Annotated in this window: 51 protein-coding genes, 5 tRNA genes and 1 pseudogene (1 of these 57 running past the window's edge); 56 read left to right on the top strand and 1 reads right to left on the bottom strand. The window is 56.5% G+C overall.

Going from position 1 to position 42,779, the window contains the following annotated elements; genetic code table 11:
* The first annotated feature begins 197 nt into the window (after positions 1-197).
* The 56 genes and pseudogenes from BQ4888_RS04490 (at position 198) to BQ4888_RS04215 (ending at position 42,200) form a co-directional block, all read left to right on the top strand.
* Complete coding sequence (locus BQ4888_RS04490; RefSeq protein WP_092054192.1) at positions 198-2,387, top strand: DEAD/DEAH box helicase; 2,190 nt, start codon at positions 198-200, stop codon at positions 2,385-2,387.
* A gap of 86 nt (positions 2,388-2,473) precedes the next feature.
* Positions 2,474-4,189 (top strand): proline--tRNA ligase, encoded by a 1,716-nt coding sequence (locus BQ4888_RS04485; protein ID WP_092054190.1) that lies wholly within the window; start codon positions 2,474-2,476, stop codon positions 4,187-4,189.
* Positions 4,190-4,224: 35 nt separating this feature from the next.
* Positions 4,225-5,454 carry a DUF4388 domain-containing protein gene (locus tag BQ4888_RS04480; protein ID WP_092054188.1) on the top strand — a complete coding sequence of 410 codons (1,230 nt, stop codon included), beginning with the start codon at positions 4,225-4,227 and terminating at the stop codon, positions 5,452-5,454.
* Positions 5,451-6,188 carry an orotidine-5'-phosphate decarboxylase gene (pyrF, locus tag BQ4888_RS04475; protein ID WP_092054186.1) on the top strand — a complete coding sequence of 246 codons (738 nt, stop codon included), beginning with the start codon at positions 5,451-5,453 and terminating at the stop codon, positions 6,186-6,188. Before BQ4888_RS04480 ends, pyrF begins: the two co-directional genes overlap by 4 nt.
* Positions 6,185-6,943: a 23S rRNA (guanosine(2251)-2'-O)-methyltransferase RlmB gene (gene rlmB, locus BQ4888_RS04470; RefSeq protein ID WP_092054183.1), complete on the top strand. Its 759-nt coding sequence runs from the start codon at positions 6,185-6,187 to the stop codon at positions 6,941-6,943. The genes pyrF and rlmB overlap by 4 nt, the downstream gene beginning before the upstream one ends.
* A 118-nt stretch (positions 6,944-7,061) precedes the next feature.
* A tRNA-Thr gene (locus tag BQ4888_RS04465) sits at positions 7,062-7,137 on the top strand.
* 46 nt (positions 7,138-7,183) lie between these two features.
* Positions 7,184-7,268 (top strand) — tRNA-Tyr (locus tag BQ4888_RS04460).
* A gap of 118 nt (positions 7,269-7,386) precedes the next feature.
* A tRNA-Gly gene (locus BQ4888_RS04455) sits at positions 7,387-7,463 on the top strand.
* Between the two features lie 40 nt (positions 7,464-7,503).
* A tRNA-Thr gene (locus BQ4888_RS04450) sits at positions 7,504-7,578 on the top strand.
* 117 nt (positions 7,579-7,695) lie between these two features.
* The gene (gene tuf, locus BQ4888_RS04445; RefSeq protein WP_092054151.1) at positions 7,696-8,886 is read left to right on the top strand and encodes an elongation factor Tu; all 1,191 of its coding nucleotides are present in this window, start codon (positions 7,696-7,698) and stop codon (positions 8,884-8,886) included.
* Positions 8,887-8,941: 55 nt separating this feature from the next.
* On the top strand, positions 8,942-9,091 hold the full coding sequence (gene rpmG / locus BQ4888_RS04440) for a 50S ribosomal protein L33 (protein ID WP_092054182.1): 150 nt from the start codon (positions 8,942-8,944) through the stop codon (positions 9,089-9,091).
* A 38-nt stretch (positions 9,092-9,129) separates the two neighbouring features.
* Positions 9,130-9,206 (top strand) — tRNA-Trp (locus BQ4888_RS04435).
* Between the two features lie 37 nt (positions 9,207-9,243).
* The gene (secE, locus tag BQ4888_RS04430; RefSeq protein WP_092054179.1) at positions 9,244-9,429 is read left to right on the top strand and encodes a preprotein translocase subunit SecE; all 186 of its coding nucleotides are present in this window, start codon (positions 9,244-9,246) and stop codon (positions 9,427-9,429) included.
* A gap of 20 nt (positions 9,430-9,449) precedes the next feature.
* Positions 9,450-9,983 carry a transcription termination/antitermination protein NusG gene (nusG, locus tag BQ4888_RS04425; RefSeq protein ID WP_092054177.1) on the top strand — a complete coding sequence of 178 codons (534 nt, stop codon included), beginning with the start codon at positions 9,450-9,452 and terminating at the stop codon, positions 9,981-9,983.
* Positions 9,984-10,018: 35 nt separating this feature from the next.
* Complete coding sequence (rplK, locus tag BQ4888_RS04420) at positions 10,019-10,441, top strand: 50S ribosomal protein L11 (RefSeq protein ID WP_092054175.1); 423 nt, start codon at positions 10,019-10,021, stop codon at positions 10,439-10,441.
* Positions 10,442-10,468: 27 nt separating this feature from the next.
* A complete protein-coding gene (rplA, locus tag BQ4888_RS04415; protein ID WP_092054173.1) occupies positions 10,469-11,170 on the top strand; it encodes a 50S ribosomal protein L1 in 702 nt (233 codons plus the stop codon).
* A 234-nt stretch (positions 11,171-11,404) separates the two neighbouring features.
* A complete protein-coding gene (rplJ, locus tag BQ4888_RS04410; RefSeq protein ID WP_092054170.1) occupies positions 11,405-11,923 on the top strand; it encodes a 50S ribosomal protein L10 in 519 nt (172 codons plus the stop codon).
* A 41-nt stretch (positions 11,924-11,964) separates the two neighbouring features.
* Entirely contained in the window at positions 11,965-12,345 is a 381-nt protein-coding gene (gene rplL, locus BQ4888_RS04405) for a 50S ribosomal protein L7/L12 (RefSeq protein WP_092054167.1), read from the top strand.
* Positions 12,346-12,429: 84 nt separating this feature from the next.
* Positions 12,430-16,536, top strand: coding sequence for a DNA-directed RNA polymerase subunit beta (gene rpoB, locus BQ4888_RS04400; RefSeq protein WP_092054165.1), 4,107 nt, complete (start codon positions 12,430-12,432; stop codon positions 16,534-16,536).
* Positions 16,537-16,638: 102 nt separating this feature from the next.
* Positions 16,639-20,811 (top strand): DNA-directed RNA polymerase subunit beta', encoded by a 4,173-nt coding sequence (rpoC, locus tag BQ4888_RS04395; protein WP_092054162.1) that lies wholly within the window; start codon positions 16,639-16,641, stop codon positions 20,809-20,811.
* A 161-nt stretch (positions 20,812-20,972) separates the two neighbouring features.
* Positions 20,973-21,344, top strand: a complete 372-nt coding sequence (gene rpsL / locus BQ4888_RS04390; protein ID WP_092054160.1) for a 30S ribosomal protein S12 — start codon at positions 20,973-20,975, stop codon at positions 21,342-21,344.
* Positions 21,345-21,366: 22 nt separating this feature from the next.
* On the top strand, positions 21,367-21,837 hold the full coding sequence (rpsG, locus tag BQ4888_RS04385) for a 30S ribosomal protein S7 (RefSeq protein WP_092054157.1): 471 nt from the start codon (positions 21,367-21,369) through the stop codon (positions 21,835-21,837).
* A gap of 34 nt (positions 21,838-21,871) precedes the next feature.
* A complete protein-coding gene (gene fusA / locus BQ4888_RS04380) occupies positions 21,872-23,950 on the top strand; it encodes an elongation factor G (protein ID WP_092054154.1) in 2,079 nt (692 codons plus the stop codon).
* An 11-nt stretch (positions 23,951-23,961) separates the two neighbouring features.
* Positions 23,962-25,152 (top strand): elongation factor Tu, encoded by a 1,191-nt coding sequence (gene tuf / locus BQ4888_RS04375; RefSeq protein WP_092054151.1) that lies wholly within the window; start codon positions 23,962-23,964, stop codon positions 25,150-25,152.
* A gap of 13 nt (positions 25,153-25,165) precedes the next feature.
* Positions 25,166-25,474: a 30S ribosomal protein S10 gene (gene rpsJ, locus BQ4888_RS04370; RefSeq protein ID WP_092054148.1), complete on the top strand. Its 309-nt coding sequence runs from the start codon at positions 25,166-25,168 to the stop codon at positions 25,472-25,474.
* 29 nt (positions 25,475-25,503) lie between these two features.
* On the top strand, positions 25,504-26,139 hold the full coding sequence (rplC, locus tag BQ4888_RS04365) for a 50S ribosomal protein L3 (RefSeq protein ID WP_092054146.1): 636 nt from the start codon (positions 25,504-25,506) through the stop codon (positions 26,137-26,139).
* Positions 26,140-26,171: 32 nt separating this feature from the next.
* Entirely contained in the window at positions 26,172-26,795 is a 624-nt protein-coding gene (gene rplD, locus BQ4888_RS04360; RefSeq protein ID WP_092054143.1) for a 50S ribosomal protein L4, read from the top strand.
* On the top strand, positions 26,792-27,079 hold the full coding sequence (locus BQ4888_RS04355) for a 50S ribosomal protein L23 (RefSeq protein WP_092054141.1): 288 nt from the start codon (positions 26,792-26,794) through the stop codon (positions 27,077-27,079). The genes rplD and BQ4888_RS04355 overlap by 4 nt, the downstream gene beginning before the upstream one ends.
* Before the next feature lie 32 nt (positions 27,080-27,111).
* Complete coding sequence (rplB, locus tag BQ4888_RS04350) at positions 27,112-27,936, top strand: 50S ribosomal protein L2 (RefSeq protein ID WP_092054138.1); 825 nt, start codon at positions 27,112-27,114, stop codon at positions 27,934-27,936.
* A 27-nt stretch (positions 27,937-27,963) separates the two neighbouring features.
* Positions 27,964-28,242, top strand: a complete 279-nt coding sequence (gene rpsS / locus BQ4888_RS04345; protein WP_092054135.1) for a 30S ribosomal protein S19 — start codon at positions 27,964-27,966, stop codon at positions 28,240-28,242.
* 23 nt (positions 28,243-28,265) lie between these two features.
* Complete coding sequence (gene rplV / locus BQ4888_RS04340) at positions 28,266-28,598, top strand: 50S ribosomal protein L22 (protein WP_092054133.1); 333 nt, start codon at positions 28,266-28,268, stop codon at positions 28,596-28,598.
* Between the two features lie 18 nt (positions 28,599-28,616).
* Complete coding sequence (rpsC, locus tag BQ4888_RS04335) at positions 28,617-29,255, top strand: 30S ribosomal protein S3 (RefSeq protein WP_092054130.1); 639 nt, start codon at positions 28,617-28,619, stop codon at positions 29,253-29,255.
* 24 nt (positions 29,256-29,279) lie between these two features.
* Positions 29,280-29,705 carry a 50S ribosomal protein L16 gene (gene rplP, locus BQ4888_RS04330; protein WP_092054128.1) on the top strand — a complete coding sequence of 142 codons (426 nt, stop codon included), beginning with the start codon at positions 29,280-29,282 and terminating at the stop codon, positions 29,703-29,705.
* Positions 29,695-29,883 carry a 50S ribosomal protein L29 gene (gene rpmC, locus BQ4888_RS04325; RefSeq protein WP_092054125.1) on the top strand — a complete coding sequence of 63 codons (189 nt, stop codon included), beginning with the start codon at positions 29,695-29,697 and terminating at the stop codon, positions 29,881-29,883. Before rplP ends, rpmC begins: the two co-directional genes overlap by 11 nt.
* Before the next feature lie 20 nt (positions 29,884-29,903).
* A complete protein-coding gene (gene rpsQ / locus BQ4888_RS04320; protein ID WP_092054198.1) occupies positions 29,904-30,170 on the top strand; it encodes a 30S ribosomal protein S17 in 267 nt (88 codons plus the stop codon).
* A 12-nt stretch (positions 30,171-30,182) separates the two neighbouring features.
* A complete protein-coding gene (gene rplN / locus BQ4888_RS04315) occupies positions 30,183-30,551 on the top strand; it encodes a 50S ribosomal protein L14 (protein WP_092054123.1) in 369 nt (122 codons plus the stop codon).
* A 26-nt stretch (positions 30,552-30,577) separates the two neighbouring features.
* Entirely contained in the window at positions 30,578-30,907 is a 330-nt protein-coding gene (gene rplX / locus BQ4888_RS04310; protein WP_092054120.1) for a 50S ribosomal protein L24, read from the top strand.
* 12 nt (positions 30,908-30,919) lie between these two features.
* Positions 30,920-31,459: a 50S ribosomal protein L5 gene (gene rplE / locus BQ4888_RS04305; protein WP_092054117.1), complete on the top strand. Its 540-nt coding sequence runs from the start codon at positions 30,920-30,922 to the stop codon at positions 31,457-31,459.
* A gap of 25 nt (positions 31,460-31,484) precedes the next feature.
* Positions 31,485-31,670 carry a type Z 30S ribosomal protein S14 gene (locus tag BQ4888_RS04300; protein ID WP_092054115.1) on the top strand — a complete coding sequence of 62 codons (186 nt, stop codon included), beginning with the start codon at positions 31,485-31,487 and terminating at the stop codon, positions 31,668-31,670.
* A 23-nt stretch (positions 31,671-31,693) separates the two neighbouring features.
* On the top strand, positions 31,694-32,092 hold the full coding sequence (rpsH, locus tag BQ4888_RS04295; protein ID WP_092054112.1) for a 30S ribosomal protein S8: 399 nt from the start codon (positions 31,694-31,696) through the stop codon (positions 32,090-32,092).
* Positions 32,093-32,118: 26 nt separating this feature from the next.
* Positions 32,119-32,658, top strand: a complete 540-nt coding sequence (gene rplF, locus BQ4888_RS04290; protein WP_092054110.1) for a 50S ribosomal protein L6 — start codon at positions 32,119-32,121, stop codon at positions 32,656-32,658.
* A 26-nt stretch (positions 32,659-32,684) separates the two neighbouring features.
* Positions 32,685-33,053: a 50S ribosomal protein L18 gene (gene rplR, locus BQ4888_RS04285; RefSeq protein WP_092054108.1), complete on the top strand. Its 369-nt coding sequence runs from the start codon at positions 32,685-32,687 to the stop codon at positions 33,051-33,053.
* Positions 33,054-33,070: 17 nt separating this feature from the next.
* Positions 33,071-33,565 (top strand): 30S ribosomal protein S5, encoded by a 495-nt coding sequence (gene rpsE, locus BQ4888_RS04280; RefSeq protein ID WP_092054106.1) that lies wholly within the window; start codon positions 33,071-33,073, stop codon positions 33,563-33,565.
* 22 nt (positions 33,566-33,587) lie between these two features.
* Positions 33,588-33,773 carry a 50S ribosomal protein L30 gene (gene rpmD / locus BQ4888_RS04275; RefSeq protein ID WP_092054103.1) on the top strand — a complete coding sequence of 62 codons (186 nt, stop codon included), beginning with the start codon at positions 33,588-33,590 and terminating at the stop codon, positions 33,771-33,773.
* An 11-nt stretch (positions 33,774-33,784) separates the two neighbouring features.
* Positions 33,785-34,225 carry a 50S ribosomal protein L15 gene (gene rplO, locus BQ4888_RS04270; RefSeq protein WP_092054100.1) on the top strand — a complete coding sequence of 147 codons (441 nt, stop codon included), beginning with the start codon at positions 33,785-33,787 and terminating at the stop codon, positions 34,223-34,225.
* A gap of 1 nt (position 34,226) precedes the next feature.
* Positions 34,227-35,537, top strand: coding sequence for a preprotein translocase subunit SecY (gene secY / locus BQ4888_RS04265; RefSeq protein WP_092054098.1), 1,311 nt, complete (start codon positions 34,227-34,229; stop codon positions 35,535-35,537).
* A gap of 9 nt (positions 35,538-35,546) precedes the next feature.
* Positions 35,547-36,194, top strand: a complete 648-nt coding sequence (locus BQ4888_RS04260; protein WP_092054095.1) for an adenylate kinase — start codon at positions 35,547-35,549, stop codon at positions 36,192-36,194.
* 8 nt (positions 36,195-36,202) lie between these two features.
* Positions 36,203-36,949, top strand: coding sequence for a type I methionyl aminopeptidase (map, locus tag BQ4888_RS04255; protein ID WP_092054092.1), 747 nt, complete (start codon positions 36,203-36,205; stop codon positions 36,947-36,949).
* Between the two features lie 85 nt (positions 36,950-37,034).
* Entirely contained in the window at positions 37,035-37,148 is a 114-nt protein-coding gene (rpmJ, locus tag BQ4888_RS04250) for a 50S ribosomal protein L36 (RefSeq protein WP_092054090.1), read from the top strand.
* Positions 37,149-37,169: 21 nt separating this feature from the next.
* Positions 37,170-37,538 (top strand): 30S ribosomal protein S13, encoded by a 369-nt coding sequence (gene rpsM / locus BQ4888_RS04245; protein WP_092054087.1) that lies wholly within the window; start codon positions 37,170-37,172, stop codon positions 37,536-37,538.
* A gap of 11 nt (positions 37,539-37,549) precedes the next feature.
* Positions 37,550-37,945 carry a 30S ribosomal protein S11 gene (gene rpsK / locus BQ4888_RS04240; RefSeq protein ID WP_092054084.1) on the top strand — a complete coding sequence of 132 codons (396 nt, stop codon included), beginning with the start codon at positions 37,550-37,552 and terminating at the stop codon, positions 37,943-37,945.
* A gap of 21 nt (positions 37,946-37,966) precedes the next feature.
* On the top strand, positions 37,967-38,596 hold the full coding sequence (rpsD, locus tag BQ4888_RS04235; protein WP_092054081.1) for a 30S ribosomal protein S4: 630 nt from the start codon (positions 37,967-37,969) through the stop codon (positions 38,594-38,596).
* Between the two features lie 42 nt (positions 38,597-38,638).
* The gene (locus BQ4888_RS04230; protein WP_092054079.1) at positions 38,639-39,655 is read left to right on the top strand and encodes a DNA-directed RNA polymerase subunit alpha; all 1,017 of its coding nucleotides are present in this window, start codon (positions 38,639-38,641) and stop codon (positions 39,653-39,655) included.
* A gap of 38 nt (positions 39,656-39,693) precedes the next feature.
* Positions 39,694-40,047: pseudogene (gene rplQ / locus BQ4888_RS04225) on the top strand (50S ribosomal protein L17); the annotation flags it as partial.
* A gap of 395 nt (positions 40,048-40,442) precedes the next feature.
* A complete protein-coding gene (gdhA, locus tag BQ4888_RS04220) occupies positions 40,443-41,792 on the top strand; it encodes an NADP-specific glutamate dehydrogenase (RefSeq protein WP_092054073.1) in 1,350 nt (449 codons plus the stop codon).
* 153 nt (positions 41,793-41,945) lie between these two features.
* Positions 41,946-42,200 (top strand): FmdB family zinc ribbon protein, encoded by a 255-nt coding sequence (locus tag BQ4888_RS04215; RefSeq protein WP_092054071.1) that lies wholly within the window; start codon positions 41,946-41,948, stop codon positions 42,198-42,200.
* 41 nt (positions 42,201-42,241) lie between these two features.
* On the opposite strand, the gene BQ4888_RS04210 is transcribed toward BQ4888_RS04215, so the two are convergent.
* On the bottom strand, positions 42,242-42,779 hold the 3' portion of the coding sequence (locus BQ4888_RS04210) for a GGDEF domain-containing response regulator (RefSeq protein ID WP_092054068.1). It continues 452 nt past the right edge of the window; 538 of the gene's 990 nt are visible here — the last part of the coding sequence; its start codon lies off the right edge, out of view; its stop codon occupies positions 42,242-42,244.

Raw genomic sequence — 42,779 nt, 5'->3', positions numbered from 1 at the left:
CTTGAGCCATCTGGAGCAGGTGTTGAAGACTTTCGCCGAACTCCCGACCGCCTCGCTAAGGGGGATGCTGGAGGACTTCATGGCCCAGATACCGGCCTTGTTACGACGAGCAACGCTACTTCCGGCCCATGTCTTTTGAAAGATCATTTTGATTTCAGGGCTTTAGGCCCTGTCATACTGCTGCGAAAGTTGAGAAATTGACCTTTCGCGATCTCGAGGCCGAGCAGGGCTACTGCTCCTGCCCCGACTACCGCACCAACAAGCTGGGCACCTGCAAGCACCTGATGCATGCCTTCGCCCGCTTCAAGAAGGGCGGTGGATCGCCGGTCGCGGGGCAGGACTATCCCTTTGTCGAGATCTTTCTCGATCCCCACCGGGAAAATCGGATCGCCTGGTTTTATCCCCATGCACTGCCCGCCGCCGCGGCGGAGCTGATCGCCGAATTTTTTGCCCCTGACCGAACCCTTGCCGCCGACAAAACCGGGGATTTTCTCGCCTTTATCGAGGCCGCCCGGGAACTTAAGGAGATTCTGATCCGGCCCGAGGTGTTGGAGGCGGTGGAGGAGTTTTTCGAAGCGCGGCTGCTGGCGGAGCTCCGGGAAAAGCGGCACCCCGATTACGCTCTGATCAGGGCCGATCTCTTCCCCTACCAGAAGGAGGGAATCGAGTTCGCTCTCTATCGCAAGGGGGCGATCATCGCCGACGAGATGGGGCTGGGCAAGACCCTGCAGGCCATCGCCACGGCGGTGTTGAAAAAGGATCTGTTCGGGTTCACGCGCACCCTGATCGTCTGCCCTGCCTCGCTCAAGGATCAGTGGCAAAAGGAAATCGAGCGGTTTAGCGCCGAGAAGGCGGTGGTGGTACAGGGCGCGCCCGAGGAACGTGCCGCGCTTTACCGGGAGTCCGACGCCTATTTTCTCATCTGCAACTACGAGGCGACGTTGCGCGACCTGCCGCTGCTGCAAAAATACGCTCCCGATTTCATCATTCTCGACGAGGCCCAGCGGATCAAGAATTACGAAACCCAGACCGCCGGCGTGGTCAAGACGATCCCGCGCAAGCATGCCCTGGTCATCACCGGCACGCCGATCGAGAACCGCCTGGTCGATCTTTACTCTATCGTCGATTTTCTCGCCCCGAAACTTTTATCCCCCCTCTGGGAATTTTCCTACCAGCACTGCTGTTTCGACCCCCGGCAGAAAAACAAGATCACCGGCTATTACAACCTGCAAAGCCTGAAAGAGCGCCTGCAGCCGATCCTGATCCGCCGTGAGAAGAAAGCCGTCATCCGCCAGCTTCCCCACATCACTCACCACGATGTTCCGGTGGCGTTGCATCCCCGCCAGATCGACCATCATGCGAGTTATGCCAACGGTGTGGCCCAGATCCTGCGCAAGAAATTCATGACCCCCTTCGACCTGCAGAAGTTGCAGCTGCTGTTGGCCAAGATGCGCATGGTCTGCGATTCGACCTTTCTCGTCGAGCCGGAGGAGGAAATCCATTATTCCCCCAAGCTCGACCAACTGCGCCACATCCTTCTCGATCAACTCGACCTGAAACGGTCGCCACGCAAGATCGTGATCTTTTCCGAGTGGGTGCGCATGAACCAGCTCATCGGTCGCATGCTGCGGGAGAACAATCTCGGCTATGTGGAGCTTTCCGGCAAGGTGCCGGTGCCCAAACGAGCGGCGCTGATCCGCGAGTTCGAGGAGAATTCGAGATGTCGGGTCTTCCTTTCCACCGAAGCCGGCGGCGCCGGCCTCAACCTGCAGGTCGCCGATACGGTAATCAACTTCGAACTCCCTTGGAACCCTGCCAAGAAGAACCAGCGCATCGGCCGCATCGATCGTCTCGGCCAGCAGAGCGGGCATCTGACCGTCATCAACCTGATCGCTCGTGACTCCATCGAAAGTCGCATTGCCGAAGGGCTGCTGCTCAAGCAGGATCTTTTCGAAGGGGTGTTGAGCCCGGGGAGCACCCTCGACAACGTCGATTTCGCCGACCGGGGCCGCCCCCAGTTTCTGGAGCAGCTGGAGGCGGCCGTGGAGCAGTTCAGTCGCCCCGTTCCTCCGGAGTCCGAGGCGCCGGCATCGGCGGAAGCGACCGTCGCCACAAGCGATCCCTGCGCAGAACCGGTTGAAACCGAAACGCCGGTGATGCAACCGGTCGCCGCAGCTGTTGCCGTCGAACAGAAGGCTTCTTCCCCGTACGCGGTTGCTGGCGCCTCTCCGGAAAAGCTTGCCCAAGTCATGAATCAGGGAATGGCTTTTCTTTCCGGTTTGATGCAGATGGCCACCGGACAGGCTCTGCAGGCTGAAGAAGGGGCGATTTCGGTCGATCCCGCAACCGGCGAGGTGACGATGAAATTTAAACTGCCGGGGTTCTAGCTTGCATTTCCCTTTGAAATACGCTAATTTCCCTCACTTTCAACCGGTCCGATCGATTTAATCCTGCATGACAAGAGGTGCCGACCATGCGCTATTCCCAATATCTTCTCAATACCTTGAAAGAGACCCCGGCCGATGCCGAGGTGGTCAGCCACCAGCTGATGATGCGCGCGGGCATGATCCGCAAGATCGCCGCCGGTATTTATAGCTATCTGCCCCTCGGGCTCCGCTCGATTCGCAAGGTCGAACAGATCATCCGCGAGGAGATGAACCGGGCCGGGGCAATCGAGCTGCTGATGCCGATGGTCGTTCCCGCCGAACTCTGGCAGGAATCGACCCGCTGGGAGCAGTACGGCAAGGAGTTGCTGCGCTTCAAGGATCGTAAAGAGGCCGATTTCTGCCTCGGACCGACGCACGAGGAGGTCATCACCGACATCGTCCGCCGTGAGGTTCGTTCCTACCGGCAACTGCCGCTGAATCTCTACCAGGTTCAGTCCAAGTTCCGCGACGAGATACGTCCCCGTTTCGGCCTCATGCGCGGCCGTGAGTTCATCATGAAGGATGCCTATTCCTTCGATGTGGACGAGGCTGGTGCCGACGTCGCCTATGACAAGATGTACCAGGCCTATCGGCGCATCTTCGAGCGCTGCGGCCTGCGCTTCCGCGCCGTCGAGGCCGACACCGGCAACATCGGCGGCAGCTCCTCCCACGAGTTCATGGTGCTGGCCGATTCGGGCGAAGACGCCATCGTATCCTGCGACAGCTGCGAATACGCCGCCAATGTCGAAAAGGCGGAATTGCGCGATGCCGGCGCCACGGCACCGGCGCCGACCGAGGCGTTGAGCAAAGTGGCGACGCCGAACCAGCGGACCATCGAGGAGGTCGCCGCTTTTCTCAAGGTGGAACCGGCGCGGCTGATCAAGACCCTGATCCTGCGCACCGACGGCGGCGAGACGGCGACGGTGCTGCTGCGCGGCGATCGCGAGCTTAACGACATCAAACTCTGCCGGCTGCTGTGCTGCAACGAGGTGGAGCTGGCCGACGAGGAGACGGTGCGCCGCGTGACCGGGGCGCCGAGTGGTTTCGCCGGGCCGGTGGGGCTGAAAGGGCGGATTTTCGCCGACTTCGAGGTGCGCGCCATGGCCGATGCCGTGACCGGCGCCAACGAGGCCGACGCCCATTACACCGGCGTGACCTGCGGCCGGGATTTTACCGTCGAAACCTTCGCCGATCTGCGCGAGGCGGTCGCCGGTGATCCCTGCCCGCGCTGCGCCGGCAAGCTCGAGGTCTGGCGGGGGATCGAGGTCGGCCACGTCTTCAAGCTCGGCACCAAATATTCCCAGGCCCTCGGCGCTACCTTCCTCGATGCCCAGGGGCAAGAGCAGGTGATCTTCATGGGCTGCTACGGTATCGGCGTGGGGCGCACGGTGGCGGCGGCCATCGAGCAGAACAACGATGCAAACGGCATCATTTTTCCCATGCCCATCGCCCCCTTCCAGGTCATCGTCACCATGGTCAATCCCAACGACGCCGAGGTTTGCGCGGCCGCCGAAAAACTCTATGCCGATCTGCTGGAGCGCGGAGTCGAAGTGCTCCTCGACGACCGCGACGAGCGCCCCGGCAGCAAGTTCAAGGACGCCGACCTGCTCGGCATTCCGCTGCGGGTGACGGTCGGGGCGCGGGGACTCAAGGACGGTGCCCTCGAAGTGCAGGAGCGGCGCAGCGGCACCCGGGAGATGGTGCCCCTGGCCGAGGTGGCCGAGGTGGTGGCGGCGCGGGTGCGCAGCGCCCTGGCGGGCTGAAAGCAAAGGCTCGCTCGCAACCGGAAAGAGGCATCATGGCGAAGATGATCATCGACAGCGGCGGCCGGTTGAGTCTGCCTCATCCCGTGGTCAGGGAACTGGGGCAAAAAACCCTGGAGCTGTCCTCCTTTTCCCCCCGGCATCTGCTTCTGACCCATCGTCGCGATGAGGGCGAGTTGGTCATGGCCGGCGAGCTGGGCGAGTTGGCCATCGCTGATCTGCTCTCTTTTTTTAACATGTTCCGCAAGTCGGGAGTGCTGACCTTTTACTTTCCTGCCGGAGTCAAGGAGTTGTCCTTCCTGCAGGGGGAGATCATCGCCGCCTCCAGCTCCCTGCCCGAGGAGCAGTTGGGTGAGATTCTCTGCGTCCTGGGCAAGCTTGATCGTTCCGCCCTGCACTGGGCGCGAAACCTGGCGGGGGGCGTACCGCCGACGGGGCAGCTGCTGGTCGACAAGGGGTTGGTGGGGGCCAAGGATCTCTGGCAGGTCGTTCGCTATCGGGCCGAAACGATCATTTACAGCCTCTTTGCCTTGTCTGGCGGGAGCTTTTTTTTCGTTGCGCGTACCCCTGAAGTCGATGAGCAGGTGCGCCTGTCCATGAGTACCCAGAATCTCATTATGGAAGGCCTGCGGCGTTTCGACGAGCGGGCGCTCTTCATGCGTCGCATCGGCTCCGATCGGCATCTGCCGGTACTGACCGGCAAAACCCTGGCCGGTTTGCCGCCGGTCGCCGAGCGTATGTTGGAACTGATCGCCCAGGGACGCTATCCGGTGCGGGAACTGCTGCGCAAAGCCGGAGGTGGGGAGTTCGAGGGATTGCGGCTGCTGCATCAGCTCCTCGAAAAGGGGCTAGTCGCCATGGAAGAGGCTCCGGCGCCGCCGTTGGAGGGGGAACTCGGAGACCTGCTGAATATCTTCAACGGTGCCCTGACCGCCATCAGCCGCCGGGTGCTGGGCAGGCACCCCGGCTTCCTCGACGAGGTCCGGGCTTTCATGCGCGACGTGCCCCAGCCTTTTTCCTTCGTCTTCCGCGATGTTGGTCTCTGCGACGATGGTTCCGTCGACGGTGGGCGCATTCTCGCCAATCTTGCTGGGCTCGAAGAGGGGGATAAAGAACGACTACTGGCCGAGGCCTTGAGTGAACTGATTTATATGGCCTGTGGCGTGGCCCGGCGGGAACTGCCGGAAGTCGAGTCTGGAGAACTGATCCAGCGGGTGCGCGAAGTCACGCAACGGGTCAAATCATTTATCGGGAGGAAGGGATGAGAAATGAAGCTAAGGAGCGACTGATTTTCGCCCTCGACGTGGACTGTTTCGAGGATGCGGAAAAATGGGTCAAGCTGCTCCATGATAAGGTCGGGGTGTTCAAAGTTGGCAAGCAGCTCTTCACCCGCTGCGGCTCCGATGTCGTGCGCATGATCCGAGGGGAGGGGGGCGAGGTTTTTCTCGACCTCAAATACCACGACATCCCCAATACCGTGGCTATGGCCGGGGTTGAGGCCTGCCGCCTCGGAGTACGGATGTTTAACGTCCACGCCTTGGGCGGGCCGGAAATGATGCGCGAGACGGTGGCCAAGGCCGATGCCTCCTGCCCCCGGGGGAGCGCGGAGCGGCCGCTGCTGCTGGCGGTGACCATTCTCACCTCCTCCACCGAAGAGACTTTGCGGGCGGTGGGGATCGATCGGTCGGTGCGCGAAATGGTACCACGTCTGGCCCGCCTGGCGAAGGAGGCGGGGATGGACGGGGTGGTCGCCTCTCCCCAGGAAGTCGGTCTGATCCGCGACGCCTGCGGACCGGAATTCGTCATCGTCACTCCCGGGGTGCGTCCGGCGTTCGCCTCCCTGGACGATCAGAAGCGGGTGACCACGCCCGCCGAGGCAATCGCTGCCGGGGCCGATTATCTGGTGATCGGCCGGCCCATTTCGGCGGCCGCCGATCCGGTGGAAGCCGCCGATCTCATTCTTGCCGAGATCGAAGAAGCGCTGCGCGGCCGTTCATGAATGACGTTGTCTATGGGTTGAACCCGGTGCGCGAAGCTCTGGCGGGGGAACGGCGCAAGCCCCTGGAGCTTTTCGTCGCCCGCGATGCCCGCTCCCCCCGGGTCGATGAGGTGCTGGCCGAGGCCGAGCGGCGCCAGGTGCCGGTGCGGCGCCGCGAGCGGAAAGATCTCGACCGGTTGGCCGGAAACGGCTATCACCAGGGGTTGGTGCTGAGCATCGAACCCTTCGCTTATGTCGAGTTGGAGGAACTTTTCGAACGCTGGCGACGTTCAGGGGAGAGGGCCTTTTTTCTCGTGCTCGACGGCCTGACCGATCCCCACAACTTTGGTGCGGTGTTGCGCAGCGCCGAAGCCGCTGGCTGTCATGGCGTCATTACCGCCAAGGACCGGGCCTGTTCCGTCACGGCGGTGGTCGACCGGGCGGCGGCCGGGGCCCTGGCCCATCTGCCCCTCTGTCAGGTGACCAATATCGCCCGTACCCTCGAAGAATTGAAGGAGGCGGGATGCTGGGTGTTCGGGCTGGCCGGGGAAGAGGGCGCCCAGCCTCTGTTCGATGTCGATCTGGCGGGGGACCTGGTCCTGGTGCTGGGTAGCGAGGGGAGCGGTCTGCGTCCCAACGTGCGGCGCCATTGCGACGGGCTGCTGAGCATTCCCATGCGCGGCACGCTCTCCTCCCTGAATGCCTCGGTGGCGGCCGGGGTCGCTCTTTTCGAAGTCGTCCGTCGCCGGCAGGGCACTCGGAGCGACAAGATTTGAATTTAGCGGTTGACAAGTCCAGGGGGATCGACTATAAATCCTGCTTCGTCAGCCGATGAAAAAAGTTCAAAAAAGGGCTTGCTTTTTAATTTTCACTGTTGTAAAAATGCGCCCCTGTGCTGGCGTAGCTCAATAGGTAGAGCAGCTGACTTGTAATCAGCAGGTTGCGGGTTCAATTCCTGTCGCCAGCTCCATTGAGCAAAGGGGTGTTTGCCCCGGACAATTCAGAAGCGTTCCCCTGGAGGGGTTCCCGAGCGGCCAAAGGGAGCAGACTGTAAATCTGCCGTCGACGACTTCGGAGGTTCGAATCCTCCCCCCTCCACCATTTATTTACTTGCCGGGACATCCCCCGGATTGGCGGTATCCAGGAGGCTTGGCCGATTGGACTGGGACCGGCGCCGGTGGTGAGCCCACAGAGCTGTACATAGGCAGTCAGGTTTTGGGCGGGAGTAGCTCAGTTGGCTAGAGCATCAGCCTTCCAAGCTGAGGGTCGCGGGTTCGAGTCCCGTTTCCCGCTCCATTTTGACCTGTCTCTCCATGAACGGCGGCAGCTGGTTCAGGCCCACATAGCTCAGTGGTAGAGCACTCCCTTGGTAAGGGAGAGGTCATCGGTTCAAATCCGATTGTGGGCTCCATTTGCTCCGTTGTGGAGTTTTTCTGTTTGTATCCAGACAACTAGGCCCCGGTAAAGATCTGTTTCTGGCGGCCGCGCCTTAGGTGCTAGGAATTCTCAAAAAAGGGAGGTTGATGTAATGTCCAAAGCTAAATTTGAAAGAACCAAGCCCCATGTCAACATCGGAACCATCGGTCACGTTGACCATGGCAAAACGACTCTGACCGCCGCCATTACCAAAGTCTTGGCCGAGTCGGGCGGCGCCGTATTCAAGGGGTTCGACCAGATCGACAACGCTCCCGAGGAGCGCGAGCGCGGCATCACCATCGCCACCTCCCATGTCGAATACGAGACCGCTAACCGTCACTATGCCCACGTTGACTGCCCCGGCCATGCCGACTATGTCAAGAACATGATCACCGGCGCGGCGCAGATGGACGGCGCAATCCTGGTCTGCTCGGCCGCTGACGGCCCCATGCCCCAGACCCGTGAGCACATCCTGCTTGCCCGTCAGGTCGGCGTGCCCGCCATGGTCGTCTTCCTCAACAAGGCCGACATGGTCGACGACGCTGAGCTGATGGAGCTGGTTGAGCTTGAACTGCGCGAGCTGCTCTCCTCCTACGACTTCCCCGGTGACGATATTCCGATCATCGCCGGCAGCGCCCTGGCTGCTCTCGAAGGGCGTGACGACGAAATCGGCAAGAACAAGGTTCTCGAGCTGATGGCCGCCGTTGATAGCTATATCCCCGAGCCGGAGCGCGCCATTGACCGTCCCTTCCTGATGCCCGTCGAAGACGTCTTCTCCATCTCCGGTCGCGGCACCGTCGCCACCGGTCGCATCGAGCGCGGCGTGGTCAAGGTGCAGGAAGAGGTCGAGATCGTCGGTATGAAGGCGACCACCAAGACCGTCGTCACCGGTGTCGAGATGTTCCGCAAGCTGCTCGATCAGGGTCAGGCTGGCGACAACGTCGGCATCCTGCTGCGCGGTGTTAAGCGTGAGGACATCGAGCGCGGTCAGGTTCTGGCCAAGCCCGGGAGCATCACCCCGCACACCAAGTTCAAGGCCGAAGCCTACATCCTGACCAAGGAAGAAGGTGGCCGTCATACCCCGTTCTTCAAAGGCTACCGTCCCCAGTTCTACTTCCGGACCACGGACGTGACCGGGATCGTGGAACTGCCCGAAGGTGTGGAGATGGTTATGCCCGGCGACAACATCGCCATGAACGTCGAGCTGATCACCCCGATCGCCATGGACAAGGAGCTGCGCTTCGCCATCCGTGAAGGTGGCCGGACCGTCGGCGCCGGCGTTGTCAGCGAAATCATCGCTTAATATAGACCTTAGATGCTTCCCCCTCCCTGCTCGGGAGGGGGGATGAGGATTCGTCATGCGGGATATCGTTACCCTGGCTTGCACCGAGTGCAAGCAACGTAATTACACTACGACAAAGAATAAGAAGAATACTCCGGACAAACTGGAGTTCAGCAAGTACTGCCGGTTCTGCAGAAAGCATACGCCGCACCGGGAAACCAAGTAGTTCGGCGCGACGCTCAGGCGTCATGGCTGTTCGCATGCAGGCCAGTAGCTCTAATGGCTAGAGCACCGGTCTCCAAAACCGGGTGTTGGGGGTTCGAGTCCCTCCTGGCCTGCCATTTAATCTGAGAAAAATCCTCCATGGGGGTTTAGATAGTGATCGGGAAAACGACGGAGTTCCTCGCCAATGTCAAGGGCGAGTTGGCAAAGGTAACCTGGCCGACCAGGAAGGATACCTATGCATCAACCCTGGTCGTCATTGTTCTCGTAGTGTTTGTGGCGGTCTTCCTGTGGCTGGTGGATAGCGCCCTGTCGGCGTCGATCCGTGCGCTGTTGGGCTAAAGGGGGGCTAGGTAGTCAATATGGCAATGCGCTGGTATGGGGTCCATACCTATTCGGGCTTCGAAAACAAGGTTAAGTTGAACCTCGAAGAGCGGGTCCGGATGTTTGGCGTCGAGGATAAATTCGGCGAGATCCTGATTCCCTCCGAGACCGTTGTTGAGCTCAAGAACGGTGAACGTCGCACTTCTTCCCGCAAGTTCTTCCCCGGGTACATTCTGGTCCAGATGGAATTGGACAACGAGACCTGGCATGTGGTGAAGGATACGACCAAGGTTACTGGTTTTGTCGGTGGCGGTATCTCCCCCCCGCCGATTCCTGACGAGGAAGTGGCTAAGATTACGACCCGCATGGAAGAGGGGGCCGAGCGCCCGAAGCCGAAGGTCGAGTTTGAAGTCGGTGAGACGGTACGCGTGGTCGATGGCCCTTTCCTGAACTTCACCGGGGTTGTGGAAGACGTTAAGCCAGACAAGGCCAAGCTCAAGGTCATGGTCAGCATCTTTGGCCGAGTGACTCCTGTAGAGCTTGAATTCATCCAGGTTGAGAAGACCAGCTGACGCTGGTCTTGGACATAAATTTTAAGGAGTAGCTCATGGCCAAGAAGGTTATTGGACAAATAAAGCTGCAGATTCCCGCCGGTAAGGCTAATCCTTCGCCGCCGGTTGGTCCCGCGCTCGGTCAGCACGGGGTCAATATTATGGAATTCTGCAAGGCTTTCAACGCACGGACCCAGAGTGAAGAGGGGATGATCATTCCGGTGGTCATTACGGTCTATGCAGACCGTTCCTTTACTTTCATCACCAAGACTCCGCCAGCAGCCGTGCTTTTGATGAAGGCCGCCAAGATTCCTAAAGGTTCTGGTGTGCCCAATAAGAATAAGGTGGGCAAGGTGACCAGGGATCAGGTGTTGGAGATCGCCAAGCTTAAAATGCCCGACCTGAATGCATTCGATGTGGAAGCCGCGGTCAAGACGATCGAGGGCACCGCACGCAGCATGGGTCTGGAAATCGTCTAATCACGGCAGAGTCTGGAGTATACAAAGATGCAAACAGGGAAACAGCACAAAGCAGCCAAGGCGAAGATTGATCGCCGAGTGGCCTATCCTATTGACGAGGCGATCACGTTGGTCAAAGGCTCCGCCTATGCCAAATTTGACGAGACCGTCGATGTTTCCGTGCGCCTTGGCGTCGACCCCCGGAAGGCGGATCAGATGGTTCGCGGCGCCGTGGTGTTGCCCAACGGCCTCGGTAAGACCGTGCGGGTTCTGGTTTTCGCCAAAGGGGAGAAGGCACAGGAGGCTACCGCCGCCGGCGCTGATCATGTCGGTGCCGATGATCTGGTGACGAAAATCCAGGGGGGCTGGTTCGATTTCGATACTGCGATCGCTACTCCGGACATGATGGGGACTGTCGGTAAGATCGGTCGCTTGCTCGGTCCCCGTGGCCTGATGCCCAACCCCAAGGTCGGCACCGTTACCTTCGACATCGCTCGAGCCGTCAATGAGGCGAAATCGGGCAAGATCGAGTACCGGGTGGAAAAGGCTGGGATTGTCCATGCGCCAGTGGGTAAGGTTTCTTTCGACCCGCAGAAGCTGCAGGAAAATATCATTTCCCTGGTCGATGCCCTGGTCAAGGCCAAGCCCTCCACCGCGAAGGGTTCCTACCTGAAAAAGATTTGTATTTCCAGCACCATGGGACCTGGCGTCGTGGTCGATGTTCCGGCCCTGCAAGCGCTGATTAAATAAGGATCGGCCATTCGGTCATCCGACGTGCGGCTCGCGGTTTCGCGAGCCGTCGTGCTTAAGCTTAGTACCGCTCCTGGTCAAAGACAGCAGGCATCCTCACCGAGGGTTTAATGGATTTCTCCGCCTGCCGAGGCTGTTCGTAGGGAGCGACGGTAGTTTCCGTCTCTTCATTACACCTCTGACAGGGGCTCGGGATGACCGCATCCCCAGATCAAACAGAAAGGAGGAGAGACGTTGAACAAGTCAGGTAAAGAACAGGTTGTCGCCGAACTGGCGCAAAAGCTGGCTTCCGCCAAGGCCTCGTTCCTCGCGGATTACCGCGGATTGAACGTGGAGCAGGTCAACAAGCTGCGTGGCGAGTTGCGTGGTGCCGGCGTTGAGTATCAGGTTGCCAAAAATACCCTGCTCAAGCTGGCCGCCAAGGGAACCGGCGCGGAATGCTTGAATGATCATCTGGCAGGTCCCACCGCGATTGCCATCGCTACGGGTGACCCGGTCGCCCCGGCCAAAATTCTTGCTGAGTTCGCCAAAATCAACCCCAAGTTCGAACTGAAAGCCGGATCTCTCGACGGCAAGCTTCTGAGCGTCGACGAGATCAAGGCCCTGGCCGAACTGCCGAGCCGTGAAGTGCTGCTGGCAAAAATGCTCGGTTCGCTCAATGCTCCGGTGACCAACTTCGTTGGTGTGCTGGCCGCGATTCCGCGCTCCCTGGTTCAGGTTCTTGCCGCGATCCAGGACAAAAAAGCCGCTTAATTTTACCCATCTATATTTATTCCGTATGAAGGAGATAGTCCATGGCTGACATCACCAAAGAGCAAGTTGTCGAGTTTATCGAGAAAATGACCGTTCTGGAGCTGGCCGAGCTGGTCAAGGAACTGGAAGAGAAGTTCGGCGTTTCCGCCGCCGCTCCGGTGGCCGCTGTCGCCGCTCCTGTCGCCGGTGCCGCCGCTGCCGTCGAAGAGAAGGACGAGTTTGACGTCATTCTCGCCGCTGCCGGTGAGAAGAAGATCAATGTCATCAAGGTCGTTCGTGCCGCCACCGGCCTCGGCCTCAAGGAAGCCAAGGATCTCGTTGACGGCGCACCTAAGGCCATCAAAGAAGGTGTTTCCAAGGCTGAAGCCGAAGAGCTCAAGAAGCAACTTGAAGAATCCGGCGCCACTGTGGAGCTCAAGTAAGCGACGGCGCGATAGTTTCACCCTTAGCCAAGGTCGCCCTGTGCGGCCTTGGCTATTCTACTTTCGTTACCTAAAGGAGATTCCATGGCTTATTCGATCGCGAATAACCAGCTTCTGAGGAAACATTTCGCTGAAGTTCAGCGGATTATCGATATTCCTAATCTGATCGATATCCAGAAAAATTCCTACAAGCGTTTTCTTCAGGCGGAGTTGCCTCCTTCGGCGCGGCAGAACATCGGCCTTGAGGCCGTTTTCCGCTCGGTTTTCCCCATTCGTGATTTCAGCGAGACCTGTTCCTTGGAGTATGTCTCCTATGCGCTGGGCGTGCCCAAGTACGATGTCGATGAGTGTCATCAGCGCGGCATGACTTTCGCCTCGCCGGTGAAGGTGCGGGTACGTCTGGTTTCTTGGGACGTGGATAAGGAGTCGGGGGTCCAGTCGATCCGGGATATCAAAGAGCAGGAGGTCTACTTCGGCGAGATCCCGCTCATGACCGAAAATGGCACTTTCATCATCAACGGCACGGAACGGGTTATCGTCAGCCAGTTGCACCGCTCTCCCGGCGTCTTCTTCGATCACGACAAGGGCAAGACGCACTCCAGCGGAAAGATCCTCTACAGCGCTCGGGTTATCCCCTACCGCGGATCCTGGCTCGACTTTGACTTTGATCATAAAGATATTCTCTTTGTGCGCATCGACCGGCGTCGCAAACTGCCCGCCACGGTGCTGCTCAAGGCTCTCGGTTACAGTTCCGAGGAACTTCTCAACTACTATTACGATGTTGAGGAGATCATCCTCGATGGTGAAAGCTTCAAGAAGCGCGCCAATCCGGCTTTGCTTCTCGGCCAGCGGGCGCCTTTCGATGTGCTGGCCGGCGACGGCGAGGTCATCGTCAAGGCGAACCGCAAGTTCACCAAGGCGGCGGTCAAGAAGATCACCGAGAAGCAAATCGAGTTTATCCAGATCGCTCAGGAAGATGTCATCTGTAAGATTACGTCGACCGATATCGTTGATACCAATACCGGCGAGGTCGTCATCGAGTGTAATGAGGAGATCACCGTCGAGCGTCTGGATAAGCTGCGTGAGCTCGGGATTAATGAGTTCAAGGTGCTCTTCATCGACAACCTCTATGTCGGACCCTATCTACGCGAAACCTTGCTCCAAGATAAAATCGCCACCACCGAGGAGGCGATGATCGAAATTTATCGCCGCCTTCGTCCCGGTGATCCGCCGACGGTACGCAGTGCCAAGGCGCTCTTTGAGAGCCTTTTCTTTAATGCCGAGCGCTACGACCTCTCCGCTGTCGGTCGGCTCAAGCTCAATTACAAGCTTGGCCTGGAAACGCCCCTGGAACATACGACGCTGACCAATGAGGATATCCTCGAAGTCGTGCGTTATCTCATCGATTTGCGCAACGGCAAGGGCGCGATCGACGATATCGACCACCTTGGCAATCGCCGGGTGCGAGCCGTCGGCGAACTGCTGGAGAATCAGTACCGGGTCGGCCTGGTGCGGATGGAGCGGGCGATCAAGGAGCGCATGAGCCTGCAGGAAGTGGATAGCCTGATGCCCCACGACCTGATCAACTCCAAGCCGGTTTCGGCGGTCGTTAAGGAGTTTTTCGGCTCGAGCCAGCTCTCCCAGTTCATGGACCAGACCAACCCCCTTTCGGAGATTACCCACAAGCGCCGTCTTTCGGCCCTGGGACCCGGTGGTCTGACCCGCGAACGGGCCGGTTTTGAGGTTCGTGACGTGCATCCGACGCACTACGGCCGGGTTTGCCCGATCGAGACGCCGGAAGGTCCGAACATCGGCCTGATCGCCTCCCTCTCCACCTATGCTCGAATCAATGAGCATGGCTTTGTTGAGACGCCTTACCGGCTGGTCAAGGACGGTGTGGTCACCACGGAGATCAAGTACTTCTCCGCGCTCGAGGAAGAAGGGCACGCTATCGCTCAGGCTAACGCCATGCTCAACGAGGATTGCACCTTCGTCAATGAACTGATCAATGCTCGGAAAAACGGCGAGTTCATGCTGATGAACCGCGAGGACATCGAGCTGATGGACGTCTCGCCCAAGCAGCTGGTCTCGGTCGCGGCGGCGCTCATTCCCTTCCTCGAAAACGACGACGCCAACCGCGCGCTCATGGGTTCGAACATGCAGCGTCAGGCCGTGCCTCTGCTTCGCGCGGATGCACCTCTGGTTGGTACCGGCATGGAGCGGATCGTTGCCCATGACTCGGGAGCGGCGGTTGTTGCCCGCCACAACGGCGTGGTGGAAAGCGTCGATGCGGCCCGTATTGTCGTCAAGATCGACGAGGACGAGGTGGATGAGACGGGGACCGGGGTCGATATCTACACCCTGATCAAGTTCGCCCGTTCCAACCAGAACACCTGCCTCAACCAGAAACCGATCGTCAAGGTCGGGGATAAGGTCAAGCGCGGCGAGATGATTGCCGACGGTCCTTCCACTCAGTGGGGTGAGCTGGCCCTCGGCCAGAACGTGCTGGTCGCGTTCATGCCCTGGGAAGGCTACAACTTCGAGGACTCCATCCTGATTTCGGAGAAGCTGGTCAAGGAAGACCGCTACACCTCGATCCACATCGAGGAATTCGAGTGTGTCGCTCGCGACACCAAGCTCGGCAAGGAAGAGATCACCGACGATATTCCCAACCTCGGCGAGGACGCCTTGGCCGATCTCGACGAAAGCGGTATCATCCGCATCGGTGCCGAGGTCAAGCCCGGGGATATCCTGGTCGGCAAGATCACCCCGAAAGGGGAGACCCAGCTCTCTCCCGAAGAGAAGCTGCTGCGCGCCATCTTCGGCGAAAAGGCTGGCGATGTTCGCGATACTTCACTGCGGGTTCCGCCTGGAGTCGAGGGAGTGGTCATCGGCGCCCGGGTCTTTTCCCGCAAGGGGGCCGACAAGGACAGCCGCACCGAGTTCATTGAAAAGACCGAGATCGACAAACTGCTCAAAGACCAGAACGACGAAATCGCCATCATCCGCGATTCGGCCAAGGGCAAGTTGAAGAACCTGCTGGTCGGACAGACCTCGGCGGTGGATATCACCGATGATGCTGGCCAAGTTCTGCTCGCCAAGGGCAAGAAGATCACCGCCGAGCTTCTGGTCAAGGTTCCCTTCCGCCAGTGGCGGGAGATTTCCCTGGCCGGTGAAGGGGAGGCCGAGGAAAAGGTCGCCAATCTCTTCGCCCGCCTGGCGGATCGCGAGGAGCTGATCAAAGGTGTTTTCACCGACAAGATCGAAAAGCTCAAGCGCGGCGACGACCTGCCCCCCGGGGTGATCAAGATGGTCAAGGTCTATGTCGCCATCAAGCGCAAGCTGCAGGTGGGGGATAAAATGGCTGGTCGTCACGGCAACAAGGGTGTGCTTTCGCGCATCTTGCCGGTCGAGGACATGCCCTACATGGCCGACGGTACGCCGGTGGAGATCGTTCTTAACCCCCTTGGCGTTCCTTCCCGTATGAACGTCGGTCAGATCCTCGAAACCCATCTCGGCCTCGCGGCCCGCGGCTTGGGTCTGCAGATCCAGGAACTTCTGGACAAGCAGTTCAACCCCGCCGCGATCAAGGCCAAGGTCAAGGATATTTACGGCGATCCCGAGCTCGACGGCTTCATCGACGGGCTCTCCAATGAAGATACCCTGGCCCTGGCCCGACGCCTCTCCCATGGCGTGCCGATGGCCTCGCCGGTCTTCGAGGGTGTTCCCGAAGACCGCATGACCAACGAAATGTCTCGCGCCGGCTTCCCCACCAGCGGCCAGATGACCCTGTACAACGGCAAGACCGGGGATGCCTTCAAGGAGAAGGTCACCGTCGGTATCATGTATATGCTCAAACTGCACCATCTGGTCGACGACAAGATCCACGCCCGTAGCATCGGTCCCTACAGCCTGGTCACCCAGCAACCTCTGGGAGGCAAGGCCCAGTTCGGCGGCCAGCGTCTCGGCGAGATGGAGGTCTGGGCCCTGGAAGCCTACGGGGCGGCCCATGCCCTGCAGGAATTTTTGACCGTCAAATCGGACGACGTCGCCGGCCGTACGCGCATGTACGAGGCGATCGTCAAAGGCAAGCACACCCTGGAGGCCGGTCTGCCCGAATCCTTCAACGTGCTGGTCAAGGAGCTTCAGTCGCTCTGCCTGGATGTAGAGCTTCTCGAAGAAGAGGATTAACCCCGGCTGATACCGGTCCCCGGCCGCGAGGCACGGGGACCGGTGATTTTGTCGGGTGCAGTTCAGCTTAAACCAACCACCATCCCATAAGGAGGATGCGTTTTGGAAGATATCTTCAGTCTATTCGAGCGGCCGAAGGATCCCCTCAACTTCAACGCGATCCGGCTCTCCCTGGCGTCGCCGGAGAAGATCCGCGAACGCTCCTTTGGCGAAGTCAAGAAGCCGGAGACGATCAACTACCGGACCTTCAAGCCAGAGCGGGACGGCCTGTTCTGCGCCAAGATTTTCGGGCCGACCAAGGACTACGAGTGTAACTGCGGTAAATACAAGCGCATGAAGCACCGCGGCATTGTCTGCGAGAAGTGCGGTGTTGAGGTTATCCCCAGTAAAGTGCGCCGTGAGCGTCTTGGCCATATTGACTTGGCCTGCCCGGTGGCGCATATCTGGTTTCTGAAATCCCTTCCCTCGCGGATTTCGACTCTGCTCGATCTGACCTTGAAAGAGGTCGAGCGTATCCTTTATTTCGAGGCCTATATCGTTCTCGATAAGGGGGATACACCGCTGGAGACGGGGCAGATTCTCAGCGAAGAGAAGTACCGCGAGACCATGGACGAGTTCGCCGGCCAGTTCACCGCCAGCATGGGTGCCGAGGCGATTCGCGACCTGCTCGAAGCTATCGGTCTTGATGAACTTTCCGAGCAGTTGCGCAGCGAGTTGCGCGACGCCACCAGCGAGGCCAAACGCAAAAAGCTTTCCAAGCGCCTCAAGGTCGTCGAGGCCTTTAAGCAGAGCGGCAATCGTCCCGAGTGGATGATCCTTGAAACCATCCCGGTCCTCCCCCCCGAGCTGCGCCCGTTGGTGCCGCTCGATGGCGGCCGTTTTGCCACTTCCGATCTGAACGACCTCTATCGCCGGGTCATCAACCGCAATAACCGTCTCAAGCGGTTGATGGAGCTGCGCGCCCCGGAAGTCATCATTCGCAACGAAAAGCGCATGCTGCAGGAGTCGGTGGACGCCCTCTTCGACAATGGTCGGCGCGGTCGGGCCATTACCGGTCCCAACAAGCGCCCCTTGAAGTCGCTTTCTGACATGCTCAAGGGCAAGGGCGGCCGCTTCCGGCAGAACCTGCTGGGTAAGCGGGTCGACTACTCGGGCCGTTCGGTCATCGTCGTCGGTCCCGAGCTCAAGCTGCACCAGTGTGGTCTGCCGAAAAAGATGGCCCTCGAGCTCTTCAAACCCTTCATTTACAATAAGCTGGAAGAACGGGGCTACTGCACCACCATCAAGAGTGCCAAGAAGATGGTGGAAAAGGAAAAGCCTGAGGTCTGGGATGTGCTGGAGGAGGTCATCAAGGAGCATCCGGTGATGCTCAACCGTGCCCCGACTCTGCATCGCCTCGGCATTCAGGCCTTCGAGCCGGTGCTGATCGAAGGTAAGGCGATCCAGTTGCATCCGCTGGTCTGTACCGCGTTCAATGCCGACTTCGACGGCGACCAGATGGCGGTGCATTTGCCTCTTTCCATCGAGAGTCAGATCGAGGCGCGGGTGTTGATGATGTCGACCAACAACATCCTCTCCCCGGCCAACGGCAAGCCGATCATCGTCCCTTCCCAGGACATGGTCCTGGGGCTTTACTACATGACCCGCGATCGTGCCTTCGTCAAGGGGGAAAACAAGATTTTCTCCTCCCGCGACGAGTTGCGCATGGCCTACGATTCCGGCGAAGCCGACCTGCAGGCTAAAGTCAAGGTCCGCATGGTCGTCGAGCAGGGGGGGGCGCCAACGCTGGTGGAGAGTACCATCGGTCGGGTTCTTTTGCGGGATATCGTCCCCGACGTCATACCCTTCTCCTCCATCAATCGGGTGATGGGCAAAAAGCAGGTCGCCGAGTTGATCGACGTGGCCTTCCGCCTGGCCGGCAACAAAGAGACGGTTATCCTCGCTGACCGCCTCAAGGAGACCGGTTACCGCTTCTCCACCCTCGCCGGGGTTTCCATCTGCCTGGACGACATGGTCATCCCAGCCACCAAGCAGAAGTACATCGATGCCGCCGTCGATGAGGTGCGGGAGATCCAGCAGCAGTACACCGAGGGTCTGATTACCGACGGCGAACGCTACAACAAAGTCATCGACATCTGGGCTAAGTGTACCGAGGACATCGCCCAGACGATGCTCAGTAACCTTTCTGTCGACATTCTGACCAACGAGGAGACCGGAGAACAGGTCAAGGTTCCCTCTTTTAACGCTATTCATATGATGGCCGACTCGGGGGCTCGTGGCAGCGCCCAGCAGATTCGGCAGCTGGCCGGCATGCGCGGCCTGATGGCCAAGCCTTCCGGGGAGATCATTGAAACGCCGATCACCGCCAACTTCCGCGAGGGATTGACGGTGCTCCAGTACTTCATCTCAACCCACGGTGCCCGTAAAGGTTTGGCCGACACCGCGCTCAAGACCGCCAACTCCGGCTATTTAACCCGGCGTCTGGTGGACGTGGCCCAGGATGCCATTATCACCGAACAGGATTGCGGTACGTTTGACGGCATCCTTGTCTCTTCTCTCACCGAGGGAGGGGAGGTCATTGAGAATCTTGGCGACCGCATTCTCGGGCGGACATCGCTGGAGGATGTCCTCGATCCGGTCACTTCCGAGGTGCTGGTTGAGGCCAACCAGGCGATCGATGAAGCCCTGGTGGACAAGATCGAGAACGCCGGTATCGAAAGATTGCGTATCCGTTCGGTTCTCACCTGTCAGAGTCGGCGTGGAATCTGTGCCGCCTGCTACGGTCGTGACCTGGCCCGCGGCCATCTGGTCAATCTCGGGGAAGCGGTCGGTGTCATTGCCGCCCAGTCCATCGGCGAGCCGGGAACCCAGCTGACCATGCGGACCTTCCATATCGGGGGGACCGCTTCCCGCCGCGCCGAGCAGACCTCCCTCGAGGCTCGTTTCGATGGCGTCCTGCGCTACATCAATCTGAATACCGTCATCGACAAGTTCGGTCATCACGTTGTCATGAACCGTAACGGTGAGATCGCTGTCGTCGATGAAACCGGACGGGAGCGTGAGCGTTACGGCGTCGTCTACGGCGCGCGATTGCGCGTCGCTCCCGAAGGGGAAGTCAAGGCGGGCTCGCTGCTTGCCGAGTGGGACCCCTACACCATGCCGATCCTCACCGAGATCCCCGGTCGGGTCCGCTTTGGTGACATTCTTGAGAATGTCACCATGGAGGAGCAGCTCGATGACGTCACCGGTCTGACCCGAAAAGTCATTGTCGAGACCAAGGGGGCAGACAAACGTCCGCGCATCACTCTCAAGGACGAGGAAGGCAAAACCGCCAAGCTGCCCAACGGCGCTGCCGCCCGCTATATGCTGCCGGTGGGGGCGAACATTGTGGTCGCCGAGGATGACATCGTTACCGCCGGTGACATTATTGCCAAGATTCCCCGGGAAACGACCAAAACCAAGGACATCACCGGTGGTCTGCCGCGCGTCGCCGAACTCTTCGAAGCGCGCAAACCGAAAGAGTTCGCGGTCATTTCCGAGATCGATGGGGTCGTGGCTTTTGGCAAGGACTCCAAAGGTAAGCGTAAGGTCGTCGTCACCCCAGAGATCGGCGAGCCGAAGGAATACCTGATCGCCAAGGGCAAACACATCAGCGTGCATGAAGGTGATCACGTGCGTGCCGGCGAGGCGCTCATGGACGGCTCCAGCAACCCCCACGACATCCTTCGGGTTCTTGGGGAGAAGGAACTGTCCAAATACCTGGTCGACGAAGTCCAGGAGGTCTATCGCCTGCAGGGGGTCAAGATCAACGACAAGCACATCGAGACCATTGTTCGCCAGATGTTGCGCCGCGTGCGCATCAAGGAGGTCGGGGATACCCGCTTCCTGTTGGACGACCAGGTGGAGCGCTGGGAATTCGAGGAGGAGAATCAGCGGGTGTTGGCCGAAGGCAAAGACCCTGCCGTTGGCGAACCGCTGATGCTCGGCATCACCAAGGCTTCGCTCTCCACGGAATCCTTCATCTCGGCGGCTTCTTTCCAAGAGACCACCAAGGTGCTGACCCAGGCGGCCATCGAAGGGAAGGTCGACTACCTGCGTGGCCTCAAGGAGAACGTCATCATGGGCCGCCTGATTCCGGCGGGAACCGGTGTTTCCAAATACCGCAGCGCCAAGCTTTTCATCGAGGAGCCGGTAGAAGTGGTGGAAACCTACCAGGACGAAGTTATCGACGATGATGAAGAGCCGGTTGAAGAGCCGGTGAAATCCGAAGAATAAGTTGATGAAAATGCCGCCCGGCCGGGCGGGCTGAAAAAAAGAATAAAAAGTCTTGACATCGGCCGGGCGGATTGATAAGGTCTGCGGGTTTTTCCCCTCATGGGAAAATCCGCTGTAAACGCTCTTTTAACTACAGAATATGCGATTTCGGGAGTATGTAGATGCCGACTATCAATCAGTTGATCCGCAAGGGACGTGAAAAAAAGGAAAGAAAGTCCGCGTCGCCGGCGCTGAAGGGAAATCCCCAGAAGCGAGGCGTTTGTACGCGTGTCTATACGACGACCCCAAAGAAGCCGAACTCGGCGTTGCGTAAGGTGGCCCGTGTGCGTCTGACCAATGGTATCGTCGTGACTTCCTATATCCCTGGTGTGGGGCACAACCTCCAGGAGCACTCCGTGGTGCTGATTCGCGGCGGCCGCGTCAAGGACTTGCCTGGTGTTCGTTACCATATTGTCCGCGGTACGCTGGACTTGGCCGGGGTCAAGGGGCGGATGCAGGGTCGTTCCAAGTATGGGGCCAAGCGGCCTAAATAAAGCAAAGTACTGAGAGGACGTTATGCCGAGAAGAAGAGAAGTTGCCAAGCGGGTCATCCTTCCCGATCCCAAATATCATGATCGGTTGGTTGCTAAGTTCATGAACTGCATCATGTTGGACGGCAAGAAGAGTACAGCCGAGCGGATCGTTTACGGGGCTTTTGATATTGTCGCCAGTCGTTCGGGGGAAGATCCCCTGGAGATTTTCAAGAAGGCGATTGACAATGTTCGGCCGGTTTTGGAAGTAAAGTCCCGGCGGGTGGGCGGCTCGACTTATCAGGTTCCGGTTGAGGTTCGCGCTGATCGTCGCAATGCCTTGGCAATTCGCTGGATTTCCAGCTATGCCGTTGCTCGTGGCGAAAAGACCATGCAGGAGCGTCTGGCTGGAGAGTTTCTTGATGCGGCGAACAATCGCGGTGCATCGGTGAAGAAGAAGGAAGATACCCACCGGATGGCCGAGGCCAACAAGGCCTTCGCTCATTACCGCTGGTAAAACATAAAGAGTCCCCCGTGGAGGCAAGATAGTTGTGGCACGTTTAGTCCCCATTACAAAAACCCGTAATATCGGCATCATGGCTCACATTGATGCTGGTAAGACGACTACGACCGAACGCATTCTGTTTTACACCGGAATTTCCCATAAACTCGGTGAGGTCCATGATGGCGCAGCCACGATGGACTGGATGGCTCAGGAGCAGGAGCGCGGAATTACCATTACTTCCGCTGCGACGACCTGTTTCTGGAAAGATCACCGGGTTAACATCATCGATACCCCGGGACACGTTGACTTCACCATCGAGGTGGAGCGTTCTTTGCGTGTCCTTGACGGCGCGGTGGCGGTATTCTGTTCGGTCGGGGGTGTTGAGCCTCAGTCTGAGACGGTATGGCGTCAAGCCGACAAGTACGGGGTTCCCCGCATTGCCTTCATTAATAAGATGGACCGCATCGGCGCCGACTTCGGTCGTGGCGTGCAAATGATGCGTGACCGCCTTGGTGCCAATCCGGTACCGATTCAGCTTCCCATTGGTAAAGAAGATTATTTCAAAGGGCTTGTCGACCTGGTCGAGATGCGTGCCATGATCTGGGACGACGAGACCCAGGGGCAAGGCTTTAATGAAATTGCCATTCCCGCCGATATGGTCGACGATGTCGCCGCGGCCCGGGAGGCTATGCTCGAAGAGGTTTGCTCCTACGATGATGCTTTGATGGAGAAGTATCTCGCTGGTGAGGAGTTGACCGTTGCCGAGCTTAAGGCAGGGATTCGCCGCGCCACGATGGGTTTGCATATTAATCCGGTCATTTGCGGCAGCGCCTTCAAGAATAAAGGGGTGCAGAATCTGCTGGATGCCGTGGTAGATTACATGCCGGCTCCCACCGATGTCCCGCCGATCAATGGGATCGATCCTCACACTCAGGAAGAAATTACTCGTCCTGCCGACGATGCCGGGCCTTTTTCGGCTTTGGCCTTCAAGATCATGACCGACCCCTTTGTCGGGCAGTTGACCTTCTTCCGGGTTTATTCCGGGGTGGCCGAGTCCGGCGCTTCGGTGGTTAATGCCACCAAGGGGAAGAAGGAGCGCTTCGGTCGTATCCTCAAGATGCACGCCAATAAGCGGGAGGAGATCAAAGAGGTCTACTCGGGCGATATTGCCGCCGCTGTCGGTTTGAAATATACCACCACGGGCGATACTCTCTGCGACGAGAAGAACGTCTGTCTGCTGGAATCCATGGAGTTTCCTGAGCCGGTTATTCATATCGCGGTGGAACCCAAGACCAAGGGTGACCAGGAGAAGATGGGCGTTGCCCTCGGCAAGTTGTTGCAGGAAGACCCTTCGCTGCGTTGCCGTACCGACGAGGAGACCGGCCAGACCATTCTCTCCGGTATGGGTGAGTTGCACCTGGAAATCATCATCGACCGCATGAAGCGCGAATTCAAAGTCGAGTGCAATGTCGGTGCCCCCCAGGTTGCCTATCGCGAAACCATCACCAAAAAGGTCGAGGTTCAGGGCAAGTTTGTTCGTCAGTCCGGTGGTCGCGGCCAGTATGGCGATTGTTGGTTGCGTATCGAGCCGCAGGAGCCCGGGGCTGGGTTTACTTTTGTCGACGAGATCAAGGGTGGCGTCATTCCTAAGGAATACATCCCCGCTGTCGGCAAAGGTGCCGAAGAGGCTTCCGAGCTCGGCATCCTGGCTGGGTTCCCCATTGTCGACGTCAAGGTAGCCTGCTTCGACGGTTCATATCATGATGTCGACTCTTCGGAAATGGCCTTCAAAATCGCCGGTTCCATGGGCTTTAAAGAAGGTGCTGCTAAGGCCGGTCCGGTGTTGCTGGAGCCGATCATGAAGGTGGAAGTTGTTGTCCCCGAGGATTATATGGGCGACGTTATGGGCGATCTGAATAGTCGTCGGGGTCGGATCATGGGCATGGAGTCCCGTGCTGGCGCCCAGGTTATCAATGCCCATGTGCCGCTGGCGAACATGTTCGGTTACGCAACGGATTTGCGTAGCGCCACTCAGGGGCGCGCGACCTATACCATGGTCTTTGATCATTACGAGCAGGTGCCCAAGGCGATCTCTGAGGAAATCGTCGCCAAGGCCAAGGGGTAAAGGAGAGACTTATGTCCAAAGCTAAATTTGAAAGAACCAAGCCCCATGTCAACATCGGAACCATCGGTCACGTTGACCATGGCAAAACGACTCTGACCGCCGCCATTACCAAAGTCTTGGCCGAGTCGGGCGGCGCCGTATTCAAGGGGTTCGACCAGATCGACAACGCTCCCGAGGAGCGCGAGCGCGGCATCACCATCGCCACCTCCCATGTCGAATACGAGACCGCTAACCGTCACTATGCCCACGTTGACTGCCCCGGCCATGCCGACTATGTCAAGAACATGATCACCGGCGCGGCGCAGATGGACGGCGCAATCCTGGTCTGCTCGGCCGCTGACGGCCCCATGCCCCAGACCCGTGAGCACATCCTGCTTGCCCGTCAGGTCGGCGTGCCCGCCATGGTCGTCTTCCTCAACAAGGCCGACATGGTCGACGACGCTGAGCTGATGGAGCTGGTTGAGCTTGAACTGCGCGAGCTGCTCTCCTCCTACGACTTCCCCGGTGACGATATTCCGATCATCGCCGGCAGCGCCCTGGCTGCTCTCGAAGGGCGTGACGACGAAATCGGCAAGAACAAGGTTCTCGAGCTGATGGCCGCCGTTGATAGCTATATCCCCGAGCCGGAGCGCGCCATTGACCGTCCCTTCCTGATGCCCGTCGAAGACGTCTTCTCCATCTCCGGTCGCGGCACCGTCGCCACCGGTCGCATCGAGCGCGGCGTGGTCAAGGTGCAGGAAGAGGTCGAGATCGTCGGTATGAAGGCGACCACCAAGACCGTCGTCACCGGTGTCGAGATGTTCCGCAAGCTGCTCGATCAGGGTCAGGCTGGCGACAACGTCGGCATCCTGCTGCGCGGTGTTAAGCGTGAGGACATCGAGCGCGGTCAGGTTCTGGCCAAGCCCGGGAGCATCACCCCGCACACCAAGTTCAAGGCCGAAGCCTACATCCTGACCAAGGAAGAAGGTGGCCGTCATACCCCGTTCTTCAAAGGCTACCGTCCCCAGTTCTACTTCCGGACCACGGACGTGACCGGGATCGTGGAACTGCCCGAAGGTGTGGAGATGGTTATGCCCGGCGACAACATCGCCATGAACGTCGAGCTGATCACCCCGATCGCCATGGACAAGGAGCTGCGCTTCGCCATCCGTGAAGGTGGCCGGACCGTCGGCGCCGGCGTCGTCAGCGAAATCATAGCGTAAGAGGATAATTCACATGCCGAGCCAAAAGATCAGAATCCGTTTGAAGGCTTATGACCATAAGCTGCTCGATCTTTCCGTAAACGAGATCGTCGATACCGCTAAGCGTACAGGTGCCCGGGTAGCAGGACCGGTTCCCTTGCCGACCATCATCAATAAATATTGCGTGTTGCGCGGTCCCCATGTTGACAAGAAGAGCCGCGAACAGTTTGAAATGCGGACGCACAAGCGCCTTCTCGACATCCTCGAGCCGACACAGCAGACGGTGGATGCCCTGATGAAGCTTGACTTGTCTGCCGGCGTCGACGTGGAAATCAAGCTCTAGGCAACTCATTAAAGGTAAGGGTACGTGCAATGATACAGGGAATCTTGGGTAAGAAACTGGGAATGTCCCAGATTTTCGCCATGGACGGTCGGCGGATCCCGGTGACGGTGGTTGAGGCTGGCCCCTGCGTGGTCGTGCAGAAGAAGACCGTGGCCACTGATGGTTACAATGCTCTTCAAGTAGGTTTTGCTCCCCGCGCGGCGCACCGCGTCAATCGCCCCACCATGGGTCATTTTAAAAAGGCCGGCAAGGGAGCCTTTGCTTTCCTGCGCGAGTTCCGGGTCGAAAATGTGGACGATTTCAATGTCGGCGACGAAATCAAGTGCGAAGCTTTCGCTGCCGGGGATATCGTGGATGTGATCGGGATCAGCAAAGGTAAGGGTTTCCAGGGCGTTATCAAACGCTGGAATTTCTCCGGTGGCCGTTCAAGCCACGGCTCGAAGTTTCATCGCGGTCCGGGCTCCATCGGCTGCAGCGCCTGGCCTTCCCGGGTTTTCAAGGGGAAGAAGATGGCTGGCCAAATGGGCAACGCCCAGGTTACGACACAAAACCTGGAGATCATCGATGTTCGTCCTGAGCAGAATCTGATTCTCGTCAAGGGCGCGATTCCTGGAGCCAAGAATAGCTTGGTCACGATTCGTAAAGGTATTAAAGCCAAAAAATAGCCTCATGTCAGTGAGGGTGTGGGAGACAGACCATGGCAAGCGTTGTTGTCTACGATATTAATAAAAATCAGGTATCCCAGCGGGAACTGTCCGACATGGTCTTCAATGACGTTGTTCGTGGCTACCTGATTCACGATATGGTCCGCTTTCAGTTGGCGGCCCGTCGCCAGGGAACGGCCGATACTAAGACCCGTAGTGAAGTTTCCGGCGGAGGCAAAAAGCCGTACAAACAGAAGGGCACCGGTAATGCCCGGCAGGGATGTATACGTGCTCCCCATTATGTGGGTGGTGGCGCGGCTTTCGGGCCGACTCCCCGGGATTACACCTTCAAACTCAACCGCAAGGTTAAGAAGGCGGCTTTGCGCAGCGCTCTTTCCGCTCGTTTTCAAGCTGAAAAACTGACTGTGCTCAATGCCATTGACCTGGAAAAAATCAGCACTAAGGGATTTACTGAGATCCTCAATCGTTTCGATCTTGATAAGGTGCTGGTTGTTATTTCCGGCGCCAATCCCAACCTTGAACTTTCTGCCCGGAATTTGCCGAATGTGAAGGTGCTTCGGGCCGAGGGTGTCAATGTTTACGACGTGATGAAATATCCCAACCTGGTCGTCACCGAAGGGGCTGTTTCTCAGTTGGAAGGAGCGCTTGCGTCATGAAACCGCTGCATCAGATTATTAAAAGGCCGTTGATTACGGAGAAAACCAGCCTGCAAAAGGAGATAGGGCAGATCGTTGCCTTTGAGGTTTCTGTTGACGCCAATAAGATCGAGATCAAACAGGCCGTTGAAAAAGCGTTCGACGTGAAGGTCAAGAACGTCAACACTTCGCTGGTGGCCGGCAAGGTCAAGCGTGTCGGTCGGCAGTTTGGCAAGCGGTCTAACTGGAAAAAAGCATACGTGACCCTGGAAGAGGGTAGCAGTATCGACTTCTTCGGTGTCTAAGGTTTGTTATCAAGCGATACGGAGTAACTATAATGGCGATCAAAAAGTTTAAACCGACCTCGCCGGGTCGTCGTAACATGACCTCTTCCTCTTTTGAGGAGATCACGACTTCCACTCCCGAGAAGTCCCTTGTTGCGCCCCTGAAACGTACCGGTGGCCGCAACAACTATGGTCGTATTACCAAGCGGCACACTGGGGGCGGGCACAAGCGCAAGTACAGAATTATTGACTTCAAGCGGGACAAGAAAGACATTCCGGCTAAGGTCGTTTCTATCGAATACGACCCGAATCGTTCCTCCCGTATCGCTTTGCTGAACTATGCCGACGGCGAGAAACGCTATATTATCGCTCCTCTCGGAATCTCTGTGGGGGATACTCTGGTTGCGAGCGAGCAGGCGGACATCAAGCCCGGCAATGCGTTGACGATCCGTGCCATCCCTCTGGGAACCTGGGTTCATAACGTCGAGTTGCGGGTCGGCAAGGGCGGGCAGCTTGCCCGTAGCGCTGGAACCTACGCGATGATTGCCGCCAAGGAAGGGAAGTACGCTCAGCTGCGTCTGCCTTCCGGTGAGGTCCGGTTGGTTCTGCAGGGTTGCTGCGCTACCGTTGGCCAGGTCGGGAATCCGGAGCATGAAAATATCCAGATCGGCAAAGCCGGTCGGAATCGCTGGCTGGGCAAGCGTCCGCAGAGCCGTGGTGTGGCTATGAACCCCGTCGACCATCCCCATGGTGGTGGCGAAGGGAAGAGCTCCGGCGGGCGGCATCCGGTCACTCCTTGGGGTGTTCCGACCAAGGGGTACAAGACCCGGACCAACAAGCGTACCGACAAGTTCATTATCCGGCGGCGCAAGAAATAACGTTTCTTTGGGATAGAGGAGAAGGCAGTGGCTAGATCAATCAAGAAGGGGCCGTACGTCGAGGAAAGCCTTTTGCGTAAAATTGAAGCTGAAGGTGGTGCTAGCAATAAAAAGGTCATCAAGACCTGGTCGCGGCGCTCCACAATCGTCCCTGAATTTGTAGGCCTGACCTTCGCCGTGAATAACGGCAAGAAGTTCATTCCGGTATTTGTTACCGAGAACATGGTCGGCCACAAACTCGGCGAGTTCGCCCCGACCCGGACTTACTTCGGCCATGGCGCGGACAAGAAAAGCAAGAAGAGATAAGATCCTGCATAGGAGTTTCATTCATGGAAGCCAGAGCAAAACTGAGTTACGCGCGTCTTTCTCCCCAGAAAACCCGTCTGGTGGTGGACATGGTGCGTGGCAAGGGCGTTCAGGATGCGCTGAATATCCTCAAGTTCTCTCCGCAAAAGGCCGCGGCCATTGTTAGTAAGTTGGTCAGTTCAGCGGTTGCCAATGCGGAACAGAAGGGGGTATCTGACATCGACCGTCTGATGATCAAGCATATCAGTGTCGACCAAGGCCCGGTTCTCAAGCGCTTCATGCCCCGGGCACAGGGTCGGGCAACGAAGATCCGTAAACCGACGAGTCACATTACTGTGATTCTTGACGAAAAGTAGACTGAGGGAGGTGATAGTTTGGGCCAGAAAGTACATCCCGTAGGATTTCGGTTGGGAGTCATCAAAACCTGGGAATCCAAGTGGTATGCAGAGGCGGATTACGCCAAGCTGCTCCATGAAGACATCAAGCTTCGGAATTACCTCAAAAAACGGCTTTATCACGCCGGTATTTCCAAGATTGAATTGGAGCGTGCGGCGAATAAGGCGAAGATTAACATTTTCGCCGCTCGTCCAGGCATTATCATCGGCAAGAAGGGTTCTGAGGTCGAGGCGCTCAAGAAAGAGCTGGCCAAACTCACCGACAAGGAAGTCTTCATTAATATCCAGGAAGTTCGCAAGCCTGAGATCGATGCCCAGTTGGTGGCGGAGAATGTGGCCCTGCAATTGGAGCGTCGAGTTGCTTTCCGCCGCGCGATGAAGAAGAGCGTCAGCATGGCACTCAAGTTTGGCGGCCAGGGAATCAAGATCACCTGCAGCGGTCGTCTGGGTGGGGCCGAGATGAGCCGTACCGAATGGTACCGCGAGGGGCGCGTGCCCCTGCATACTCTCCGCGCCGATATCGACTATGGGTTCGCCGAGGCGAAGACCACTTATGGCATCATCGGTGTCAAAGTGCTTATCTTCAAGGGCGAAGTTCTCGCGCGGGAACAGCACTAAGATCGCAATAGGAGTTAGCAAGCCATGTTAATGCCCAAGAAGGTTAAACATAGAAAGACATTCAAGGGGCGCATGAAAGGCGCTGCCAAGGGTGGTACCGAGCTCAACTTCGGGGATTTCGGTCTGCAGGCCATTGAATGTGGTTGGCTGTCGTCCCGGCAAATCGAAGCTGCTCGTCGGGCCATGACCCGCTACATCAAGCGTGGCGGGAAAATCTGGATTCGGGTTTTCCCGGATAAACCCTTGACCCGTAAGCCCGCCGAAACCCGTATGGGTAAGGGAAAAGGTTCTCCGGATAGTTGGGTTGCCGTGGTCAAGCCCGGGGTAATGCTTTATGAAATGCAGGGGGTTGACGTAGAAGCAGCCCGCGAGGCCTTCCGGCTTTCCGCCAATAAGCTCCCGATGAAGACCAAGTTCGTGATGAGGGAGGATATTGCCAATGAAGGCTAGTGAAATGGTGGCCCTCGATATTGAGGAACTGCGTAAGAAATCTGAAGAACTCAGCCAGGAACTGTTCAATCTGCGGTTCCAGTTGCATACCGGACATCTGGAAAATACCGCGCGAATTCCTCAGATCAAAAAGGATATTGCCCGGGTTAACACCGTGCTGCGGCAGAAACAGGGATAGTGGGGAGTACGATGACGGATATGACGACTGAACGTGGAAACAGAAAGACCCGGGTTGGGATCGTGGTCAGTGACAAGATGGATAAGACCGTCGTAGTCAAGGTTGACCAGCTGGTAAAGCATCCCATCTACAAAAAATACATCAAGCGCAAGGTTACCTGCAAAGCCCATGACGAGCGCAATGACTGCGCCGTTGGTGACAAGGTGCTTATCGTGGAGACCAGGCCGCTGTCTCGTGACAAGCGGTGGAGAGTCCGCGAAATCCTCGAAAAACATGTAACCGTTTAGGAGATACAAGCCATGATCCAGATGCAGACCATGCTTGATGTCGCGGACAATTCCGGCGCCCGGAAGCTCTGCTGCATCAAGGTGCTCGGCGGCTCCAAACGCAAATACGCCGGCCTTGGAGATATCATTATTTGCTCCGTAAAAGAGGCCTTGCCCAATTCGCGGGTCAAGAAAGGCGATGTGGTGCGTGCCGTTATTGTAAGAACGGCCAAGGAGGTTCCCCGCCCGGATGGCTCGTTCATCCGCTTTGATAAGAATTCCGCCGTGGTGGTCAATGCCGGGGGGGAGCCCATCGGAACCCGAATCTTTGGACCCGTCGCCCGTGAACTCCGCGCCAAGCGCTTTATGAAAATTGTATCTCTGGCGCCTGAAGTCCTTTAAAAAAGATCATTGGGAGATATACGAAGATGGCGGCTAAAAACCTTCATGTCAAAAAAAACGACATGGTGATGATCATCGCTGGCAAAGAGAAGGGGAAATCGGGCAAGGTTGCCCGGGTTTTTCCAGAGAAGGGCCGGCTTACGGTAGAAGGCTTAAATGTAGTCAAACGACACACCCGTCCTTCTCGGACCAATCAGGATGGTGGCATTGTCGAGAAAGAAGCTCCGCTGGATGCTTCCAATGTGCTGCTTCTCTGCGGCGCTTGTGGTAAAGCGGCTCGTACCGGCATCCGTGTTCTGGAAGATGGGCGCAAGGTTCGTTTCTGCAAGAAGTGTAACGAGATCGTGGATAAGTAACGGAGGATTTCCATGGCAAGACTGAAAGAAAAATACCAGGTCGAGCTGGTCCCTCAGCTGAAAAAGGACTTGCAGCTCGACAATGTGATGGAAGTCCCCCGGGTTGAAAAAGTTGTCGTGAATATGGGTCTCGGGGAGGCCATTCAGAACATCAAAATCCTGGAGGCGGCGGTTGAGGAATTGACCAACATCACCGGGCAGAAGGCGGTCATCACGAAGGCGAAGAAGTCCATTGCGACCTATAAGCTGCGTGAAGGCATGCCGATTGGTTGCCGCGTAACCCTGCGTCGCGCTCAAGCCTATGAATTTCTTGATCGTCTGATCAATATCGCCCTTCCCCGGGTACGTGACTTCAAAGGGGTTTCCCCTAAAGGGTTCGATGGGCGCGGCAACTATACTCTTGGCATTCGCGAGGAGATTATCTTCCCCGAGATCGATTTCGATAAAATCGACAAAGTCAAGGGGATGAACGTGACCATTGTAACCACGGGCCGGACTGACGAAGAGGGCCGTGCCCTCCTAGCGGCCATGGGCATGCCTTTCAGGAAATAAAGTCTGACGGAGAGCGGAGGAGCGAGTGGCAAAAAAATCGATGATGATAAAGGCTTCGCGGCCAACCAAGTTTGGAGTTCGGCAGCATAACCGCTGCCCTCTCTGTGGCCGTCCGCGGGCGTATTATCGCAAATTTGACATGTGCCGTATTTGCCTGCGCAAGCTGGCGTCGGAAGGAAAACTTCCCGGCGTTATCAAGTCGAGCTGGTAAAGAGAAATTAAGGAGCTGCATCCATGGCAATGACTGATCCTATCGCGGACATGCTGACCCGCATCCGTAATGCGGGCCTGGCGAAGCATCCGAAGTTGGACGTGCCTTCGTCCAATATCAAAGAGGCCTTGGCTTCGGTGCTCAAGGATCTTGGATATATCAAGAATTTCAAGAATATCAGCGACGAAAAGCAAGGCGTGTTGCGGATCTACCTCAAGTTCGATGAGGATAATCAGCACGTCATTCATGAAATCAAGCGGGTATCTACCCCTGGTCGTCGCATCTACGTGGGGAAGGACGAAATCCCCATGGTGAAAAACGGTCTCGGGTGCGCCATCCTGTCGACTTCCAAGGGTCTGATGGATGATGCGGCTGCACGCACGGCGCAGGTGGGCGGCGAGCTCCTCTGCACCGTCTGGTAAGGATCCGGGGAAGGAGTTTATAAAAGATGTCGAGAATTGGGAAAAAACCCATTGTGATTCCGGGCGGAGTCAAGGTTTCCCTTTCCGGGGAGACCATCAGTGTGCAAGGCCCCAAGGGTCAGCTCAGCCGCCGGATTCCCACGCAGGTCGGAGTCTCCATCGAGGCCGACAGCATCCAGGTCAGTTCTCCGGAAGGTGCGCGCGTGGATAGCTCCATGCAAGGCCTCACCAGGACCTTGGTGGCTAACATGATCGAAGGTGTTACCAAGGGATATGAGCGTGTTCTTGAAATTAACGGCGTCGGTTATCGCGCCGAGATGAAGGGCGCGATTCTCAATTTGGCACTGGGTTACTCCCATGCTGTTGAGTATCCTCTGCCCAAGGGAATTGACGCCGAGGTCGAGAAGCAGACTAAGATCACTCTGAAGGGAATCGATAAGGAACTGATCGGAGCGACCGCCGCCAAGATCCGTTCTTTCCGCGCCCCGGAGCCTTACAAGGGCAAGGGGATCAAGTATGCTGAAGAGCGGATTCTGCGCAAAGCCGGCAAGACCGGTAAGAAATAATTGATTCAAGGCCAAGGAGAACGATTGTGAACGTCGCAAAGCAAAGACGTGATGCCCGTGCGAAGCGGCAGGTTCGGGTGAGGAAAAAGGTCCGTGGGACCATGGAACGTCCTCGCCTGTGTGTCTTCCGTAGCGCCAAGCACATTTATGTGCAAATTATTGAGGACGTGACCGGTCGCACCCTGGCGACGGCGTCTACAGCGAACAAGGATGTGGCCGAGGGCGTAAACTACACCGGCAATGTTGAGGCCGCCAAGGCCGTCGGACAAACCATCGCCAAGAAAGCCCTGGAACAGAATATCAAGCAGGTGGTTTTTGACCGAAACGGTTTCCTGTATCATGGCCGGGTGAAGGCTCTTGCCGACGCCGCCCGTGAAGCCGGCCTGTCTTTCTAAGTTAAAGGAGGAGTTCTTTGCAGCGCATCGATCCCAATGAACTGAACTTAAACGACCGCGTTATTCATATCAACCGTTGCGCGAAGGTCGTTAAGGGTGGCCGTCGTTTCAGCTTCTCTGCCCTGGTGGTGGTCGGCGACGGGGAAGGTCATGTCGGTTATGGACTGGGCAAGGCCAAGGAGGTTCCTGAAGCGATCCGCAAAGGGGTCGAGCAGGCCAAGAAAAGCCTTATCAAGGTTCCCCTGCGTGGGCGTACCATTCCCTTTGATGTGCTGGGTAAATTCGGCGCAGGGAAGGTTCTCCTCAAGTCAGCCTCCGAAGGTACCGGTGTAATCGCCGGCGGCGCGGCTCGCGCTGTTTTGGAAGTTGCCGGCGTTGGTGATATCCTCTCCAAGTGTCTTGGTTCCAATAACCCGCATAATGTGGTCAAGGCCACCGTGAATGCCCTGGCTCAGCTTAAGAGCGCCCAGGAAATCATGGAACGCCGCGGCCTGCAGGCGTCCGCCGAATAAATTGGTGGATAAGGAGAAGCTCATGGCCGATCAAATCAAGGTGACCCTGAAAAAGAGCGGCATCGCCCGCGATGAATATTTTACGCGAGTCCTCAAAGGGCTCGGTTTGACCAAGCTGCATAAGACGGTATGCCTCAAGGACACTCCGGAAATTCGCGGGATGATTCGCAAGGTATCCCATATGGTTGAAGTTGAAGACTGCCGTTAAGGAAGATGGATATGGATCTGAGTAATTTGCAACCGGCATTCGGTTCTACTAAAAATCGTAAGCGTCTCGGTCGTGGCCACGGTTCGGGCACAGGGAAGACTGCAGGTAAAGGCCATAAAGGGCAGAAGGCTCGCAGCGGCGGCAGCATCAAGGCTGGCTTCGAAGGCGGTCAAATGCCCCTGCAGCGCCGTCTTCCCAAGCGCGGCTTTACTCCGCTCTCGAAGAAGGTTTACTCCCTCGTCAATCTGCGGGATCTGGATGTTTTCGAGGCTGGCAGTGTTGTCGACCTTGCTGCGTTTGGCAAGGCGGGACTGGTGAAGGAAGTGCTGGATGGGATCAAAGTCCTTGGTGATGGTGAGTTGACCAAGGCCTTGACGGTTCAGGCCCATAAATTCAGCAAGTCGGCTCAGGAAAAAATTGAGGCGGCCGGCGGTAAAGTCGAGGTTCTCTAAGTTGATAAAAGCCATCCAGAACATATTCAGTATTCCTGAACTCAGGAGACGGGTCCTCTTTACCCTGTGCATGCTGGCTGTTTATCGGGTGGGTTGTCATGTGCCTACTCCTGGGGTTGATGCACAGGTGCTGGCTAAGTTTTTCGAGGGGACCGAAGGCACTCTGCTGGGCCTAGTAAGTGCCTTTACCGGTGGTGCTCTTGAGCGCATGACGGTGTTTGCTCTGGGAATCATGCCTTACATCAGCGCCTCCATTATTCTGCAGTTGCTGGCCGTGGTCTTTGAACCGGTTGAGCGGTTAAAGAATGAGGGGGAGCAGGGCCGTAAGGTTTTGACCCGCTGGACCCGTTACGGGACTATTTTTCTCTCGATCATTCAGGGCACCGGGATTGCCATAGGGCTGCAAACCATGCGCGGTCCCGCTGGAGAATTTGTTGTTCCTGATCAGGGCATGGGCTTTATTCTGCTGACAGTCATTACCTTGACAGCGGGTACTGCCTTTATCATGTGGTTGGGCGAACAGATTACCGAACGCGGCATTGGCAATGGTATTTCCTTAATTATTTTCGCTGGAATTGTCGCTAATATGCCGGCGGCGATTGTCAACTCCGTACGACTGTTGCGGACCGGTGCGCTGACACCGTTGGTCGGAATTGCGGTTCTGGTTTTGATGATTGCCGTCATCATGGCCATTGTTTTTATGGAGCGCGGACAGCGCCGTTTGCCGATTCACTATGCCAAGCGGGTCGTGGGCATGCGAAATTATGGTGGCCAGACTAGCCATTTGCCGCTCAAGGTCAACATGAGTGGGGTTATCCCCCCGATTTTCGCCAGCTCCATAATCATGTTTCCGGCGACTGTCGCGAATCTGGTGGATGTTACCTGGGTTCAAACCTTGGCTTCCATGATGACTCCCGACCACTGGTTGTATAATGTTTTTTTCGTTGCATTAATCATCTTCTTCTGTTACTTCTACACGGCTGTGACTTTCAACCCTGTTGACGTTGCCGAAAATGTGAAAAAGCAGGGGGGCTACATCCCTGGCATACGTCCCGGAAAACCAACGGCGGATTATATCGATATCGTCCTGGGTCGGCTGACCTTTGCCGGCGCTATTTATATTTCGGCTGTTTGTGTTTTGCCAACCATTTTGATTGGCGAATTTGGGCTGCCTTTCTATTTTGGCGGCACGTCCCTCTTGATTGTGGTTGGTGTTGGCATGGACACCGCATCCCAGATAGAAGCCCATCTGATCTCCAGGTCCTATGAGGGTTTCATGAAGGGTGTGACTCTCAAGGGCCGTCATGGCTAGGGGATTGAAATGAAGCTTATTTTGCTAGGCCCCCCGGGAGCAGGCAAGGGGACGCAGGCTAAAATGCTTATGGACCGCTACGGCATTCCGCAAATTTCCACCGGGGATATCCTCCGTGCTGCGGTCAAGGCTGGAACGCCGATGGGTTTGCGAGCCAAGTCCTTCATGGATGCCGGCGGGTTGGTTCCTGACGAAGTTGTCGTCGGAATAGTCCGTGAACGCATTCAGGAAGATGACTGTAAAGCTGGTTTTATTCTTGATGGTTTTCCCCGGACCGTGCCCCAAGCCGATGCTCTTGCTGAGGCATTGACTGCCCTCGGACGCCCCCTTGATGCGGTCGTCTCCTTGGCCGTTGATGTTGAAGCCCTGGTTGAGCGTTTGACTGGACGTCGTACTTGCCGCGATTGTGGCCTGGGCTATCACGTAACCTTTGCTGCGCCCAAGGCGGCGGGGATATGCGATGCCTGTGGTGGCGAACTGGTACAACGGGACGATGACCGCGAAGAAACGATTCGCCGTCGCCTTGATGTCTATAACGAGCAGACTTCGCCGTTGATTGATTATTATCGCAAATCCGGACTGCTCTCCGAGGTAGACGGGATGCTCTCCATGGATGCCGTGCAGGACGAGATACTCGCCATCCTGCGTAAGGAGTAGTCGGGAAGATGATCGTCCTCAAGTCCCGCGCCGAGCTGATTCTAATGCGTGACGCGGGACGGATCGTTGCGGAAATATTACAGCTACTCCGTGAGCGCATTAAGCCTGGAGTTACTACCCACGAACTTGATGAATTTGCCGAAGCGGAGTGTAAGCGTCGTCGAGTGCGACCGGCATTCAAGGGGTACGGGGGGTTTCCTTTTACGATCTGCTCCTCTCCCAACGAAAAAGTAGTCCATGGTTTTGCTGATTCCGAGCCGATGCGAGAAGGTGATATCTTAAGTATCGATTTCGGCGTGGTGAAGTCCGGATTTTATGGAGACTCGGCAATAACTGTCCCCGTTGGTAGAATTGAGGCCGAGACGGAACGGCTTCTTGAGGTGACGCAGCGCTCACTCCAGATGGGAATTGCCGAGGCCGTTGTCGGTAATCGTCTTTCCGATATCTCTCATGCGGTGCAGGCTTGTGTTGAAAGAGAGGGTTTCAGCGTCGTTCGTGAGTTCGTTGGTCATGGCATTGGCCGACAGTTGCACGAATTACCGCAGATTCCTAATTTCGGAGCTCCTGGGCAGGGACCGCGTTTGCGGGAAGGAATGACTCTGGCGATTGAGCCGATGATCAATGCGGGAACCCCGGATGTACGCATTCTCCCTGACGGCTGGACGGCGGTGACGGCGGATGGCCGACCATCCGCTCATTTTGAGCATACGATTGCTGTTACTAGTCACGGGCCGGAGATTTTGACTGCTTTATAGACATGATTCATGGTTGAACGTTGTGATTGGATAGTATTCGCTAAGTCGACTTTAGCGACCAACTTGATGAGTAAAGGAAAAGACAATGAAAGTCCGCGCTTCGGTGAAGACAATCTGCGACAAGTGTAAAGTGATTAAGCGCAAGGGGATTGTCCGGATTATTTGTGAAAACCCCAAGCACAAGCAGAGGCAGGGATAACTGGATTAGGAGGAATGGAAATTGGCACGTATTGCTGGTATCGACTTACCGAGAAATAAACGGATTGAGGTGGCTCTCACCTACATCTACGGCATCGGCCGCTCCTCTTCCCAGGAGATCCTGAGCAAGGCCGGGGTTGAAATGAATACCCGGACCGATGATCTCACCGAAGCTGAAGTGGCAAAGATTCGCGAAGTCATCGACCGGGAAGGCAAGGTTGAGGGTGATTTGCGGCGAGAAGTTTCGATGAATATCAAACGTCTCATGGACCTGGGTTGTTATCGCGGACTGCGTCATCGTCGTGGCCTCCCCGTGCGTGGGCAGAAGACCAAGACGAATGCGCGCACCCGTAAGGGTCCCCGCAAGACTGTCGCCGGTAAGAAGAAATAACTGGAGGAACCATGGCTAAGCCCGGTAAAAAAGTAGTCAGAAAAAAAGTTGAGAAAAAAAATATCGCCAATGGGGTGGCGCACATCCAGGCGACTTTCAACAACACCATCGTGACCATTACGGATGTTAGCGGTAACGTGATTTCCTGGTCTACCGCCGGTGGACGCGGATTCAAGGGTTCCCGTAAGAGTACCCCTTTTGCTGCCCAGGTCGCGGCTGAAGATGCCGCAAAGAAAGCCCAGGAGCATGGCCTTCGCAGTGTTGTTGTCAATGTCAAGGGGCCGGGTTCCGGTCGTGAGTCGGCATTGCGTGCCCTTCAAGCAGCGGGCCTCAATATTACTCTGATCAAGGATGTTACCCCGATTCCGCATAATGGGTGCCGTCCTCCCAAGCGCAGAAGAGTCTAAACCTTACAAGGAGGTCGAACGTTGGCTAGATATACCGGCCCCGTCTGTCGTATGTGCAGAAGGGAAAATACGAAATTGTTCCTTAAGGGGGACAGGTGTCATACCGACAAATGTGCCGTTGAGCGTCGCAATTATGCACCTGGTCAGCATGGTCAGGGCCGCATTAAGGTGTCGGATTACGGGACTCAGTTGCGCGAAAAGCAGCGGGTCAAACGTACCTATGGTCTGTTGGAGAAGCAGTTTCATGCTTATTTTGACAAGGCGGACCGCATGAAGGGTGTTACCGGCGAGAATCTTCTGGTTTTGCTGGAGCGTCGCCTGGACAGTATGGTCTACCGCATGGGTTTTGTTTCTTCCCGTAACGAAGGACGTTCTTTGGTTCGCCAAGGGCATTTCCTTGTCAATGGCCGGCGAGTTGATATCCCCTCGTACTTGGTTCGCCCTGGTGACGTCGTTGAGTTGCGTGAAAAAAGCCGTCAGGTGGCGCGCATCAATGAAGCCCTTGATGGTGTCATGCGTCGCGGTCTTCCTTCCTGGGTCGAGCTTGATCGCGCGGCCTTTAAGGGGATCGTTAAAACCCTGCCTGTTCGTGAAGAGATGACGACTCCTGCATTCCAGGAGCATCTCATCGTCGAATTGTACTCCAAGTAGTCCGGTTGGGCTTTAACTGTAACCTCATTAGGGAGGATACGAATGTATAAAAACTGGAGAGACCTCATCAAGCCCAAACGTCTCCAGATTGAATCGGATACTCTTACCGATACCTATGGAAAATTCTATGCCGAGCCTTTTGAGCGCGGTTTCGGAACGACTTTGGGCAACTCTTTGCGCCGTGTGCTGCTCTCCTCGTTGCAGGGTGCCGCGATTGTCTCTGTGCGCATCAAAGGGGTTCTTCACGAGTTTTCAACCGTCCCTGGTGTCACTGAGGACGTTACTGATATTATTCTCAACCTTAAAGGCGTACTCTTGCGCCTACATGGTAACGAAAGTCGTAATGTTCGTATCGTAAAAAAGGGCGCCGGAGTGATTACCGCTGGTGACATCATTACGGATAGTCATGTCGAGATTCTCAATCCCGAGCATCATATCGCCACCTGTTCTCAGGAAGCGGATGTCGAGATGGAGATGGTCGTATCCTTGGGTAAAGGATATGTTCCCGCTGACCGTAATCGTGATGAGCGGGCGCCGGTCGGCACAATCCCGATCGACGCGATTTTTTCTCCCATCAAGAAAGTCAATTTTACGGTGACCAATGCGCGTGTTGGACAGATCACCGACTACGATAAATTGACCCTTGAAGTTTTTACTGATGCCAGCGTTCGTGCGGATGACGCCCTTTCGTTTGCTGCGAAAATCATCAAGGAACAGCTTCAGATTTTTATCAACTTTGATGAAGAGGCTGAACCTGTGGAAGAAGAGGTCAGCGAGTCTTCGGGAAAGATCAACGAAAATCTTTACCGTAGTGTTGACGAGTTGGAGCTTTCCGTTCGCAGCGCCAATTGCTTGAAGAACGCAAATATCCGCCTGATTGGTGATTTGGTACAGCGTTCTGAGGCGGAAATGCTCAAAACTCAGAACTTCGGCCGTAAGTCTCTGAATGAAATCAAGGATATCCTCTCCGAGATGGGCCTGACTCTCGGGATGAAGCTGGAAAACTTCCCTGATCCCGAATATCTCAAGTTGATACAAAAGGGAAACGAGGAAGACTGACTCCTCGATAAGGATAACGAAGAAAGGACCACAGAACCATGCGTCACAATAAAAGCGGAAGACGGCTCGGGCGGAACTCCAGCCACCGATTGGCAATGATGCGGAACCTGGTGACCTCTCTGCTGGAGCATGAGAAAATCACCACCACCGATTGCCGCGCCAAGGAGTTGCGTAAAGTTGCTGAAAAAATGATTACTCTCGGAAAGCGCGGCGATATTCATGCCCGGCGTCAGGCTTTGCAGGTGGTGCGTGACCGTAAGGTTGTGGCTAAGCTTTTTGAGCGCCTTGCTCCCCGTTATCAGGATCGTCCCGGTGGTTATACTCGGATTATCAAACTGGCCAACCGTCTGGGTGATAATGCTTCTCAGTCCATTATTGAACTGGTTGAAGAAAGCGGATCTGCTGCGCCTCAGGCTTAGGTTTAGTTGCGGTAAAAGCATGAAAGCAATTCATGAGCAGGGAGCTGAAGCTCCCTGCTTTTTTTATTTGTTGGCGGCAGCGTCAGGCCTGATGCGCTGGTGGTCGTGTTGAGCAGGGATTGAGTATCTATTGTGTGCCATATTTCTACACTTTACTGTTGTCGTCTGTCCTGAGTGGGTTTGATCCTAGTCATGTGATTGCTCGTAAAATCCAATAAATACAGTAGGTTGTTGTTTTTCTAGATGTCGGTCTAGGGTTGGCATGCTTTGTGATGATATGTTCTTGTTTTTGTTGAGCTTGTCTTGGTTTAGGTAAACAATTCCTAGATTGTTCATTTATCACAACAACGCAACCCTCAGGAGGTTATATGTCGCCAAAACTGGATGAAAAAGTCGAACCTGTTTATCAGGAAGTCCTTGCCCGTAACCCCGGTGAGACAGAATTTCATCAAGCGGTTCGTGAGGTTCTGGAATCCCTTGGGCCTGTTCTGGTAAAGCATCCTGAATTCTGCCATCAAAAGATTATCGAGCGCATTTGCGAACCCGAACGGCAGATTATTTTCCGGGTGCCCTGGCAGGATGATAATGGTGGGGTTCAGATCAACCGTGGATTTCGTGTTGAATTCAATAGCGCTCTGGGCCCTTATAAGGGCGGCTTGCGTTTCCATCCTTCCGTCTACCTGGGGATCATCAAGTTTCTCGGTTTCGAGCAGATCTTTAAAAATGCTCTGACCGGAATGCCCATCGGCGGGGGCAAGGGGGGCTCGGATTTTGATCCCAAGGGGAAATCGGATGATGAGATCATGCGCTTTTGCCAGAGTTTCATGACCGAGCTTTATCGCCACATCGGCGAGCACACGGATGTGCCTGCCGGGGACATCGGGGTCGGCGGTCGTGAAATCGGCTATATGTTTGGTCAGTACAAGCGTATTACCAATCGCTGGGAAGCGGGTGTGCTCACCGGTAAAGGGCTTAACTGGGGAGGTTCTCTGGTGCGTCCGGAAGCGACCGGTTATGGTGCTACTTTTTTTGTCGACGAAATGCTTAAGGTTCGTGGTGAGTCTTTTGACGGAAAAACCTGTACTGTCTCCGGCTCGGGTAATGTCGCCATCTATACCATTGAAAAAATCCATCAATTAGGCGGTAAGGTCGTTGCCTGCTCGGATTCTAACGGCTACGTTTATCATGAACAGGGCATCGATCTTGAGCTTTTGCAACAACTCAAGGAAGTGGAACGCCGCCGGATCAAAGATTACATCACCTACCACAAGGACGCAAAATACGTCGAAAATGGCAACATCTGGGACATCCCTTGCCAGGTTGCCATGCCGTCCGCGACGCAGAACGAAATTAACGGTAAGGATGCTGCCAAACTCGTGAAAAATGGCTGTTTCGCCGTTGGTGAGGGAGCCAACATGCCGACAACTCCGGAAGGGGTCAAGGTCTTTCTTGAGGCCGGCATCGCTTATGGCCCGGGTAAGGCCGCCAATGCCGGCGGCGTGGCGACCAGCGCTCTTGAAATGCAGCAAAATGCCTGTCGCGATTCCTGGACCTTCGAGTATACCGAGCAGCGCCTGCAGCAGATCATGAAAGGTATTCATGAAACCTGCTACGAGATCGCCGAGGAATACGGCACCCCCGGAAACTATGTTAATGGGGCGAATATCGCCGGGTTCATTAAAGTCGCCAAGGCCATGGTCGCCCTCGGTTTGGTCTGATTTAATCTCTCAATAACGCGAATCATTCAAGGCCTGGGTTTTCCCAGGCCTTGTCTTTTGTGGGGAAGGGAAGAGGATTTGGCTCCCGTAGCCCTTGACAAGCGCATCTTCAGGGATTAGATTGACGCCGAATTTTTACAGGAGGATTTTATCATGCCCATGTATGAATATCGTTGCGAAGGATGTGAGCGGGTCATCGAGGTTCGGCAAAAGTTTTCCGATGCCCCCTTGACCACTTGTGAAAGCTGCGGGGCGCCGCTGAAGAAGCTTATTTCTCAGGTGGGTTTTGCGCTCAAGGGCGGGGGGTGGTATCAGCAGGGTTATTCCGAGGCGTCTTCCCCCACTTCGGCCTGCCCGGGAGCCGGTTCTTCCGGTTGCGCGGGCTGTCCGAAGGCGGCTAACGAATAAAAAATCCCCGGCTTTTACGCCGGGGATTTTTTTATGAAAAATTAGAGGGAGAGAGCAGGGGAAAGTGGAGTGAAGCGCGGACGGCGCGGTTGAGTGAAGATGAAGTTCTCGACGGGGCGAAAGATTTCCACCCGGTTGCGGCCATCATTCTTGGCCCGATAGAGGGCTTGGTCGGCTTCGCAAATCAGTTGCGCCGCTTCGATGGTTTCTGTCCCCCGCACCGGACGCAGGCCGATGCTTACGGTCAGGGGGAAATCACCGTAAGTTCCCCGGGCATTGATCGCAGCGATTTCCCGACGGATGCGTTCAGCGACGGAGGAAGCCTGCCCTGCAGAGGTGTCGGGCATGATGATGGCAAATTCCTCGCCGCCGAAGCGGCAGAGGGTGTCGTAGCTGCGGACACTGATACGCAGGGTTTCAGCGACAATTTTCAGAATTCGGTCCCCCGCCTGATGGCCAATGCTGTCGTTGACCCGTTTAAAGTGATCGATATCGATCATCAGTAGCGCCAGTGGGGTGCGAGAGCGGTTGTTGCGCTTCAACTCCGCGCTCAGGGCGTCGTCGAAATGGCGCCGGTTG

The sequence above is a fragment of the Desulfuromonas acetexigens genome, from assembly GCF_900111775.1.
Lineage (GTDB): Bacteria > Desulfobacterota > Desulfuromonadia > Desulfuromonadales > Trichloromonadaceae > Trichloromonas > Trichloromonas acetexigens.
The sequence above is the reverse complement of the archived record's forward strand: the minus strand, read 5'-3'. Positions and strand labels throughout refer to the sequence as shown.

What these genes read in the sequence shown, in the direction of transcription:
- BQ4888_RS04485 (WP_092054190.1), top strand. Translation starts at nt 2,474, where the DNA reads ATGCGCTATTCCCAATATCTTCTCAATACCTTGAAAGAGACCCCGGCC.
- BQ4888_RS04480 (WP_092054188.1), top strand. Translation starts at nt 4,225, where the DNA reads ATGGCGAAGATGATCATCGACAGCGGCGGCCGGTTGAGTCTGCCTCAT.
- pyrF (WP_092054186.1), top strand. Translation starts at nt 5,451, where the DNA reads ATGAGAAATGAAGCTAAGGAGCGACTGATTTTCGCCCTCGACGTGGAC.
- rlmB (WP_092054183.1), top strand. Translation starts at nt 6,185, where the DNA reads ATGAATGACGTTGTCTATGGGTTGAACCCGGTGCGCGAAGCTCTGGCG.
- tuf (WP_092054151.1), top strand. Translation starts at nt 7,696, where the DNA reads ATGTCCAAAGCTAAATTTGAAAGAACCAAGCCCCATGTCAACATCGGA.
- rpmG (WP_092054182.1), top strand. Translation starts at nt 8,942, where the DNA reads ATGCGGGATATCGTTACCCTGGCTTGCACCGAGTGCAAGCAACGTAAT.
- nusG (WP_092054177.1), top strand. Translation starts at nt 9,450, where the DNA reads ATGGCAATGCGCTGGTATGGGGTCCATACCTATTCGGGCTTCGAAAAC.
- rplK (WP_092054175.1), top strand. Translation starts at nt 10,019, where the DNA reads ATGGCCAAGAAGGTTATTGGACAAATAAAGCTGCAGATTCCCGCCGGT.
- rplA (WP_092054173.1), top strand. Translation starts at nt 10,469, where the DNA reads ATGCAAACAGGGAAACAGCACAAAGCAGCCAAGGCGAAGATTGATCGC.
- rplL (WP_092054167.1), top strand. Translation starts at nt 11,965, where the DNA reads ATGGCTGACATCACCAAAGAGCAAGTTGTCGAGTTTATCGAGAAAATG.
- rpoB (WP_092054165.1), top strand. Translation starts at nt 12,430, where the DNA reads ATGGCTTATTCGATCGCGAATAACCAGCTTCTGAGGAAACATTTCGCT.
- rpsL (WP_092054160.1), top strand. Translation starts at nt 20,973, where the DNA reads ATGCCGACTATCAATCAGTTGATCCGCAAGGGACGTGAAAAAAAGGAA.
- rpsG (WP_092054157.1), top strand. Translation starts at nt 21,367, where the DNA reads ATGCCGAGAAGAAGAGAAGTTGCCAAGCGGGTCATCCTTCCCGATCCC.
- tuf (WP_092054151.1), top strand. Translation starts at nt 23,962, where the DNA reads ATGTCCAAAGCTAAATTTGAAAGAACCAAGCCCCATGTCAACATCGGA.
- rpsJ (WP_092054148.1), top strand. Translation starts at nt 25,166, where the DNA reads ATGCCGAGCCAAAAGATCAGAATCCGTTTGAAGGCTTATGACCATAAG.
- rplC (WP_092054146.1), top strand. Translation starts at nt 25,504, where the DNA reads ATGATACAGGGAATCTTGGGTAAGAAACTGGGAATGTCCCAGATTTTC.
- rplD (WP_092054143.1), top strand. Translation starts at nt 26,172, where the DNA reads ATGGCAAGCGTTGTTGTCTACGATATTAATAAAAATCAGGTATCCCAG.
- BQ4888_RS04355 (WP_092054141.1), top strand. Translation starts at nt 26,792, where the DNA reads ATGAAACCGCTGCATCAGATTATTAAAAGGCCGTTGATTACGGAGAAA.
- rplB (WP_092054138.1), top strand. Translation starts at nt 27,112, where the DNA reads ATGGCGATCAAAAAGTTTAAACCGACCTCGCCGGGTCGTCGTAACATG.
- rplV (WP_092054133.1), top strand. Translation starts at nt 28,266, where the DNA reads ATGGAAGCCAGAGCAAAACTGAGTTACGCGCGTCTTTCTCCCCAGAAA.
- rplP (WP_092054128.1), top strand. Translation starts at nt 29,280, where the DNA reads ATGTTAATGCCCAAGAAGGTTAAACATAGAAAGACATTCAAGGGGCGC.
- rpmC (WP_092054125.1), top strand. Translation starts at nt 29,695, where the DNA reads ATGAAGGCTAGTGAAATGGTGGCCCTCGATATTGAGGAACTGCGTAAG.
- rpsQ (WP_092054198.1), top strand. Translation starts at nt 29,904, where the DNA reads ATGACGACTGAACGTGGAAACAGAAAGACCCGGGTTGGGATCGTGGTC.
- rplN (WP_092054123.1), top strand. Translation starts at nt 30,183, where the DNA reads ATGATCCAGATGCAGACCATGCTTGATGTCGCGGACAATTCCGGCGCC.
- rplX (WP_092054120.1), top strand. Translation starts at nt 30,578, where the DNA reads ATGGCGGCTAAAAACCTTCATGTCAAAAAAAACGACATGGTGATGATC.
- rplE (WP_092054117.1), top strand. Translation starts at nt 30,920, where the DNA reads ATGGCAAGACTGAAAGAAAAATACCAGGTCGAGCTGGTCCCTCAGCTG.
- rpsH (WP_092054112.1), top strand. Translation starts at nt 31,694, where the DNA reads ATGGCAATGACTGATCCTATCGCGGACATGCTGACCCGCATCCGTAAT.
- rplF (WP_092054110.1), top strand. Translation starts at nt 32,119, where the DNA reads ATGTCGAGAATTGGGAAAAAACCCATTGTGATTCCGGGCGGAGTCAAG.
- rpmD (WP_092054103.1), top strand. Translation starts at nt 33,588, where the DNA reads ATGGCCGATCAAATCAAGGTGACCCTGAAAAAGAGCGGCATCGCCCGC.
- rplO (WP_092054100.1), top strand. Translation starts at nt 33,785, where the DNA reads ATGGATCTGAGTAATTTGCAACCGGCATTCGGTTCTACTAAAAATCGT.
- BQ4888_RS04260 (WP_092054095.1), top strand. Translation starts at nt 35,547, where the DNA reads ATGAAGCTTATTTTGCTAGGCCCCCCGGGAGCAGGCAAGGGGACGCAG.
- map (WP_092054092.1), top strand. Translation starts at nt 36,203, where the DNA reads ATGATCGTCCTCAAGTCCCGCGCCGAGCTGATTCTAATGCGTGACGCG.
- rpmJ (WP_092054090.1), top strand. Translation starts at nt 37,035, where the DNA reads ATGAAAGTCCGCGCTTCGGTGAAGACAATCTGCGACAAGTGTAAAGTG.
- rpsK (WP_092054084.1), top strand. Translation starts at nt 37,550, where the DNA reads ATGGCTAAGCCCGGTAAAAAAGTAGTCAGAAAAAAAGTTGAGAAAAAA.
- BQ4888_RS04230 (WP_092054079.1), top strand. Translation starts at nt 38,639, where the DNA reads ATGTATAAAAACTGGAGAGACCTCATCAAGCCCAAACGTCTCCAGATT.
- gdhA (WP_092054073.1), top strand. Translation starts at nt 40,443, where the DNA reads ATGTCGCCAAAACTGGATGAAAAAGTCGAACCTGTTTATCAGGAAGTC.
- BQ4888_RS04215 (WP_092054071.1), top strand. Translation starts at nt 41,946, where the DNA reads ATGCCCATGTATGAATATCGTTGCGAAGGATGTGAGCGGGTCATCGAG.